Raw genomic sequence first — 57,671 nt, 5'->3', positions numbered from 1 at the left:
CACACGGCCTACCAGGGCTGGGAGCCCCCGAACGTCCCCGCCCTCTGGCAGCGCCTCTGAGGGCTGACGAGCCGAGGCCCTGAGGTCTGACGGCCCGAACGTCTGAGGGCCTGACGGCCCGACCGGTCGCCGAACGCGACCCCACACCCCCGGCCGGTACCCGTGACACACGGGTACCGGCCGGGGGCCTTCGCGCAGGGGGTGACCCTCGCCGGGAGGAGCCCCCGAAGTCGAAGCGGATGTTCCGTTTCCGGCCACCCCGGTGGGCGGGCGGCGCCGGGACCGCCCGCCGGGGGAACGCGCACGCCAGGACGGAAGAATCGTTGCCCCTTGCACCGAGGAGCGCGAACGGCCGTGCGAGACGAACGGGGGACAGGGCGCCGCCCGGTGAGGGAGTGAGAGGACGAAACAGCAGGTCAGCGACTGATTACCCTCTTCAGTCGACGCCCTCGGCGGTGAAAGTGTGGGCACGAACCGGGCTGCCCGCCGTGAAGCCGGGCAGCCCTCCGGTCGCAGAAACAGAGGGGAACCACCATGTCAGCGCGCAAGACCCTGGCGATCATGACCGCCGTGGCGGCACTGATCGCAGGGCCCGTCCTGTCGGCCCAGGCATCGACCACCGTTCCGACCGGCTCCGCCCACGCCGGGCAGACCCGCGCCGCCGGACTCACCGACCGGCAGGCCGCGGAGCTGCGGGACCGGGTCGACGCCGTCCTCGCGCAGGACCCGAGGGCCCGCCAGATCTCGGCGAACACCCTCACCACCGAGGGCGGTACGGTCACCGTCGCCGTGCCCGGCCGCTCCGAGACCCGCGACCTGGCCGCGCCCGCGGCGGCCCCGTCCTGCGCCGACGGACACCTGTGCGTCCAGGACGGACGCGGCTACATCTACGACTACTACCGCTGTGGCTACTACGACTTCGACGGCATCGGCGACGGCACCTTCAACAACAACCAGACCCCCGGCACCCGCGCCCGCTTCTACAACCAGGACGGCAGCGAACGCTGGTCGAACGTCGCCAAGTCCACCGGCACCGCCTCCTGGAGCCCCGTCTACCACATCCGTCCCTGTTGACGGACCCGCTCCGGACAGCCTTCCACGTCCCGCCCGGCCCGGCCCGGCCCGGCCCGGCCCGTCCCGCCCCCGACCCCACCCCGGGCCGGGGGCGGCCCGTCGTGGCCGACCGTCCGGCCGCCCGCCCATGGCGACGGGGGTCGGGCCGTATTCGGGGAGACAGCGGGGGTGGGGGTCTCTACGATCACTGGTGGGACGGGGTTCGTAGCGCAGTGGTCGTCGCGCCTTCACCTCATGTGGGAAGACGCCGGTTCGAATCCGGTCGACCCCGTCCCGCTCGACCACCCGGCGGCCGCGTGTCCTGGCACACGACGATGCGCTCCGCTCCGTGGCAGGACCGGCCACCGCCCCGCGATCCCCTTCCCGGGGTTCGGGGCGGGGCCCGTGAGAGGGGGCGCCATGAGTGGGTCGTCGGACGAAGAGCTCTCCCGGGGCTTCCTGGCCGCGATGCGCGTCGGCGATCTCCGCGAGGGGACCGTGGCAGAGGTGACCCGGCACGGCGTGGCGGTGACCCTGGACGGATTCGCCGCCCGCCCGCTGGGGTTCGTGGGGTCGCTGAATCTCTCCTGGGCCGGGTCCGCCCGAGCGTCGGCACGTGTGGGGGAACGGATCACCGCGCGGGTGATCGGCGTCGACCTGGACCAGGAGCGCGTGTGGCTGGCCACGACCGCCACGGAGAGCCCCGAACTCTGGGCGTTCCTCGACTCCCTCCGCGCCGGGGACCTCCTCTCGGGACGGATCGCGTCGATCGAACGGTTCGGCGTCCTCGTGGCGCTCGACGAAGGCCCGAGCCATCCGGTCCTCCCCGGCGTCGGGCTCATCGCCCTGCCGGACTTGTCCTGGCGGCGCTTCGAGGCGGCGACGGACGTCGTCCGGGTGGGGGAGCACGTCACCTGCGCGTTCCTCTCCTTCGACACGACGAACGGAGAGGCCAGACTGTCGCTGCGCGCCACGCGGCCCGACCCGTTCCAGACCTTCGCCGACAACGCCTCGGTGGGCGACGAAATGCGGGGCCGGGTCACCGGACTGGTCCCGTTCGGTGTCTTCGTCCAAGTGGGCGACGGCACAGAGGGGTTGATCGAGGACCGGAACGGCACCGGGACATCCGGAAGGGCTCCGGGGGCGTCCGTGCGGATCGGCGACGAGATCGCGGTCGTCATCACCGGGATCGACCGTGAGCGGCGCAGACTGTTCCTCTCCCGACGACCGGCGCCCCCGGCCCCCGGCTGACCCGAGACCGGTCCCGTCAGTCCGGTCCCGTCAGTCCGGTCCCTCAACCGTGCGTCCCGTGGGGCGTACGGACCCGGCCCCACCGGGTTCCGCGCGCTGAACGCCGGTCGGGACGGCCGGGTTCCGCCCGGGGCCCGCAGATCGTCGCCCCGGGTCCGGCCCGCACGGGATGTCCCATAAGTAGGCCTACGGGCCGCTATGGTCTGCTGACCATGAGGACGAACGCCTTAGCTCTGACCGCCGCGTCGGCCGCGGCCGTACTGCTCGCGCTGCCCGCCCCGGTCCGCGCGGCCTCCCTCCCGGCCCAGGCCGCCACCCCCGCGACGTGCAAGGACGGCCGCAGCGACGCGCGGGGCCGCTCGTCGGTGGACGGCACCGAGATCGCCTGGGACGACGAGACCCGGTTCGACGACGCACGGAGAACCGCCCACCGCCTCTGGTCGGCGGGCTCGCTCACCCGGGTGAAGATCCGGCCGGACGACGCCACGACGTGGGCCGACCTGGTGTGGCGGGACGCCGACAGCACCTCGGGCGAGTGGAAGAACGTCTACGGACGGTGGGCCGGGCGGAGCGGCACGGACACGATCGAACTCAACGCCGCCTATCTGGGGGAGGGGAGACCGTTGGGCAGGGCGGAACACCGGCGGAGGGTCGCCGCGCACGAGATGGGCCATGCCCTCGGCTTCTGCCACAAACCGCTGTCCTACCGGTCCCTGATGTGGTCGGACTACGACGACCTCGCGGCGGACCGGATCGACGCACCGACTCCGCGGGACATCGGCAACTACCACGCGCTCTGGGGCAGGTCACGATGAACAGGACCGTGGGAGTGCTCGTCGGCGGACTGACGGCCGCCGTGGTCACGGTGGGCGGTTGGATCGGCCTCCAGGAGTACACCGAGCCCCGGACCCGCCCCGAGGCGCTGCGCGGGTACGACGCGACGGACCCGGCGAGCACGGCTCCACAGGCCGAGAACGTCTTCACCGGCACCGTGCGGGCGTTCGAGGAACTGCGGGAGATCGAGGGATGGGAGCAGGGCGTCTACCTGGTCGAGGTCGTCTCGGCGTTGCGCGGGAGCCTGCACGGCACGGTACGGGTGACGTACGCCCCGGAGGACGTGGGACCGGAGTGGCTGGAGGCGGGCGGGACGTACGTGTTCGCGACCCACGCGTGGACGGACGTGGCCGGGGACGGGCACGCGCAGCTCTTCAAGGGGGAGATGCGGCCGGTGGACGCCGGACAACTGTCGGTCTGGGAGGACGCGGTGGCCCTGCCGCTGGTGGCCGACCGGGATCCGTCCGGACGGTCGGGCCCCTGCTCGGGCCGGGACTGCTGAGGAGGACCGTCCGTCCGGCGAACGGTCAGGAGCCGTCTCAGGCCGCGGTCACGAATTCCGGGGCGCGCCCGGCGGGGGCCCCTTCGACCGCTTCGGCCCACAGCGCCAGCAGACGCCGGTACTCGGTCGTGCGGTACTCGCTGCGCGGCTCGTCCATCAGCTCCCTGATCCGGGTGTTGACCCAGGATGCCGCAGGCGCGTGACGGGGGAGACCGACGATGGTGTGCATGGGAACACCGTACGGGCGGGGTCCGACAATCGCGCCGGATTTCCGGCGCACCGGCCGAGGGGCTCCGGCGACACGCCGAAGGGGTGTCGTCCGGGCCCGAGCGGTCGGGGCCGAACACGCCAGGGCGGGGGCCGGTGGAGCGCGTACGGGCTGCGGTGGATCTGCGAGCCCGGCGCGATCCCCGGGCGCCCGGCCGGGAGCACCCGGACCCTCCCCGTCGTACCGTACGAGCCCGGCGGGTGTCTCCGCGTCGCGCCGTACGAGCACGCACCCGGCGGGCCTGGCCGCGCCCCTGGGGACGGAGATCGGGCCACCCCGGGCCACCCCGGGGCCTCCGGGGCCTCTGGGTCCTCCGGACCACCGCCCGGACCGCCGTGCCTGACGCCCCCGCGCCCGTACGCCCGTGCCCGACGACGCCACGCCCGGCACAAGCCACTCGTCCCCGGCCCACGGAACCCCGCCGTACGCCTACCCCGCGCTCCCGGACGGCACCGTCGGCAGGTACCGGGGAGCGCGCCGGGCGTCGAGCCGCCGCTCCACCGCCGCGCCCAGCGACAGCAGGGCCGCGTCCTGCCGGTTCCCGGCCATCAGGAGGAGGCCGACCGGGAGTTCGCCGACGAACCCGGCGGGCACGGACAGCGAGGGATACCCGGCGACGGCCGCCGGGGTGGAGGACGGGATCACGTCGTTGTCGCCCCGGGCGCAGTCGGTCGTCCAGGCGGGCGGGTTCGCCGGGGCGGCGAGGGCGTCCAGGTCATGGGCGGCCATGGTCCCGTCGATGGACCTCCGGGACAGGTCCTTCAGTTCGGCGCGCATCGCCAGGTAGCCGGGATCGGTGGTCGGCGGCGCGGCCAGCGCCTGCTCGAACAGCTCCTGCCCGGCGAAGCACGACCGCTCGGCCGGATGCGTCCGGTTGAACGCGATCAGACCGGCGAGGTCACGCGGCCCGTGACGGGTGGCCAGATAGGCGTCGATGTCCCAGTGGAACTCGCTCAGCAGCGCCGGGAACTCCAGCGCGGCCAGCCTGTCCTGGTACGGCGGTGTCACCTCCACGACCCGGGCCCCCGCCGCCCGCAGCCGGGCCGCCGTCCGGGTCATCAGCGCGTCCACCCCGGCGCCGAGCGACGGCAGCCGCCACAGACCGATCCGCTTCCCGCGCAGGGCACCCGGGCGGGTGGCCGCCGTGGTGCCGAAGGCGCCGTCGGGGCCCGCGTCGCCGTGGCCGCCGAGCACCGCGAGGGTGAGCGCGGTGTCGACGACGTTCCGTGCCATGGGGCCCGCCGTGTCCTGCTCGGCGGAGATGGGGACGACGCCGGAGGAGCTGACCAGACCGAGACTGGGCTTGTGGCCGACGACCCCGTTCATCCCGGCGGGACACACGATGGAGCCGTCCGTCTCGGTGCCGATCGCCACCTGCGCCAGGGACGCGGCGAGCGCGGCGGCCGAACCGGACGACGAACCACAGGGGTTGCGGTCCAGGACGTACGGATTGCGGGTCTGCCCGCCCACCGCCGACCAGCCCGACGTCGGCCTCGCCGCACGGAAGTTGGCCCACTCGGACAGATTGGTCTTGCCGAGGACCACCGCACCGGCCGCGCGCAGCCTCCGGACCAGCTCCGCGTCCTTCTCCGGCGGTCGTCCGGCCAGTGCGAGCGACCCGGCGGTCGTCGGCATGTCACGGGTGTCCACGTTGTCCTTCAGCAGGACCGGAATGCCGTCGAGAGGACCGAGGGCCTTCCCGAGACGGTGCCGTACGTCACTGGCGGCAGCCTGGCGCAGGGCCGTCGGGCTGGTGCGCAGCACCGCGCCGATCCTCGGATCGACCGCCTCGATCCGCCGCAGGTACGCCAGCGTCAGCGCCGACGAGGTCAGGGACCCCCGTCCCATACGGTCCTGCAACTCGGGGATCGTCACCGTGTCCAGGTCCACTCCGCGTAGGAGCACCGGACCGGCGGCGGGCGAGGACGCGGCGGCCACCGCCCGCCGCCCCGGCACACCCGCCACCAGGAGGGGAGCGAGGGCCAGGGCCACGGTCAGCGCGGCGACGCTTCTCTTCATCATGGGGACAAGCCCACCGGAGGAGGAGCACGCGGCACAAGGGACTTCCACGCCTCCTTGTCCCGCCGCCCCTCCCCGGGAGTCCTCAGGCCGGTGCGGTGAGCCACCCATGGACGGCGAGGGCGGTCGTACGGGCGTGCTCCTCCAGCAGGGTGAAGTGGTCCCCCGGCACGGTGACCTCGGTGTGCGGCAGGACCCAGGCCGGGGCGGGACCGGTGCCCGGCAGCGGGTCCCGGGCCCGTACGTACAGGGTCGGACAGGTGAGCCGCGCGGGCCGCCAGCCACCGAACAGCTCGAAGTATCCGGCCATGGCGGTGAGCCTGCCGGTGCTGTCGGAGGCGAAGTCCGCCGCCCGGCGCAGCATGTCCGAGGTCATCGCGGAGAGCCGCTCCCCCCGGTCGCCGTGCCCCGGCGGGTAGGTGTCCAGGAGGACGACGGCAGCCGGGGGCGTGCCCTCGGCCTCAAGGCGTTCGGCCACGGCGTGGGCCACCCAGCCGCCCGCCGACCGTCCGAGCAGGACCGGCGGGCCGTCGGCCCAGGCGGCACGGACGGCGACGGTCTGGGCGGTGACCAGGGCTTCGAGGTCCGAAGGCAGCCTCTCGCCGTCCCCGAACCCGGGGTGCCGCAGCGCGGACACCGGCCGTGCCCCGCGCAGTCCGGCGCCGAGGCGCGCGTACTCCTGAGGTCCCGAGACCGAACTGAGCGCGGGGGCGCAGATCAGCCGGGGCCCCGCGCCGCCCGCCGCGAGCACCACCGGCGGGTGCGCCGCACCGGCCGCCTCCGCGCCCTCGAAGGCCGGGCGCAGCCGTGCGGCGACGGTGAGGAGCACCATGCCGTCCCACGTACGGCCCCGGGCGCAGGCGGTGCGGAAGAGCGCGCGCAGGGAGTCGGGGGACGCTCCGGCGGTCGGCACCTCGGCTTCCCGGCGCCGGTCGGCGGATACGGCCCCGGGGGCGTCACCGCCCGTCCCCGCGTCCGGGCCGCTTCCGGGGCCGTGCCGCTCGTCGGCCTTCACCGGGGGCGTCCGGGTGGCGGACCGCCGGGTCAGTTCCTCTGCGAGGGCCCGGGGCGTCGGGAAGTCGAACAGCAGGGTGGACGGCAGCGCGAGGCCCGTCTGCGCGACGAGCTCGTTGCGCAGCTCGACCGCCGCCAGCGAGTCCAGGCCCAGGTCCGCGAGGAGGACGTCCTCCTCGATCTCGGACTCCTCCTGATGGCCCAGCACCCGGGCCGCGAGCGCCCGCACCCCGGCCAGCACCGCGCCGGGCGCGCCACCGAAGAAGGGAGCGCCACCGAAGGGGGAAGTTTCCCCGAGGACGGACGCCCCACCGGACCGGCTGCCGCCCGGAGCGGCCTCCGGACCGTTCACGGGAGTCCGCGACCAGGCCGTGCCCTCCACGTCCCGGAGGGCCGCCGGACCGAGCCGGGCCGCCACCACCACGGGCTCGTCCCCGGCCACCGCCGCGTCGAAGAGCGCCAGCCCCTCCTCGGGGGCGAGCGGCCCGAACCCGGAGCGGGCCATCCGCCGCAGCTCCGCGTCACCGAGGTGCGCCGTCATGCCGTCGTCCTGCCGCCAGGGACCCCAGACCAGCGACGTACCGGCCAGACCGAGCCGTGCACGGTGGCGGGCCAGGGCGTCCAGCGCGCAGTTCGCGGCGGCGTAGTTGGCCTGCCCGGCGGAGCCGAACGTGCCCGCCACCGAGGAGAACAGCGCGAACAGCGCCAGATCCCGGCCGAGGGTCAGCTCGTGCAGGGCGAGGGCCGCGTCCGCCTTCGGCCGCAGCACCCGCGCCAGCCGGGCGGCGGTGAGCGCCGTGACGACACCGTCGTCCAGCACCCCCGCGGTGTGCACGACACCGGTCAGCGGGTGGGCCGCCGGTACGCCGTCGAGCAGCGCGCCGAGCGCGGCCCGGTCCGCGACGTCGCACGCCCGGACGGTCACCTCGGCGCCCGCCCCGCGCAGTTCCGCGACCAGTTCCCGCACCCCCGGGGCGTCCGGCCCGCGACGGCCGACGAGCAACAGGTGCCGGACCCCGTGGGCGGCGACCAGGTGCCGGGCCACCAGGGCGCCCAGGGAACCGGTCCCGCCGGTGACCAGGACCGTGCCCTCCGGGTCGAGCGCCCGCGCCCCCGGGGCCGTCGTCCCCGTCGCCGGTACCAGCCTCGGCACGTACACCGTGCCCCGCCGTACCGCGGCCTCCCGCACGGGGCCGGTCAGCAGGGCGGGCAGGGCGCGCCAGGACTCGGGGTGCCCGTCCACGTCGACCAGGGCGAAGCGGCCCGGGTGCTCCCGCGCGGCGGAGCGGACCAGGCCCCACACCGGCGCGTGCGGCGCCACGGGCGGGGACCCGCCGTCCGTACGCGGGCCGGTGGCGACGGCTCCGGAGATCCGGCCGGTCGCGCGGTCCGGGGGCGAGCCGTCCTCGTCCGGCGCCACGGCACCGGACGTCACCACGACCAGCCGGGAGCCGGACGGGCCCGGCCGGGCGAGCCAGTCCCGTACGAGTCCCAGCGCCCGCTCCGCCGCCCGCAGCGGTCCGGCGGCGGGGGCCTCGCCCTCGGCGGCCGCTCCCGGCAGCGGGCAGGGCACGACGACGACGGCCGCCGCCGGGTCGCAGGAGGCCACGTCCGGATACACCGGGACGCCGGAACCGGGCGGCGCGAGCGCGTCCACGAGGGGTGTCCCCGGCGCGCTCAGCACCCCCCAACGGGGCGGCGCCTGGGGCGCGGACGGCTCGGGCAGGGGCACCCACTCCGTCCGGTGGAGGGCGGGAGCCGTCGCCTCGGCCACAGTCCCGCCGCCGCCCCCGCCGCCCCCGCCGCCGTCCCCGGCCCCGGCGACGGACCCCGTCCCGGCCCGGGTGAGCGAGGGCGGCAGCGGCCTGAGCGTCAGGGAACGGACCGTCGCCACCGGCGCCCCCGTCCCGTCGGCCAGCTCCACCCGGGACCCTCCGTCGGGCCCGGGGGTCACCCGGACCCGCAGCCGCCCCGCACCGGACGACCCGTGCGCCCGTACCCCCGCGAAGGCGAACGGCAGCGAGAGCCCGCCGTCCCTCCCGGAACCGCCGGAGCAGACGCCGTCCAGGGCCAGGGCGCGCAGCGCCGCGTCGAGCAGCGCGGGATGCAGCACGAAGCCCGGGGTCCGCGCGAGCTCCGGCAGCTCGACCTCCGCGTACAGCTCCTCCCCGGCCCGCCAGGCGGCCCGCAGCCCCTGGAAGGCGGGCCCGTACTCCAGCCCGCCGGCCGCCAGCCGCTCGTACGTCCCGGCACCCCGGGCCTTCAGCGGGACCGCCCCGGCCGGAGGCCGGAGGGCGTCAGGGCCGGACCCCCCGGCCGGGCGCCCGCCCCGAGCGGCCGCCGAGGCCGCCACGAGCGTCCCGGTGGCGTTCCGCGTCCAGGGCGCGCCACCCGCCGTGGTGCGCGGCCGGGAATGGAAGAGCACCGCACGCCGTCCGGCGCCGTCCGCACCCGTCACCCGCAGCTGAACGTCGACGGCGCCGTCCGGGGGCAACGGCAGCGGCGCCGTCAGGACCAGCTCGTCCAGGACGTCCGCACCCACCGACCCACCCGCGTGCAGGGCCATGTCGACGAAGGCGGTCCCCGGAAGCAGGACGCGACCGGCCACCACGTGGTCGGCGAGCCACGGCTGGTCCCGCACCGCGAGCACCCCGCTCAGCAGCAGACCGTCGTCGTCCGCCGTCCGCGTGCACGACCGCAGGAACGGATGGGCCCCCTCCGCCACCACGGCCGGGGCCCGCTCCTCCGGGGCGCTCTCCAGCCAGAACCGGCGGCGCTGGAAGGCGTACGTGGGCAGCGCGACCCGCCGCCCCGCGCGCCCGGCGAAGACGGCGGACCAGTCGACGGGCACCCCGTGCGCGTGCAGCGCCGCCACCGTGTCGAGCAGGGCCTCCGGCTCCGGCCGCGACCTCCGCAGCGTCGGCAGGGCCAGCGGTACCGGGCCCCGCCCGCCACCGACCGTCCCGCCCGTGCCCGGGGCGCCCGCGACCGCCTCGCCCGCGCCGGGGCCGTCCTCGGACCCGGACGGCACCAGACAGTCACGGACCAGACCGGTCAGCACCCCGTCCGGCCCCAGTTCCACGAACTGCGTCACCCCCCGCCCCGCCAAGTACGCCACCGTGTCGGCGAAACGCACCGGACGGCGGACGTGATCCACCCAGAACTCCGGCGAGCACACCTCCTCGACGGTGGCCGCCCGGCCGGACACGGCGGAGACCAGCGGCAGCCGGGGCGCCGCGAACGACAGCCCCCGGACCACCTCCGCGAACTCGCCGAGGACCGGTTCCATCAGCGCGGAGTGGAAGGCGTGACCGACCCGCAGCTCCCGTACCGACCGGCCCCGCTCACGGAAGTACGCGGCCACCTCCCGCACCGCCGCCCCCTCGCCGGAGACGACCACCGCCTCCGGCCCGTTGACGGCGGCGATCCCGACCACACCCCCGGCCGCCGCGAGCCGGGCGGCCACCTCGTCCTCCCCGGCGGCCACCGCCGCCATCGCCCCGCCCGGGGGCAGCGCGTCCATCAGCCTGCCCCGGGCCGCCACGAGCACGCACGCGTCCGCCAGGGACAGCACCCCCGCCACATGTGCCGCCGTCACCTCACCCACGGAATGCCCGGCCACCGCGCCGGGCCGCACCCCCCACGCCTCGAACTGCCGGAACAGCGCCGTCTCCAGGGCGAACAGCGCGGGCTGCGCGAACCGGGTCGCCCGCAGCGACTCGGCCGCCCCGTCACCCGGCCCGGCGAACATCACGTCCCGCAGCGGCACCGGCAGCAGCGGATCGAGCAGGGCGCGGCACTCGTCCAGCGCGGCGGCGAAGACCGGATACCGGTCCCGCGCCCCGTACAACGCACGTCCCATGCCGGGGCGCTGACTGCCCTGGCCGGTGAACAGCAGCGCCGAAGGCCCGTGACCGCGCGCGACACCCGTACGCACCCCCGGCCCCTCGCCGCCCTCCGCCACGGCCCGCAGCGAGCGGAGGAGCCCGGCCCTGTCCCCGGCCACCACCACCGCCCGGTGCTCCAGTGCCGTCCGCGTGGCGGCCAGCGCGTACCCGAGGTCCACCAGGGGAATCCCCGGCGAGGCGGACACCCGCTCGTACAGCCGCCGGGCCTGCGCCCGCAGCCCCGGCCCGCTCCTCGCCGACAGGGGGAAGACCGAGGGCGCGGACTCCGGACGGGCGCCGGTACCGGACACCGTCCCGGCGCCGTCACCGTCACCGTCTTCGGTCCGCTCACCGTGCCACCCGTGGCCGCCCGCGCCCGCCGGAGCCTCCTCCAGTACGACATGGGCGTTGGTGCCGCTGATCCCGAACGACGACACGCCCGCCCGGCGCGGCACCTCCGAAGCGGGCCACTCCAGCGCCTCCGACAGCAGCTCGATCCGCCCGGCCGACCAGTCGACCCGGGGCGTCGGCTCCTCGGCGTGCAGAGTGCGCGGCAGCACGCCGTACCGCATCGCCTGCACCATCTTGATGATCCCGGCGACCCCGGCGGCGGCCTGCGTGTGACCGATGTTCGACTTCACCGAGCCCAGCCGCAGCGGCCGCCGCCGCTCCCCGCTCCCGTACGTCGCGAGGAACGCCTCCGCCTCGATGACATCGCCCAGCCGGGTCCCGGTGCCGTGCGCCTCGACCGCGTCGACGTCCGAGGTGCCCAGACCCGCGTCCGCGAGCGCCCGCCGGATCACCCGCTGCTGCGCGGGGCCGTGCGGCGCGGTCAGACCGTTGCTGGCCCCGTCCTGGTTCACCGCCGAGCCGCGCACCACGGCGAGCACCGGGAGCCCCGTGCGACGCGCCTCGGACAGCCTGCTCAGCAGCAGCATCCCGGCGCCCTCGGCCCACCCCGTACCGTCGGCGGACGCACCGAACGCCTTGCAGCGGCCGTCCGGGGACAGCGCCCGCTGACGGCTGAACTCCACGAACGACGACGGGCCCGACATCACCGTCGCCCCGCCCGCGAGCGCGAAGGCGCACTCGCCCCGGCGCAGCGCCTGCGCCGCCAGGTGCAGGGCCACCAGCGAGGAGGAGCACGCCGTGTCCACGGTGAGCGCCGGTCCCTCGAAGCCGAAGGTGTACGCGATGCGGCCCGAGGCGACGCTTCCGGCGTTGCCGAGCCCCAGGTACCCCTCGACCTGCTCGGGCGTCCGCGTCAGCCCACGGGCGTAGTCGCTGTACATCAGGCCGACGTACACGCCCGTCGCCGAGCCGCGCAGCGCCCCGGGGACGAGCCCGGCGTGCTCGAACGCCTCCCACGCCACTTCCAGGAGCAGCCGGTGCTGTGGATCCATGGCCAGCGCCTCGCGGGGGGAGATGCCGAAGAACCCGGGATCGAAGCGGTCCACACCGGAGAGGAAACCGCCCTCGCGCACATACGTCCGGCCGGGGCGCCCGGGGTCCGGGTCGTACAGCGCCTCGGTGTCCCAGCCCCGGTCGGTGGGGAACGGCCCGATGGCGTCCCGGCCTTCGGCCACCAGCCGCCACAGGTCCTCGGGCGAGGCCACGTCTCCGGGATAGCGGCACGCCATCCCCACGATCACCACGGGATCGTCGTCAGGACGGGCCGTTGCCCGGTCCACGGACCCGGCACCCGCCGCCGCGACGGCGTCCCGCTCCCCGAGGTGGGCGGCGAGCGCGGCGGCCGTGGGGAAGTCGAAGGCCACGGCCTCGGAGAGCGACAGGCCCGTCACGGCCGACAGCCGCTCGCGCAGCACCGTCGCCGTCAGGGAGTCCATGCCCAGGTCCCGCAGGGCGGTGCCCGGCTCCACCTCCCGGGGCTCCCGGCCGAGCACCGCCGCGACCTCGCCCCGCACCAGGGCCAGCAGGTCTCCGTACGCCTTTCCGGGCCCCCGGACGTCCGGGGGCCGTACGCCCACGGTCCGGGCGTCCGGGGCTTCTCCTTCGGGGGTCCGCGCGTCCGGAGTCGGTGCCTCCAGGGCCCGTGCGGGCAGGGCGGCGAGGTCCCGGCGGACGACCTTCCCGGAGACGGTACGGGGGATCTCCGCCACCTCGAACAGTTCGACAGGCACCTTGGCGGCCGACAGCTCCTCCCGGCAGGCGGCCAGGACGCGCCCCCGGTCCAGCGGGCCGCCCCCGGGCGCGGCGACCAGGAAGGCCACCGGCACCTCGCCGAAGACGGGGTGCGGGCGTCCGGTCACGGCGGCGTCCGCCACCCCCGGGATCCGCCGCAGGACGGCCTCCACCTCAGCGGGATGGACGTTGGCCCCGCCCCGCACGATCAGGTCGTTCGCCCGGCCCGTGACGGTCAGTTCCCCGGAGGCGTCGACCCTGACCAGATCGCCCGTACGGAACCAGCCGTCGCGCAGCACCTCCGCGGTGGCCTCCGGCCTGCCGTGGTAACCGGCCATGATTCCCGGGCCTTCGACCCAGAGCTCGCCCTCGCCGGTGGCGGGGCCCTCGGGGCCGCCGAGCCGGACACGGGTCCCGGGCAGCACCCGGCCGCACCCGCCGGGCGTCCCCGCCCCGCCCGGCCCCGCCATGGTGACCGGACCCGCCTCCGTGCTGCCGTAGTGCTCCAGGTACGGGACACGGCACACCGCCTCGAAGGACGCGCGGAACCCGGGCCCGGCGGCGGCGCCCCCGCTGACACAGCCCCGCAGCGAGGGACCGCCGAGCCCGGCGTCACCCTGCTCGCCCCGGACCGTGTCGAGCAGCGCCGTATAGGTCGTCGGGACCCCGCCGAGCAGCGTGAACGAGGCGCCCTCGCGCCGCAGTTCGCCCAGCACGCCCGCCACCGAGAAGCGGGGCGGCAGCATCGCGCTCGCCCCCACGGCGGTCACACCGAGGAAGCACACGATCTGGCTCATCGCGTGATGGAGGGGCAACGGCCAGAGCACACGGTCCCGTTCGGACAGCCCGAGAACACCGACGAGACCCGTCGCCACCGGCGAGAGACGGTTGCGCTGGGTCGACAGGACACCCTTGGGCACGCCGGAGGAACCCGAGGTGTAGAGCAGCCAGGCGGCTTCGTCCAGCGCCAGATCGTCCCGGGCCCGCGCCCCGGGCTCCGTACCGGCCAGTTCCTCGTACCGCAGTACGGTGCCGGGCCCGGACGAAGACCGGCCCCCGGCGGCGCCCGGCGGGGCCGTACCGTCCGGGGCGGCGTCCTCGTCACCGCCCCCGGCCACGATCAGGATCAGACCGGGCCGCGCGGACAGCGTCCGCCGCCGCGCGAGACGGGCCTCGTCGGTGACGAGCACCCGGGCCCCGCTGTCGTCGAGCAGACGGGCCAGCTCCTCCTCGGGAGCGCCGGGGTCCAGGGGGACGCCCACGCCGCTCGCGCGCGTGACGGCGAGCAGGCTCTCGACGGTCTCGACGCGGTTGCCGAGCAGCACCGCCACCCGGTCGCCGCGCGCCACACCCAGGTCCACCAGATGACCGGCCAGTCGAGCGGTCCCGCGTTCCAGTTCCCGGTAGGTGACCCGCCGGGACCGGTCCTCGAAACAGACCTTGTCCCCGAGACGACGGGAGTGCTCCCCGAGCAGTTCCGGCAGCGGCTTGACGATGTCGGCGTGCGGACCCACCGCATGACCTCCCTGAGACGACCCGTCGTCGAGGACGACCACATGATCCTTCCGGTTGCCCGGCCGGGGCGACGACCGCTCCCGCCGACGGGTGTCGCACATGTGGTGCTGGTGTCCTCCATCACCGTCCAGACGCATCCTCACCCGGGTTCCGCCGCAGGGAACCTGGCGGTCGAGGAACTGCTCGAGGACACCGGCATGGCCTGGACGGTCTGCGGCCGACCCAGTTCGCCTCGAACACCCCGATGTGGGCGTCGGCCGTCCGCGGGCACGGGACCGTCGAAGCCCCGTACGCGGACGCCGCGCCGCTCACGATCCACCCGGCGGACATCGCGTCGGTGGCCGGGGCGGCTCTGACCGAGCCCGGTCACCACGGCCGTGTCCACACCTTGACGGGACCGGAGCGGGTGAGCCCCCGACAGCAGGTCGCGGCTCTCGCGCAGGCGCTCGGCCGGGAGATCCCGTTCGCCGAGATCAGCCGCGAGCGGGCTCGCGCGCGGAGGGTCGCGGTCTTCGGGCCCGAAGCCGCGGACGCGGTGCCGGACCTCACGGGCGGGGACGTCAACGACGAACCGCTGACCGTGCGCGACACGGTCACCCGGGTCACCGGAGCCCCGGCCCGGACGTTCCGTCAGTGGGCCGAGGAGAACGCCCCCGCGTTCCGCCGACCACCCCCGGCAGGGTGCGCCCCCCGTACCGGCGAGCGACGGCCCGGTCCGGGTGACTGCCGGACGTACGGGGGCGTCACCCGAGACGCCCCGCCGGTCCTCACGCGATAGGGGACCGGCGGACGGAACCGGCCGATGCCCCGGGCGGCGGGGGAGCGGCGAAGCCCGGCCGATGTCCGAGCGGCACGGTCACCGACCGGCCACCCGGGGCGGGCTCAGTCCGTGCCGGTCTTCGGCCGGGGAACGACGTCGAGCCGCGCGGGACCGTTGACGATCATCGAGGGGAGACGGGCCGGCCGCCGGTCGGGATCGGCGAGGGAGAGCGCGGGCAACCGGGTGAAGAGCGTGGTCAGGGCCACGTCCGCCTCCAGGCGCGCGAGATGCGCCCCGATGCAGAAGTGGGGCCCGAAGCCGAACGCGAGGTGCGCCTTGTCCGTACGCGTGGGGTCGAACGCGTCGGGGTCGTCCGGGTGGACCTCCGGGTCCCGCCCGGCCGCGGCGAAACCGATGATGATCGCCTCGCCCTTCTCGATCACGACGCCTTCACCGAGGTCGATGTCCTCGATCGCGTACCGCAGCGGAAGGTGCATGACAGGGCCCTCGAACCGCAGCGTCTCCTCGACCACGTCGTCCCAGCCGATCGTGCCCTCGCGGACACGGGCGAGGTGCTCGGGGTGGGCCAGCACGGCCTGGACGGCGCTGGTGATCAGGTTGACGGCGGTCTCGTAGCCCGCGCTGATCATCGCGAACAACGTGCCGACCAGCACGGAGTCGGACAGCGGCTCCTGGCCCGGAACGTCGGACAGCAGGAGGTCCGTGGTCAGGTCGGACGCCGGGTGGGCCCGCTTGTAGGCGATGAACTCCGAGACGCGCTCGACGAGTTCGTTCCCCGCGGCCAGCGCGCTCTCCGGGTCGAGCGTGGAGTCGAGCGTGGCGTCCATCACCCGGCCCATCCCCGCCCGCAGATGGGCGGGCACCCCGACCAGATCGCAGATGACCGTCATCGTGAGCGGCAGCGAAAGGGCCTGCCGCAGATCCACGCTCTCTCCCGGCGGAAGCGCGCCGAGCGCCGCCACGAGACGGTCCGCGGTCGCCTGCACCCCAGGACGCATCCGGTCGACCCGCCGGGGCGAGAACGTCGGGGCGATCCGCCCCCGGGACTTGCGGTGGTCCGCCCCGTACATGTTGAAGAAGCTGTCCTGGAAGGTGAGGGGGGCCAGGGCCCACCCCTCGGGAGCGTCGGCGGCACCCGGCCAGTGCTTGCGGAAGTCCCGCGACACGCGCGGATCGGTGGTCAGGGCCTGGATGACGCCGCGCCGCGTCACGGACCACGCGATCACGCCCCCCGGAAGCTCGACGCGCACCGCGGGGGCCCGCGCGCGCAACACGGCTGCCTCCGCGTGCAGCGCGCTGCCGGTGGGATCGAGCATCGGGCAACGCGGCCCGGGAACGGATGAAGACGGCATGGCGGTGCTCCCCTCACTGGAGAAACCACGAAGGGCTTCCCGCCGAGGCGACCGGCCTCGTTCTGTCAAGGGAAGCCACGCACTGCCACGAATTGTGCGCTCCGGCGGGCGTCGTGGGAAGACCGCCCGGCGGACTCGGCCGCCGTCGAAGCCCTCCCGGTCCTGCCGGGGCGTCTCGCACGTGCGGGGTGCGGCAGGTCGGTCGAACGGGGCGCGCGGGGCGGGCCGGACGGGTGTACGGGGGTGGGGCGCGGGGGAGGGCGGGCGCGGGAAGGGGCGCGCGGGGGTCGGGCGCGCCCCCTCGCGCCACCGGGCGCCGTTGGCGCGGGACCGCTCGCGGGCAGGATCGCGGGGCACCCGACAGAAGGGCCGACCATGGCGAGTGACTTCCAGCGCGTCAAGCTGTCCCACATGTTCCACGCCTTCGACGCCGACGGGAACGGCTATCTGGACCAGCGTGACTTCCGGGCCCTCGCGGAACGCTGGAAGGACCTGCCGCGCGTACGGCCCGGATCGGAACTGGCCGACCGCGTGGAGCGGGTCATGCTCGGCTGGTGGGACCATCTGGCGGCCCATGTGGACACGGACGGGGACGGCAGGGTCGACTTCGACGAGATCCTCGCCATGGTGGACCGGCTGCCCGCGATGCGCGAAGTCGTCGCCGCCACCGCCGAGACCGTTTTCGACGCCGTCGACGAGAACGGCGACGGCCGTATCTCCCCGGCCGAACACCAGCGCCTGGTCGACACCTGGCACGGTGGGAGCGTGGACACCGCCGGAGTCTTCGGCCGGCTGGACCAGGACGGCGACGGCTACCTCGACCGCGCGGAGTTCACCAGCCTGTGGACCCAGTTCTGGATCAGCGACGATCCGGCCGAACCGGGCAACCACCTGTGCGGCCCGGTACCGGCGGGCGCCTGACGGCCCCGCCGCCGGGCCGGACGGCGGGTCTGTTCCCGCTCGCCGTCGCTCTCGTCCGCCTGGGGGGCTCCGGCCGCAGCCGCCCCCCAGGCGGGGGAGCGGTGGTGCGTCAGGACGCCGGGACGGTGTCCTCGAAGGTCCGGCCCGCCGTGCGGTACGCGATGACCCGTTCGTTGACCTGGGCCGGGGTCAGGACCTGGTCCTGGACGTGCAGGACGTAGTCCACGGCCTGCTCGTAGGTGCGGGCGGTGGTGGTGTCGGGCTGACCGGTGAGGCTGGTGAGCCACTGGTTGAAGGCGATCAGCATTCCGCGTTCGGGCAGGTAGGCCGCGCTGTGGGTGGCGAAGAGGCGGCCGTCGACGTAGTAGCGGATGTCGGTGTCGTCGATGGTGAGGACGAGGTCGTGCCAGCCCGCGTAGCCCGCCCGGTCGGCGGTGTGGGTGTTCACCGGCGGCTGGACCCCGGTGGAGTCGTAGGTGTCCCAGGAGGTGGTGAAGAGCGTGTTTCCGGTCTCGCCCCAGCCGCCGTTGGGCAGGTACTCGAAGTCGTACTCGGCGTAGTCGTCCGCCATGGGGGCCTTGAGGTCGTTGATGGCGAAGAAGGTCTGGATGACGTGGTCGCCGTCGGGGCCCTGCACGGGCGCGTCGCTGAACTTCACCCGGGCCGCGTAGGTGCCCTTGCGGAACTTCATCGTCGTGGTGGAGATCTCCGCCTGACGGGTGGTCGCGGCGGTGCCCGTCGTCTCGGTGCGCAGCTTCAGCACCGAGGCTCCGCCGTCCGTGCCGAAGGTGACGTTCCCCGGCGCCCAGGTCGCGCCCGGGACACCCGGGCCGCCGCCCCAGCTGCGCACCATCCAGCCGTTGGCGCCGAGCTTGGGGTCGTCGTGGGCGGTGTAGACGAAGTCGTCGAAGAGGGCCCGGGTGGGCGGCGGGTCCACGACCGGGCCGCCGGGCGCGGTGCCCCAGACGAGGCCGCCCGCGAGGTGGGCGGTGACCTTGGTCCAGTCCGCGTACGAGGTGCGGTCCGGGCCGAAGGAGTGGTCGTCGCTCTGCCGCAGCTGGCTCCAGTCGGCGCGGTGGAAGCGGAGTTGCAGGTCACCACTGGTCGCGCCGGGCGCGAGGGACCCGGCGGCGGTGGTGAAGCCGATCTCCAGATAGCGGTCGGCGGTGGGCGTGCCGGGGACGAGCGTCCCGAAGGTCCCGGTGACGTTGGCGCAGCCGCGTACGGCCCAGTCGCAGGAGAAGCGGTACGCGGCGCCCGGGGCGTCGGCGCTGAAGTAGTAGCGGAGTTTCACGTCGGCGAGCCGGACCGGGGCGGAGCCGGTGTTGCGGACGGTGAGCCAGGGCGCGGTCTGACCGGCGGTGGCACCGGTGACGCCGGTGCGGTACTGCACGGTGAGCACCGGGGCGGCGGTGTCCGCGGCGGCGTTCGCGGCGGCGGGGAGGGCCGCGAGACCGAGCGCGGCGAGCCCGGTGGCGAGGATTCCTGCGGTGGCGTTGCGCAGCCGCTGGTGGGGGGTTCTTCGCATGGTGCTGTCTCTCCTGAACGGTAGTCCTGTGCGGTGAACGGTGGTACGGGAGCGAGCAGACAACCCATAGGTATAGACCTATGGGTTACGCAGAACCTACTCAACCTGTGGAGGTTTTGACAGATGATGAGATCAACTTGATTGAAATCGCTTCGGGTTGGGATGAGGGGTGGCGCTCTTCCGGGCGGTCGACCGCAGCCGGGCACCGCTTCCCGGCAGTGCGGCGGGACACGGCGACGCCGAGGCCCGGCGGGATCGCTTCCCGCCGGGCCTCGGCGTGTGCGGGGGAGCCGCTCGGGCTCGGAGGCCGGGAGTCAGGGGTGGAGCCGGGTCTGCCAGTCCCCCGGAACGCGGTCGGCAGGTCCGGGCACCGACTGGTCGGCCGGGTGGTCGCCGGGAGCCGCCAGCGCGGGCCCGGAGTCGTACAGACCGTTCGTGGCGTAGTTCCAGAACCACGCCTCGCCCGGCTCGAAGCTCTGGACGAGCGGATGTCCGGTGGACTTCCAGTGGCCGGTGGCGTGCTGCCCCGGCGACGAGTCGCAGCAGCCGATGTGGCCGCACTGGGCGCAGCGCCGCAGATGGAACCACCAGCCGCCCAGTTCGTCGCACTCGACGCAGCCGGCGCCGCTCGGCGGGACGTTCGGGTCGATTCCCTCGATCTCGGTCATGCGGGCTCCTCGGCCGTAGGGGTGTCGCTCTCGGTGTCGGGCTCCGGCGCGGCCAGCGGCAGCAGCACCTGGAAACGGGTGTCGCCCGGGACGGACTCGACCCGGAGGCTCCCGTGGTGCTTGTCGACGACGATCCGCCAGGAGATGTCGAGACCGAGACCGGTGCCCTCCCCGACCGGCTTGGTCGTGAAGAAGGGGTCGAAGACGCGGTCCCGGATCTCCTCCGGGACACCGGGGCCGGTGTCCCGGAACTCCACCAGCAGCCGGTCGCCCTCCCGGGCCGTACGGACCGTCAGGGTCCCCTCCCCCTCCCCGCCACCGCTGCCGATCGCCGCCACCGCGTTGTCGATGAGGTTCGTCCACACCTGGTTCAGCTCCGCCGGATAGGCGGGCACCTCCGGCAGGGAACGGTCGTACTCCTTGACCACGCGCACACGTGGACCGATCTTCGCGGACAGCATCAGCAGCGTGCTGTCGAGGAGTTCATGGACGTCGACCTCACGGTGCGGAGCACGGTCGAGCTGCGCGTACTGCTTCGCCGCGTCCACCAGATGGGAGATGCGGCCGGTGGAGTCGTCGATCTCGTCCATCAACAGCTCGGTCTCGACCGTGTAGTTCAGCCAGCCGACGGCCCCCGGCAGGATGTCCTCGTCGACCGTCGCCGCGACCTGCTCCAGCCACTCCGTGTCCAGCCCGGCCTGCACGAAGGTCGGCGCGATCCGCCAGCCCTCCCGGATGCCGTGCTCGTCGAGCCAGTCGGCCAGCTCGTCCTCCCGGTCGGCGGTCTCCAGCGGAGTCAGCGCCGACGCCTTGGCGACCCGCTCGGCGGTCCGCTCCTGGATCTCGATGAGCCCGGCGAGGGCCTCGCGCGAGTAGGGACCCTGGGCGATGACCGCCAGCTTGTGCCGCATCTTGCCGACCCGCTCGCGCAGGGTCGCCGTGGCGCGCACGGCCGCCGCCGCCGGATTGTTCAGCTCATGGGTGAGTCCGGCGGCCAGCGAACCGAGCGCGAGCAGGCGTTCGCGCTGGCCCACGGCCCGCTGGATGTTCTTGGAGCCGAAGAACAGCCCCTCCAGGAGGTGCGCCGCCATCGGGAACCACTCCCGCATGACGGCCGCGAACGACTCCGCGGGCAGGACGAAGAACCGCGTCGGCTCCGTCACCCGCATCGAATTGGTGTACGTCTGCGGCACCTGGTCGCCCAGATAGGCCTGCATCGCCCCCGCGTACACGCCCCGCTGCGAGGTGCGGCCGACCTCCACGTCGTCGCCGCCGACCCGCCGGGACAGCACGACGGTCCCCTCGACCATCACGTAGAAGCACGTGGCCGGATCACCTTCGGCGTACACCGGACCCGGCTCGAACCGCTCCATCCGCCCCTCCGCGCACAACCGGCCGAGCTGCTCGGGGGAGAGCTTCTCGAACAGGAACAGCGAGCCGATCTCACAGGGGTCGCAGGGCATCTCCCGGGCACTCACGACTGCTCCAGATAGCGGTGGACGAGCATCACGGCCATGGCTCCCTCTCCCACGGCCGAGGCCACCCGCTTCGCCGACTGCGAGCGCGCGTCCCCGGCCACGAACACCCCCGGAACACTGGTCTCCAGGTGGTACGGCGGCCGGTCGAGTTCCCATTCGCCCGGCGGTCGCCCGTCCGGCGTCAGGTCGGGCCCGGCCAGGATGAACCCGTGCTCGTCGCGGAGCACCGTCCCGTCGAGCCACCCGGTCAGCGGGGCGGCGCCGATGAAGACGAACATCCACTGGGCGTCGACCGTCTCGCTCCCGCCGGAGGCCGCGTCCCGCAGCGTCAGCCGCTCCAGGTGCTCCTCGCCGTGCGCCGCCTCCACGACGGTCCGGGGCCGCACGGTGATGTTCGGCGCCTCCTCGATCTGCTGGACGAGGTAGTACGACATCGACGCCGCCAGCGACTCCCCGCGCACGAGGAGCGTCACCGACTTCGCACCCCGGGCCAGGAACACCGCCGCCTGCCCGGCCGAATTCGCCCCGCCGACGACGTACACGTCCTGCCCCTCGCAGGAGGTCGCCTCGGCGAGCGAAGAGCCGTAGTACACACCCCGCCCGGTCAGGTCCTCGCAGCCCGGCGCCGCGAGCTGCCGGTACGACACCCCGGTGGCCAGGATGACGCTGTGCGCGGCGACCTCGGAACCGTCGGAGAACCGCACGATCCGCGCCGCGCCGCTCGCGTCGAGACCGTTGACCTCCCGGGCGGTGAGGATCTCCGCGCCGAAACGGTTCGCCTGACGGCGGGCGCGATCGGTCAGCTGCGCCCCCGAGACGCCGTCCGGGAAACCCAGGTAGTTCTCGATCCGGGAGCTCTGCCCGGCCTGCCCGCCGGTCGCCGACCGCTCCACCAGCACCGTACGAAGCCCCTCGGACGCCCCGTACACGGCGGCGCCGAGCCCCGCCGGGCCACCGCCGACGACGACCAGGTCGTAGAACGCGGCGGCCGGAGTCGTCGCGAGCCCCACATGGGCGGCCAGCTCCGGCGCCTCCGGCTCGATCAGGACCGCGCCGTCCGGGGCCAGCACCAGGGGCAGCCGGTGACCGTCGGCCCCGGCGGCCTCCAGGAGCCGCCGCCCCTCCGGCTCGTCGGACGCGTACCAGCGGTACGGCACCTGGTTGCGGGCCAGGAACTCCCGTACCCGCGAGGAGTGCGCCGACCAGCGGTGCCCCACCATCTTGGTGGCCGGAACCGGCCGGTAGTCGCTGGAGCGCCAGACGCTGAGCAGGCCGTCGAGGACCGGGTAGAGCTTCTCCTCCGGCGGGTCCCACGGTTTGAGCAGATAGTGGTCGAGGTCGACGACGTTGATCGCGTCGATCGCCGCGTCGGTGTCGGCGTACGCCGTCAGGAGTACCCGGCGGGCCCCCGGATAGAAACCGATCGCCTCCTCCAGGAACTCGATGCCGTTCATCCGGGGCATCCGGTAGTCGGCCAGGATCACGGCCACCAGATCGCCCCGCAGCTTCAGCTCCCGCAGCGCGTCGAGAGCGGACTCGCCGGACTCCGCGCGCACGATCCGGTAGTCGCCGCCGTAGTGACGCCGCAGGTCACGGGCGATGGAGCGGGAGACTCCCGGGTCGTCGTCCACGGTCAGGATGACGGTACGGGCTGCGTCGGTGGCCTGTGCCATGCGTGCTCCGCCCTGTGCGCTCCGGACGGCCGGCCCGGCGAGCTGCCCACCGGCTCAGCTCCATCGTAGGTTCGACGGCCCGGCCCCGCCCCGAGGACCGCGGCGCGGCCCCATGCTTTTTGCAGACTCTGCATTTTTGCGTACCATGCACACATGGCAGAGGGGGTGCCCGCTCGCGGCGGGCTCAGAGAACGCAAGAAGAAGGCGACCCGTTCCGCTCTGGTGGAAGCCGCCGTACGCCTGGCGGCCGAGCAAGGAGTCGAGAACGTCACCGTCGACGCGGTCAGCGCGGCGGCCGGGGTGTCCACACGGACCTTCTTCAACTACTTCGACTCCCGGGACGAGGTCTTCGTGATGATCGGCGCGGACTCCGGCGTCCGCGTCCGTCACGCCGTCCTCGCGGCCCCCGCCGAGCTGTCCCCCCTGGAAGCACTGCGCGAGGCCCTGGCCGCCGAACTGCAGGAGTTCGAACAGCAGCAGGAGCTGTGGCGACTGCACGCGGAGGTCCTCGGCAAGAACCCCCGACTGCTCGCCCGGACCCTCGGGGCCCACATGAGCGACGAACTCCTCCTCGCCGAGACGCTCGCCGAACGCGTCGGCGCGGGCTCACCCCTCTTCACCCAGGACCGCCCCGCCCAGGGCTCCCCGGCGGAACACGACCGCAGGCGCGCCCTGACCCTGTACCCCAGGCTCCTGGCCGCCGTCGGCGGCACCGCCGTCCGCGTCGCGGTGGAGCACTGGTCCGTACGCCAGACCGAGGCCGCCTTCGCCGACGTCTTCCGCGAGACGTTCGAACAGCTCGCCGCCGCCTTCCCCGAACCCCCGTCCGGACCGGCGGACCCCTCACCGGACGACCACGTCCGGCCCGCCCGCTGAACGGATCCCCCGGAGCCGCCCCACCCGCCCGCGCGCGGGCGGCCCTCCGACCGAACGAAACAACCGAGAAGGAAGCTGTGAACTCAACAGCGGCGCCGGTCCAGGCGTCCCCGACCTCCATGTCGGACCGGCAGATACTCCAGGCCATGTCCGGCCTGATGGCGGGCATGTTCGTGTCCATCCTGGCCGGAACCGTGGTCGCCAACGCCCTGCCCCGGATCATGGCCGACCTCGGCGCCAGCCAGTCCTCGTACACCTGGGTCGTCACCGCCGAACTGCTCGCCATGACCGCGACGGTGCCGCTGTGGGGCAAGCTGGCCGACCTCTACAACCAGAAGCTGCTCCTGCAGATCTCCCTCGGTCTGTTCGTGGTGGGCTCGCTGCTGGCGGGGTTCTCCCACGACGTCGACCTGCTGATCTTCAGCCGGGTCGTCCAGGGCATCGGCGCGGGCGGTCTGACCGCCCTCGCCCAGGTCGTGATGGCGGCGATCATCCCGCCCCGCAGGCTCGGCAAGTACGCCGGAATGTTCGGCGCCGTCTTCGCCGTCGGCACCGTCGCGGGACCGCTCATCGGCGGCGTCCTCGTCGACACCTCCTGGCTCGGCTGGCGCTGGTGCTTCTTCATCGGCGTCCCCTTCGCGCTCTTCGCCATCGCGCTGCTCCAGCGCACCCTGAAGCTGCCCGAGGTCCGCAACCGCGAGGTGAAGATCGACTACCTGGGCGCCTTCCTCCTCGTCGCCGGTGTCTGCGCGCTCCTCGTCTGGGTCACGCTGGCGGGCAACAGCTTCGACTGGGCCTCCTGGCAGACCGCGGCCCTGACCGGCGGCGGAGCGGTCCTGCTCGCCGCCGCCGTGTTCGTCGAGTCCCGGGTGTCCGAGCCGATCATCCCGCTCGGCATCTTCCGCAACCGCACGGTGACGCTCACCACCGTCGCCAGCTTCTTCGTCGGTCTCGCCATGTTCGGCGGCACCGTCTTCCTCTCCCAGTACTTCCAGATCTCGCTCGGCAAGTCCCCGACGGTCGCGGGCCTGATGAGCCTGCCCATGATCCTCGGCCTGCTGGTCTCCTCCACCGTCGCCGGACAGCTCATCAGCAGGACCGGCCGCTGGAAGGTCTACCTCGTCACCGGCGGCGTCCTGATGACCGCCGGTCTCGGTCTCCTCGCCACGATCGGCGCCGACACCCACTTCGGCCTGCTCAGCTGCTACATGGCGATCATGGGCGTCGGCGTCGGCATGTTGATGCAGAACCTGGTCCTGGCCGCGCAGAACGACGTGCCCGCCGCCGAACTCGGCGCGGCCACCTCCGTCCTCTCCTTCTTCCGCAGCCTCGGCGGCACCATCGGCACCAGCGTCCTCGGCGCGATCCTCGCCAGCCGGGTGGCCGCGGAGATGAGCGAGGGCCTCCAGGAGGCGGGCGTCCCCGCCGCCTCGGGCGCGGCCGGGCACGGTGCGATGCCGGACATGACGACCCTGCCCGCGCCGATCCGGGAGATCGTCGAGCACGCCTACGGCGTCGCCACCGGCGAACTCTTCCTCGTCGCCACCCCCTTCGCGCTCCTGGCGGTGATCGCGGTCCTGTTCGTCAAGGAGAAGCCGCTGAAGACCACCAGCGGCATGGAACGCCTCGCCGAGGAGTCCGGCGCGGCCGGGCACGCGGACCCGGCCGGGGCATCCCCGGCCACGGCCGTAACTCCGGCCGTGTCCGCCGAGAAGGGCTGAGAGCCCCGGGCGGCACTACCCGCTCACGGCCCGCGGCCTCTCCCACAGCACACGTGGGGGAGGCCGCGGTCATGTGCGCGCCACCCGGCGCGTCAGATCGCGCCGCGCGTCCGTCCCGGTTCGTCCCGGACCGCTGTCCTCTTCGGGAGAGACCGTGCGGGCGGTGACCCTCGGAGGGGTACGCGCTCGGGCGCCGGGCCCACGGCCGCGCGCCGCAGCGCGGCCGTCAGCGTGACGGGCCTGCTCGTCAGCCGAGCGGGAACGCTCGGTCCGGGCGAGGGGCCGGACCGGTCGACGCCAGTTCGAGGGCGGAGGGGTCCGAACCGTGCGGGCGGCCCGTCGGGAGCGGCACGGTGCCGACCGTGACCTCGGCGGTGAGACAGGGGCCGTGGTCCTGTTCTATGACGGCCTTCAGCACGCCGTGACGCAGCGGTGCGACGGAGATCCAGGCCGCGGTGTCCAGTTCCACCCAGCCTTCGAAGGACACGGACATGCCCGTCACCATGGTGTCCGTGGCGGGCAGGGCCACGTGGGCGGCCTGGCGCAGGGCTTCGAGGAGGAGCATTCCGGGAGCGTGGTCGACCGGGTGGTCGAACAGGACGGTGTGGTCCAGGTCGACGCGCAACTGCCAGCGGTCGGGGCGTCCGGTACCGGCGAGCACCACGTTCTCGGACCGCCAGTGCCCGACGCTGGCGGGCGGCAGGGGAGGCAGCGGCGGCAAGGCACGGCGGCGCACTTCGGCGAGGTCGTGCTCGCCGCGTAATCGGCGGTAGACGGCGGGGGAGTGGTTGGTGAACCGGGTACTGGCCCGCCCGACCCGACGTCCGTTCAGGCTGACGTCCGCGTGCATGGTCATCGAGACCAGGCAGCCCCTCCTGAGCCGGACGTCGCCGCACGTGATGTCCAGGACCACATCGGCCTGGGCCTGCGAGAGGAGCATGGCCTGCGGGTCGACCTCGAAACTGAAGTCGTCCCAGACCAGATGGCTGCCGAAGGGCACGCCGTACGCGGCATGGGACAGCAGCGGGAACGTCTGACGCACCGTCTCGACGAAGAGCAGGGAGTCGAAGCGCTGGTTGCGGGGCCGGTAGAAGGTGTGGCAGCGGGGCCACCGGGCGTGGACGGTGTGCCGGTCGCCGCCGTGCGTGGCCCAACCGGTGAGGAGCACCTCGGTGGACGCGCGCTTGTGGACGAGTTCCTGGGGAACCTTCCCGGCGACCCGCGATCTGTCGTGTCCTGAGCCTTGAACGTTGGACATGCCGGCGCTTTCCCCCTGGATCGATGGCCTGCGTAGCGGCGGTCCGGCTAACATAAAGTACGTTATCTATGTCTGTCGAGGAGTGATGCAGAGTGTCATCTGTCAAGGCGGAGCGGGCTACTCGGACGCGGCAGAAGGTCCTGCTGGCGGCGGCCGAGGTCTTCGACGAGGCCGGATACGAGCGGGCGGCGGTGACCCAGATCGTGGAGCGGGCGGGGCTCACCCTCGGCGCGCTCTACTTCCACTTCGGCTCGAAGCAGGGGCTGGCCGAAGCCCTGATGAACGCTCAGCCGACGACGATAGAGCCCCACCTCGAATCGACCGGACTCCAGCGCCTGGTGGACATCACCCTGGTGTGGGCGGACCGCATGAAGCGCGATCCGATCCTGCGCGCGGGAGTCCGGCTGGCCATAGAGCAGGGCAGCCACGGCATGAACGACGCCACCTCCTTCGAGGAGTGGCGGGTGCTCATGTGCGGCCATCTCGACGAGGCGCGATGTAACGGCGAACTCCGCGAGGGCACTTGTCCCGAACGCCTGGCCCGCTTCGTCGTCGGTGCCTGCACCGGTATGCAGGTCTACTCGAATCTCGCCACCAAGCGCGTCGACCTCACGGAACGGGTCTGCGACATGTGGGATCTGCTGTTGCCCAGCGTCGCTTCCGAGTCGGTGGTGCACGACATCCATGTCGGCCCCACGCGCATTCCCACACCGAGATCGTGACGGCGCCCGCGGCCCGGCGCATCGTCCTCACCGGGGCCACCGGGCAGATCGCCTCGCTGATGGCCCGGTACCTGGCGCCCCGTCACCGGGTCATCCTCACCAGCCGTACGGCGCGGCCCGGGGCGCGGCGCCCCGGGCTCACGCACGTCACCTGCGACTACGACGTCTACGAGAGCCTCGTCGACGCGTTCCGCGGCGCCGACGCCCTCTTCGTCGTGACCAACGACCCCACCCGCCCCGAACACGACCGGAACGTGGTGCGAGCGGCCGTCGAGGCATCGGTGGGGCACATCGTCAAACTCTCCGCGGCCGCGGTGCTCGACAGCGCGGCCCACGACCTGATCACCGAGTGGCAGCGCGGCAACGAGGAGCGCATCAGGGCGAGCGGCATCCCCTGGACCATGATCCGGCCGCGCTCCTTCATGTCCCACGCCCTGGGCTGGGCACCGGGCATCCGCAGCGGCGGCACCACCTACGCCTTACACCCCCACAGCCGCAACGCGTGCGTCGCGCCCGAGGACATCGCGGAGGTGTCCGCCCGGCTCCTGGGCGACACCGGGCACCACTTCCGGTCGTACCAGCTCACCGGCCCCCAGCCGCTCTCGGCCCACGAGCAGTCGGCAGTGCTGTCCCAAGTGCTGGGACGCCCCCTCGTCTGCCGGGAACTCACCCCCGAGGAAGCGCACGCGCGCTACGCGCGCCGGTACTCACCGGCGATGGCCGACGCCCTGATCGCGAGCGCCGGACGGCAGCTCGCCGGTGCCAAGGCCCACACCACGGACACCGTCGAGCGACTCACCGGAAGGCCCGCCACCACCTTCGCCCGGTGGGCTGCCGACCACCGGGAGCGTTTCGCGTGAGACCGCGGAGACCGGACGCCGGAGCCGTGCGCGACACCTGTCGGCGAATGGGTTCCGACCGCGTTCCCGGCGGGCCGGGGACCGGGAACCAGCGGGCTTGCGAGCCGAACTCCCCCAGGGCGACGATCTTTCGAGCGGTCGTACCCAAGGAGAACGAGGCATGATGCACATCTCGGCGAGCCCCCTGTCCGCACAGGGTCTGTTGCACGGCAAGACGGTCATGATCACCGGAGCGAGCAGCGGGATCGGGGCCGCGGCGGCGGAGCTCTTCGCGGGGGAGGGGGCCCGCGTGGTCCTGACGGCCCGCCGTGAGGACCGGCTGCTGGCAGCCGTGGCCAGGATCGAGAAGGCGGGCGGGCGGGCCGTCGCGGTGGTGGCCGACGTGACCCGCGCCGAGGACATGCGCGCCGCCGTACGGACGGCGGTCGAGACCTTCGGCGGCCTCGACGCCGCCTTCAACAACGCGGGATGGACCTCCACGGGTACGCCGATGCATCTCATGCGCGACGACGAGTACGACCGCATCATGGACGTCAACGCCCGGGGAGTATGGAACGCGATGCGGGCACAGATCGCCGTGATGCTCGAACACGGTGGTTCGATCGTGAACACGTCGAGCGTCGCCGGAGTCCGCGCGACCGGGGCCTCGTCCCCCTACATCGCGGCCAAACACGCCGTCATCGGCCTGAGCAGGGCCGCCGCCGACGAATACGTACGGCACCGCATCCGAGTCAACGCGCTCGCCGTCGGCAGTACCCGGACCGAGCTGATGGACCAGGTGCTCTCCGACACGCCCGCGCTCCTCGCCCCCTTCACCGAGCGCTCCATCCAACAGCGGCTGGCGGACCCCGTCGAGATCGCGCAGACGGCCGCGTGGCTCTGCTCGGACCGCTCGTCGTTCACCACGGGCGCCGTCATCCCGGTCGACGGAGGATGGACCGCCCGGTAACCCACCGCACCAGCGGACTTGCCCAGAACGTCTCGGGTTTCCCGCGTTCTCGTGCTCATCACCCGATGCTCACCATATGGTCGGACCGCCCGTCGAGCCGCCGCCGCGGGACCGCGCCGCCCGCGGCCGCGGGCAGTAACACCTGGGGACGGTACGTGAGGGACCTGACTGGCCTCGTCTCGACAAGCGGCAGCCGAGGTGTGGTGGGGGACCGGGGAAGACCCGGCCGGTTCGGCAGCCCCGCCCCCGGGCGCGGGGCCGGTGCGGGGCCGAAGGCGGTCGGGCTCGACGCGCGATCCGGTCCGCCCCGCCGCCAGGGGGGACCGGGTGGCGTGGCTGACGCCGGGTGCTCCCGTACCCGGCCCGGTCCGCACTCACCGCCGGGTCCGCCCGCACCGCCCGGGGCGGTAGGCCCGTCCCCGAGGAGACGCCACCCGGTCCGGCGGGACCGGCGTCGAACGCGAAGTGACCGTCCGGTGGATCGGCGCCCGCCCTCCGCCCTCACGCCAGAGTCACGGCGGCCCCATGGCGGCGCCGGGGCCCCCGCCACCTTGGAGAAGACATTCGGAGAGCGCTTGATGAAGGGCGACGGACTCTTCCCCGTGGCCCCGGCGGGATGCGGCCCGCTGCCGCCCCTCCGCCTCGCGGGCTCGGTCGGCACCGGTTCGCCGCCCCGCCCCGCGACGCACGGCAGCAGACAGCGCTCCCTGATCCGGCCCGGCTACTGAAGGAACCCGATGCGGCCCGAGCGGCCCATCCGGATCCCGTTCCCGGCGGGTCGGCCCGTGCCCTCATTGTCGTCGCGATCCCCGAGGCCCCCTCATGAAGAACAGCGAACGAGCCGCGAGCACCCGTGCGAACCTCGTCCTGGCGGCAGCACACCACTTCGACCAGCACGGCTACGACGGCACGACGCTCAACAGCGTCTGCGCGGAGGCGAACGTCACGCTCGGGGCCCTCACCTTCCACTTCCGGTGCAAGGCGATACTCGCGTCGGAAGTGGTGGACGAGGGCATGGGCGAACTGCGACGCGTCAGCACCGCCCGCTCCGACACCGCCGGGCCCCTGCCCGAACTCTCCCTCCTCGTGCTCCAGGTGGCGACGGCCCTGCGGGACAGCGCCCTCACCCGGGCCGCCGTACGCCTGGTCCAGGAGGGGCAGGTCGCCTCCGGCTGGCTCGGAGTCTTCCGCGCGGACGTCCTGAGGCTCCTCGAAAGAGCCTCCGCCACCGGTGCCCTGGCCGCCGAGGTACGCCTGACCACCGCCGTGCGCCTCATCATGTACGTGGTGGAGGGCGCCGCGACGGAGGCCCGGAGGGCCGCTGCCGAAGGGGTCTCGACGGACTCCGACTTCGCCGAGGTCTGGCGCGCCGCACTCGGCGGCCTGGCCGCGGACCCGCGCTGAGCACACGGCCGTCGCCGGACGCCCGGCCGCGGATCGGGCGGGCGTCACCCGGGCGCACGACGATCCGCCCGAAGCTGCGGCCTCCCGTGGGACCGGGCGGCCGTGCCGCGAACGACCGGGGTGCTCGTCACTCAGTCACGGAGTCCGTCGCCGTCCGGGAAGGGGCGGTCACGGAGCCGGGAGTACGCGAAGGCGGCGGACACCAGTGTGGTGTGGTGGTGCCATCCCGGGTACGACCGGCCCTCGAAGTCCTGGAGCCCGAAGTCGCCGTTCAGGGTGTCGACGACGTTCGCGGCGAGCCTCGGCTGTCGCATCAGGGGCAGCAGTTCGGGCAGCCGCCGGTCGACCATGTTCGTCAGCCACGTCCGTGTCGAGCCGCACGGCCGACGCCGGACGAGCAACCGCAGCCGGACGTGTCCCGACGAGGGGCCGGGGAGGGACACCGGGAGGGAGAGGACGTGCTGCCGGTCCTCCCCGGCGGCGGTCGGGCCCATGAGGATCTGCCGGACGGTGAGCGTCGGCCAGTTGACGGACGGGACGGCCCCGGGCAGGACACGCACGGTGTCGGGGACCTCCACCACGAAGGGCCGCTCGCTCCGCACCAACTGGGCGAGGAAGGCCTCGCGGTCCGGTAACCACGACAGTTCGGCCGTGACGGGGGCATGTGCGCCAGGATGCCACAGGGGCGCTCGCCCGAGGAGTTCCGAGGCCTGTGACCACAGGGGCCCGGAGATGTCGTCCGGTACCCGGGCCTTGGACCGCCGCGCCCTCGTCCACCCGCGCGGGATGTACAGGTTCCAGTCGACGGGCAGCGGGCCGTGCTCGCCCATGGCCAGGACGACCAGGCCGAGCTGACCGTTCGACAGCCGGCCCAGCAGGGGGTCGAACCTGCGGTGGACTCCGGCGGAATGGTCGCCGCGCTTCGGGATGAAGGCGGGGGCCAAGGTCCAGGACGTCACCGCCGCGCCGGTCCGCGCGATCCGTCGGAGCAGCGCCTGACGTGTCGCCATCCAGTCCCAGGGGCTGGCGTTCACGAACTGGTGCAGCGCCTGCGAGGCCGTCGGGGAGTCGCTGACGGATTCCGCCAGCCGCCGCGGCGACTTCTTCCCCGGTGTCCGCAGCAGTGCCTCGACGTAGAGGTGCGCCCATTTGCGCTGGTCCGCCCGGGGGAGACAGCGGAAGAGGGTGTCGGTGAAGGGTGGGAGTGGGGTGGTGTGCGGGGTTTCGGTGGGTGTGGTGGGTGTGGGGTGGTGCAGCAGTGTCATCGGGCGTTCCCTCCCATGCGATGTACCGCTGTCCCCGTGTGGTGTGCGGGTGGTTCGGCCTCCGGGGACGGGGGATTCCCCGGAGGCCCAGCAGAGCCAAGCATAAAGAGCGCTATTTATGTTCGGCTAGGAGGGGTGGGCTGCGGGGCGACTTGGCCAAGTCCGTTCGCGGGCGACCGGGTTGGGGGCATGGCGGTGGCGGTGGCGTAGGCCCCGACTTCTTTCGCGTACGGAAGGGGACCGGTCTCCCGTGAAGCCCGTGAGTGCGGCACCTTGCCCTCCCCGTGTGGCAGGGCCGGCCTCCGCAGCCTGGGGGTGGGTCGACCTCTGAGGTGGAGTACGGCGGAGGTCAGGCCGTGTTCTGCTTCCTCGCGCCGCTGCCGCAACTCGAAGGCGGAGTCGCCTCGCGTACAGTGCCGGACGGACGGAATCGCCTTGCCTGCCGCGCGGGAGGGCGGAGTTGCCCCGCTTGCGCCGCCGGGTGCGCGCCGTCTGGCGCCTTCCGGTCGGGTCGGCGGCCGAAATCGACATGCTCCGCCCCCCCCGGCGGTTCGGCGTGGACCGGCAGGGCTGGGGGTGCGCGTGGGGCCCGCGCGAGGCGGTCGCCTCCCTCGGCGCGCTCGGGGCTCTCTCCGTCCGTAGCCGCCGGTCCGAGGCTCGTGGCCCTCCGCCGCGATGGCGCACGTACGCCTCGTCGGCTGTGGTCGGCCGCTCGCGGCGCCGAGGCGGTTCGCGCTGACGAAGTTGGTCAAGTCGTGACACGCCTGTCGTCGCCCCAAGCATAAATAGCGCTCTTTATGCTTGGCTCTGCTGGGCCTCCGGGGAATCCCCCGTCCCCGGAGGCCGAACCACCCGCACACCACACGGGGACAGCGGTACATCGCATGGGAGGGAACGCCCGATGACACTGCTGCACCACCCCACACCCACCACACCCACCGAAACCCCGCACACCACCTCACTCCCACCCTTCACCGACACCCTCTTCTCCTGTCCGCCCGGGGTGGAGCGGCGCGCCGGGGCCACCCCGCGCGCCGAAGCGCCACCGCGCGCGCCGGACGGCAGGCCCTGACCGCTTCCCCGCCCCCGCGCCCCACCTCGTAGCCGACGGCCGGAGCCCCCCGCTCCCCATGGCGCTGCGGACGGGGAGCCGCCGTCCGTCCGAATGCGGGCCGGGCGCGTACACCGCCGTCCGTGGATCCCCGATCGCGGCCCGGCCGCCCGGCACGCCCCGGTTCAGCGCAGCGCACGGTCGGGACCACCGCCCGGAGCGTCCGCCCGGCGATGCCGGGCACGACCTCCCGTCCCTCCTCCGCACCGTGCGGAGGAGGGACGTCATCGCGTCCCCACCCCGGCGTGACCACTTCCTCTGCGTCACCTGCACGGCACCCCCCCCCATGAGCCGGAGACCACGTCGACCGGAGCCGTCGGCGCGTCTCCCGGCACCTGTGACCTCAACCTGCGGAAGACCGGACAGAAAGTAGACCTGCGGTGCCTTTAGATCTTGCGGACACTCCACCCCCCACCCGCCTGGCGGACCGACTGAAGGCGACAGTTCAGGATCTCGGGAACACGAGGGGGGACGAGTGTTCGGGAATCGACCTGGTGGCGCTGTCCTCCCTGGTGGCCGCGGACTCGCCACGCCTGGGCGGGACGAGCCCGGATCACGTGGAGGTCCTCGCGCAGGGTGACATCCAGCCGATCCTGGTGCACCGGGCCACCCGTCGCGTGGTCGACGGGATGCACCGGCTCCAGGCCGCCAGGCTCCAGGGCGAGGAGACGATCCCGGTCCGCTACCTGGACGGGCCGGTCAGCGAGGTGTTCCTGCACTCTGTGGCGGCCAACGTCAGCCACGGTCTGCCGCTGACGCTGGCCGACAGAAGGGCCGCGACCAGGCGCATCCTCACCTCCCACCCGGATCTGTCGGACCGGGCGATCGCCCGCATCACCCGGCTGTCCCCCAAGACGGTGGGCGCCGTCCGGCGGACTTCGACTGAGGAAGTTCCTCAGTCGAAGGTCCGGGTCGGCGAGGACGGCCGCACCCGTCCGCTCGACGCGGCGCAACGCCGTGAGGCCGCACGCGCGTTCCTCGCCGAACATCCCGGCGCCACGCTCCACGAGACCGCCGCCAGCGCGGGAGTGTCGGTCAGCACCGCGTGCGAGGTCCGGCAGCGTATGCGGCGCGACGAGGAGGAAGCGCCGCCACGACCGGCTGCCGCGCGCGAGGTCCGGAACCGCGACACGAGGGGCGGCGGCGGGAATCCGGCGGGCGACCGGTGCGCTGAGCGCGGTCGCGCGCGGCGGGCCGAGACCCTGGCGAAGGACCCGTCCCTCAGGCTCACCGAGTCGGGGCGCGCCCTGCTGCGCTGGCTGAACGAACGCGCGCCGGACCTCGAAGTGGGGCGGCAGCTGATGGCCGCGGTGCCGCCGCACTGCGCTGTCGCTGTCGCGGACCTGGCCAACTCCTACGCCCTCGAATGGCAGCGGTTCGCCACCGCTCTGGACCGGGCCGTGGGCGACGCGTCCGAGTAGGAGAGCGCACGGGAACCGCGACGCCGAAGGCGGTGACGCGACGGCTCCCGACGGACACGGGGCCGCCCGCGCGCCTGCTCGGGACTGAGGTCGCTTTCCGGTGCGGCGGCCCGCCCGCACCCTGCTCGGGTCTGGGAGCCGCCTCCCGGCGCGACGCCCCGCCCATGCCCCCGCTCGACCCCCGGAATCGCTTCCCGATTCCGCCCGATCAACGGTACGGACGGAGTTCCGAGGCCTTTTCTTGACGGCGTGGGCGGGCCCCTGAATTATGAAATGGCGCTCGGTGGTGAGCCGGACCGGATCCGGCAGAAAATCACCGAAGGGCTCTTGTTCAGGGCTCTTGCTCCGGGCGTGAGAATGCCGAACGGCAGGAGGAAATGATTTCCGATCGTCAAGAGGATGACCCGGCCGCGCCGTCGAGGCAGCCGAGCTGTTCGACCTAACGCCAGAAAGGCCTGGAGTTCAGGATGGACCAAGCGGGAGTTCGAGTGGAGAAGACCGTGGTCGGCGCCGGGACGAGCGCGGACGTGGCTGTGGTCGGAGCGGGCCCGGCCGGCCTGTACGCCGCCTACTGCGCGGGCTTCCGAGGGCTTTCCAGCGTGCTGGTCGACGCGCTGCCGGAGCCGGGCGGCCAGATCGCGGCCCTGTACCCGGAGAAGAAGATCTACGACGTCGCGGGGCACCCCGCCGTGCGGGGCCGGGAACTGGTGGACGGCCTCGTCGCCCAGGTGGCACCGTTCCAGCCCCGCTATCTGCTCGGCAGGACAGCGGTCTCCCTGACACCTGACCAGGTCAGGGGCTGGACCATCCAGTTGGAGGACGGTGCGAGGGTACGGGCGGGGGCCGTCGTGATCGCGGCGGGACTCGGCCGCTCGGTCCCCCGCACCCTGCCCTGCCTGGGGCCCTATCAGGGGCGCGGCGTGGCACATCACGTGCCACGGCTCGACGAGCACCGGGACCGCGACGTGATGATCGTGGGCGGCGGCGACAGCGCGGTCGACTGGGCCCTCGCCCTCGCGCCGATCGCCCGGTCCGTCACCGTCGTCCACCGGCGCTCGGCCTTCCGTGCCCATGAGCACGGCGTCAAGCAGATGTACGCCACCGGCGTACGGGTCCTGACCGATGCGCAGGTGACCGCCTGTCATGGTGCCGAAAGCCTCGAAGAAGTGCGCGTCCATACCGCTGCGGAGGAATTGACATTTCCCGCACAGGCCCTTGTCGCGGCCCTGGGATTCATCACCAACCTGGGCCCGATCGCCGATTGGGGACTCCGGATGGAAAATCGCCAGATCATGGTGGACACGGCGATGCGGACGAATCTTCCGGGAGTTTACGCGGTCGGCGACATCTGTTCCTACGAGGGCCGCGTTCCGCTCATCTCGGTGGGCTTCGGGGAAGCGGCGACCGCGGCCAACCACGCGGCGGTCGAACTGCGCCCCGGCTCCCGTCTCGCGCCGGAGCACTCCACCGACACGGACGGCGCACTGCTGTCATGACCATGAAAAAACTGACGATCCTTCCGACGGGCACCGAGATCCTGCTGCCCTCGGGCTCCCTCCTCACCGAAGTCGAGTACGAGACCTCCCAGCGGCTCATCCCGTTCGGATGCCGCTCGGGATCGTGCGGCGCGTGTGTCATCGAGGTGCTGGAGGGCTTCGGCAACCTCGGTGAACCCGACCACGACGAACTCGACTTCCTGGAAGACCTCGGCCGGACCGGCGGCTCCCACCGACTCGCCTGCCAGTGCCGACTACGGGGCGACGCGACCGTTCGCGTCACCGACACCCCCTGAGAACCGCTCGCACCGAACGTCCGAGCGTCCCAAAAGAAAGGTTGACCATGCCGAACCGCGTGACCAACGCCGGTTACGGGGACCGCACCCGGTTCCTCAGCTCGACCGCCTCGGCGCAGCTCCGCGCCGAGATCGACGAGCAGCTCGACCAGCAGGTCCTCGAGTGGTACGCCAACGTTCCCGAGGCCGCACACCTCGAGGGCAAGAACGTCGACTCCGAGTACTACAAGCGGAACCTGATCGAGACCGCCTGGCGCATCCGGCTGCTGCGCGTCTCCGAGGCCAAGGCGCTGGTGGAGATAGCCAAGCGCAGCCCCGAGGCCGCTCAGGTCTGGGCCAACTACGAGCAGGAGGAGATGCTCCACGACGAACTCTTCATCACCGACCTGGAGAAGGTCGGCGTCACGCGCGAGCAGTTCCTGGCCACCGAGCCCTACCTGTCCACCAAGCTGCTGACCGGCTACTTCTCCTACCTCCTGGACCACGAGGGCCCGCTCGGCGTCGTCGCGTACTCCTACCTCGTCGAGTACGTCAACGTGAAGCTGGAGCCCAGGAAGCTGGAGGCGCTGAAGGAGTCGGTCGGCGAGGGCAACATCGGCGGCCAGATCAACCACTCGCACACCGACATCAACGACGACCACCCCGGCGAGGTCTGGGCGGCCGTCCGGCACCTGCTGCGCAGCGACGAGGACATCGCCTCGTTCAAGCGGTACCTCCGCGAGCACCAGACGATCCTGGCGCAGTACTTCGAGGAGCTCTACCTGGACACCGTCGCCAAGGCCGAACAGCAGCCGGCCTGATCCCTGTTCCAGCGGGGGGGGGGGGGGGGGGGCGCCCCCCCCCCCCCCCCCCCCGCCGGTGAGGAGGCCGGATTGAGTACCGGAAATGCCAGAGGGGTGCTGCTGCTCAGCCACGTCGGGTTCTCGTTCATGGAGGACCTCGTCGGCACGGTCGCGGCACGGGGGCTGGAGTGCTACGTGCTCAGCTCGCTGCCCGAGCCGCAGCACCAGGGGTCCCGGCCGGCGGCGCTGGCCGACCTCGCCACCGACGTCCATGTGACGACCGGGCACGTCCTGACCCCGCACGACGTCGAGGAGCACCTCGACCGGCTGCGGGCCACGGGCACTGAAGTGCGGTGCTGCCTCACCGTATGGGAGGGCTACCGGCACCTGATGGCGCTGGCCAACGCCCGCCTGGGAGTGCCGGACCTGGACGAGAAGCAGGTCCTGGAACTGCGCGACAAGCTGACCCTGCGCAACCGCCTCGCCGACGCCGGCCTCAGCCGGGGCCGGGCGTCCGCGCTCACCGCCGAGACGCTCGACGAACGAAGGCGCGACGGCGGCCGCTACTTCGTGAAGCCGGTGAGCGGCATCGCCTCCTTCGGAACGTTCCCCCTCACCGCCGACACGACCTGGGCCGATCTGGAACGCATCGCCGCCGAAGCCCGGTCCGACACGGTCTACTCCAGCGTCTTCACCACCCGACCGGGCCCCGGCACGACGGACCAGGACCCGCTGTCCGACCCGGCCACGATCCCCGACCCGGCCACGGTCCCGGAGACGTACACGGATCAAGTCGTCACCCCCGGGGTGGAGTTCCTCGTCGAGGACTACGTACAGGGGCGCGAGTTCAGCTTCGAGGTGGTCGTCGTCGACGGCGAGCCGCACGTGGTGGCCGTGCACGAGAAGTGCGAGGTGACCGAGACGGCGGACACCGTCCTCGAAGACGCCTGCGTCAGCCCGCCCACGAGCCTGTCGCGGGACGAGACCGCCGCCGGGATGCGCTGGGTGCGGGACGTGCTGGACGTCCTCGACCTCGCATGGGGCTGCTTCCACGTCGAGGCACGGCACTCCCCGTCCGGCTGGGACCTGATCGAGGTCAACCCACGGGTCGGCGGCAGTCTGATCTCGCCCAGCGTGGCGGCACTGACCGGCGGCCCCGGTCTGCTCGACCTCTGGCTGGACTCCCTGCTCACCGCCCGTCGGCCGGCCGGATTCCGTACGGAACTGAAGCGACTGTCGTACACGGCGGACGGCGCCCCGCAGGGACGGCACGCGACCTTCTTCCGTGTCTTCTTCGCCGACCCCGGCACCATCCGCGAGGTGGGCCTGAACGACGACCTCCCCCTCCCACCGGTCCTCTCGCACATCCTGCTCGAGCCCGGCGACGTCGTGCCGCGGTCCGCGCGCGAGGTGTTCCTCGGCCAGGTGCTCTGGAGCATGGAACGAGCCGACCGCGAGGAGATCCTCCCCGGACTCGTGCCCGCCTCCGAGCGCGCCATCGAGATCGTGTACGAGAAGGAGCACGGATGACCAGGCCGATCCTCCTCATCGTCGACTACAACCTGAGCCGGATCGACGAGGTCCGCCATCTGCGGGACCACGCGCGCGACCACCACGGCGCCACGGTGGTCCTCATCCGCGCCGACCCCACCGAGGCGGACCGCTCCATCGTCGACGAGGTGCTCGACCTCGATCCGCTGCGCGACGACTTCGCCGAGATGGGCGAGAAGCTGCTCGGCGACCGGCGCGAACGGATCAGGGCGGGCATCGTCTTCTCCGACAACGCCGTGCACAGCGGCGCCGAACTGCTGGAACGACTGGGAGTCCCGGTCGACTCGCCACGACTGGCCGACGGGGCGTTCTCCAAGTACCGCTACCGGCTCACCGAGGCACGCGTCGCCGACCTCCTCGAAACCCAGCGGATCATGGTGCCCGCGTTCGCCGAGATCGCCTCCCTCGACCAGCTGCGGGCCTTCGCCCGCGAACACCCCGGCGGCTTCGTCGTCAAGCCCGCGGCGGAGGGCAACAACCGGGGCGTCGTCGTGGTCCGCGCGGGCGACGACCTGACGGCGGTGTTCGCCGAGGTCCTGCCCTATCTGGAGGGCGGGGTGATCTGCGAGGAACTCATCCCGTACCGGCGCGAGTACTCCTTCGACGGCCTCGGCTCCCTGGAGTTCCTCACCGAGAAGATCAGCGCGACCGGCCGCTACCCGGTCGAGGTCGCCCAGGTCCTGCCCGCCCGCCTCGACGAGCACGAGCGGGCGACGCTGGAACGGACGGGACGGCAGGCCAACGTCCTGGTCGGCCAGTGCGACGGACCGTTCCACAACGAGATCAAGCTGAGCGACGACGGGTTGCGCGCCGCCGTGGTGGAGCCCAACCGCAGGCCGGGCGGCATGAAGATCTGGTCGCTCGCCCGCTGGGTCTACGGGATCGACCTGCACCACCGCTGGATCGACACGGCCTTCGGCACGGCCGCCGGAGTGGAGCGGCTCGTCCCGGGCTGCTCGGCGGCGACGGTGCTCCTCGGCGTCGGCACCGACCGCGCGTTCTCCCCGGCCGACGTCCTGCCCGACGCGGCCCCCTTCCCGGACGCCGTCCGGGCCACCGCCGAACGCTTCGGCCTGGCCGACGGCGAACTGACCGTCACGGAGTTCTCCTGGCTGTCGGACGAGCGCCGCGATCTGCACGCCGTCGCCCGCGACAACGCGGACTTCGCCGCGCAGGGCTGCGTCGTCCTGCGCGGCGACCGCACCGACATCCGCACCGTCGTGCACGCGCTGCGCGAGGCCTGGCTGGACGCCCTGGACCGGGCCCTCGCCGTCCCCACTCCCGTCAGGAAGGCCCGATGAAGATCCTCATCCTGCACCGCGTGCCCTACTTCAAGATCGAATACCACCGGGGGATCTCCCACGACCGGCACGAGGTCACCTACTTCGGCACCGACCAGGCACTGGACACCCTGCCCCCCGACCTGCGCTGCGAACGGGTGAGCAGGCCGGGCGACCGACCGGCCTTCGAGGAGGCCAGGGACTGGCTGTCCCACCGGCCCCGCGACTTCGACCGGGTCATCTCGGTGTCGGAGTACGAACTCCTCGACGCCGCCCTGCTCCGCGAGCACCTCGGCGTCCCCGGCGCACCCGCCGACCAGGTGGCGCTCGCCCGGGACAAGGTCCTGATGAAGCAGGCGGTCGAGGAGGCCGGGCTGCGGGTGCCGCGCTTCCTCGCACTGCCGGAGTTCCTCGCGCTGGACGGCAAGGCCCCCTGGCACGGCAGGACCGTCCTCAAACCGCATCGCGGCGCGTCCAGCGAGGACGTGCTCGTCTTCGACACCCCGGGCCGGGCCGCCGAGGCGATCGGCCGGGGCCGCACCGGCATCACCCGGCTCGACGCGGGCCGCGACCTGGCGGACTTCGAGGTCGAGGAGTTCGTCTCCGGGCCGATCAGGCACTTCGACGGCCTGGTGCAGGGCGGCCAGGTCCTGCTCCTCAGCGCGAGCGAGTACGTCGGCACCTGCCTGGAGTACGCCGAGGGACGGCCGCTCGGATCGTTCCAGACCGGGTTCTCCGAGGAGACGCGCACCTGGGTGTCGCACGCCCTGGCCGCGGTGCGGATCGAGGACGGCAGCTTCCACCTGGAGGCGATCGTCCAGGACGGAGAGCTGGTCTTCCTGGAGGTCGGCAACCGGGTGGGCGGCGCCGACGTGGTGGCGACCGTCGAGCTGGCCACCGGCGTCCACCTGCCCTCGTACGAGCTGCGCGCCCTGCTCGGCGAGCCCGTGGCCGGGACGCTCCCCGAGCCGCCCGCCCAGCCGCGCCGCTACGGCTGGTTCGTCTGCCCCGGCCACCACCTGGCCGGACGGGAGTTCCGGGGCCTCGACGGGGTGGCCGGCTTCCGGGACACCCCGTCGGTGGTCGCCTGGAACGAGCTCCCGCCCGGCGCCCCGCTGCCCGACCACATCACCTACCAGGCGGGAGAGACCGTCCTCGCGGGCATCGTCGCGGCCGACACCCCCGAGGACAGCCGGGACTGGATCGTCGGCCTGTTCGACTCCCTCTCGGTCCACACCCGCCCGGCCGCCCCGACGACATCGGAACAGGTCCTGGTATGAAGAACCGTCCCCTCCCTTCCACGGCGGCCCCGTCCGCGAACCGGCCCCGGTCATGACGGCGCTGAACGACCTCGCCGACCGGTACGTGGACGAGTCGGCCGCGCTGGATCCCTGCCTGGCCTCCGCGATGGGGGTCGCCGGGCAGGAGGAGCGGCTGACCGACTTCGGCCCACGAGCGGCGTGGGAGCGGGCGGAGCTGGCCCGCCGCACGCTGAAGACGGTCGCCGGCACACCGGTGTCGGGAGACGCGGAGCGCGTCGCGGCGGCCGTGCTCGGCGAGCGGCTGGCCACCGAGGTGGCGCTGGCCGACGCCGACGCGTACGGCACGCTCCTCGACACCCTCGACGGGCCGGTCCAGCGCGTCCGGCAGGCCGTGGGGTTGCTCGACCAGGGCCGCGACACCGTCTGGGACACCCTGCTGGCACGGCTGCGAGCGGTCCCGGGCGCGCTGACGAGCCTGTACGAAGGGCTGGAGGCCGCCCGGCGGGACGGCAGGGTCGCCCCGTACCGTCAAGTCATCCGCAACGCCCGGGAGTGCCGGGACACGCGGCCCTATCTGGCGGGCCTGCCCACCGGCCACGGCGACGGCGCCCTGCGGGGCGCCCTGGACCGGGCCGCGGCCACCGCGAACGAGGCGCTGACACGGTTCGCGGGGTATCTGACGGAGGAACTCGCGCCGGACGCGCCTGAGACGGACGCGCTGGGCGAGGACCGCTACCAACTGGGCGTACGGGAGTTCCTCGGCACCCGCCTGGACCTGCGGGACACCTACGCCTGGGGCTGGGACGAACTCGGCCGGATACAGCGGGAGATGGCCGAGACCGCTGCGCGGATCGCCCCGGGCGAGCCGGTCCCGGCCGTCCTCGCCGCGCTCGACAGGGACCCGCGCCACCAGATCAGGGGCGCGGCGGCGTTCCGCGACTGGCTCCAGGAGCTCGCCGACGGTGCCGTCGCCGACCTCGACGGGACCCACTTCACGATCCCCGGGCCCCTGCGGCGGATCGACTGCCGGATCTCCCTCAGCGACGGGCCCGCCGTCTATCTGGCACCGAGCGAGGACCTGTCGCGCCCCGGAACGATCTGGTGGACGCGCACCGACCCGGACGGGCCGGTCCCGACATGGACGGTGCCGGGCACGATGTTCCACGAGGGGGTCCCGGGCCACCACCTGCAACTGGGCACGACGACCCTCAACACCACCACCCTCAACCGCTTCCAGCGCCTGTCGTGCGAACTGCACCCGGGGCACTGCGAGGGATGGGGCCTGTACGCCGAACGGCTGATGGAGGAGCTGGGGTACTTCGCCGACCCGGCCCACCGGCTGGGCCTGCTCGCCACCGGACAGCTGCTGCGCGCGGCACGCGTCGTCCTGGACATCGGACTGCACCTGCGGCTCCGCATCCCGGCCGGAACCGGCTTCCACGAGGGGGAGCGGTGGACACCGGGCCTCGCCCGCGCGTTCCTCGCCGAGCACTGTGGGCTCGGCCCGGCGGGTTTCGTCGCGTTCGAGATCGACCGGTACCTGGGACGCCCCGGCCAGGCCCTCGCCTACAAGCTGGGGGAGAAGGTGTGGCTGGAGTCGCGGGAAGCGGCCCGCCGCCGCGACGGCGCCGACTTCGACCTCAAGCGGTTCCACCAGCACGCCCTGGACCTGGGGCCGATGGGCCTGGACCTGCTGCGCGCCGAGCTCACGCGTACGGACCGTGCGGGGTGACCGCGCGGCCGGTGGACCGGACGGACACGGGCGGAACGCACCACGGGCCGGGGAGGCGAGCGAACCGATGATCACGGCACTGGGACACACCGACCTGACGGCGGACACCTGGGAGCTGGTACGGGCCGAGCTGCGGAAGTCCCTGGAGGGACTGCCGGACGACACGACGGGACTCGTACGCGCCGGTGCCGGACTGCCCCTGCTGTTCGGACGGGTGATCCGGGAGGCGGGACAGCGTCTGGTGGTGCTGCTCCCGGAGCGTTCCGGGGTCTTCGCGGGGGTTCCGCCCCGCGACCGGGCGGCCCACCGGGAGCTGCTGGCCCTGGCCGAGGGGATCCGGATGCTGCCCTTCGACCCGCTGGACCGGGACGCCTGTGTGAGCGCGGACGAACAGCTCGTCAGCGGCTGCGGCAGGCTGCTGGCCGTCTGGGACGGCTCGCCGTCCAGCGGCCGGGACGCCACCGCCCACATGGTGGCGTACGCCCGCGCCCGGGGCATCCCGGTGGAGGTCGTCTGGCCCGCGGGCGCGGCCCGCGAGCACGCCGGTCCCGCCCTGTCGCTCAGCGCGCGGGCCCCCGGACGCTGACGGTCGTCCAGGCGGTCATCCGGGCGTCCACCTCGGCGACCGCCCCGGCGAACCCCTCATCGGTCGCCGCCGGTCTTGCGCACATGGGTGGTGTCGGCGGTGAGGGGGGCACCGTCGGCGCCGGTCGGCGCGATGTCCGGCACGCGGACGCCCCGCTCGTCGACCAGGGTGGAGCGGGGCTCGCCGGGATCGAAGGCGTGGTGCTCTCCCCACTGGCGCAGCGCGAGGAGCACGGGGAAGAGGTCGCGCCCGCTGTCGGTGAGCACGTACTCCAGGCGGCGGCCCGTGGAGGCGGTCCGCTGGGCGAGGAGCCCGTGGGCGCCCAGCTTGCGGAGACGGTCGCTGAGGATGTTGCGCGCGATGCCGGTGCGCCGCTGGAACTCGGTGAAGGAGCGTGCCCCGTCCATCGCGTCCCGGATGACCAGGAGGCTCCACCGGTCGCCTACGAGATCGAGGGTGCGGGCTACAGGGCAGTCGGGATCGGTCCAGGCGGGGCTCGGGGCGCCCGTGGAGGAGCGCGGCATGACACCTCCTGTGATGAGTTGCGATTTGAGACCATCATGCCCTACGGTCGAATCAGTTTCACTTTGCTACTCATTTTTTGATGGGAGTGCGATGGACGTCTGGCGACGGTTACTGCTGGCGATCGTGTGTGGTGTGGCGGTGGCGAGCGTCTACGCCGCACAGCCGGTGCTGGCGCCGATGGGCGAGAGCCTCGGCCTGTCGGCGGGACACCTGGGGTGGATCGTCTCGATCGGGCAGTTCGGCTATCTGGTGGGCCTGGTGCTGCTGGTGCCGCTCGGCGACGTGGTCGCCAACAGGCGGCGGCTCATCGCGGTGCACCTGGTGATCACCGCGGCCGGCCTGGTGCTCACGGCCGCCGCTTCGGCCGCGTGGATGGCCTTCGCGGGGCTCGCGCTGGCCGGGATGTTCGCGGTCGTGGTGCAGACCACGGTCGCCTACGCCGCCTCGGTCTCACCGCCCGCCGAGCGCGGGCGGAACATCGGGGTGGTGACCTCGGGCGTGGTGGTGGGCATCCTGGGCGCGCGGGTCGTCACCGGGCTGCTCGCCGAGCAGTGGGGCTGGCGCAGCATCTACCTCGTGCTCGGGGTGCTGGCGCTCGGGCTCGCGGCCGTCGTTCTGCGCGTCCTGCCGTCCGACGAGCGTTCGCACCGGCCCGCGGGATACCGGCAGGCCGTCGTCGCGTTCGGCGGACTGTTCGGGGACCGGCTCTTCCTGACGCGCGGCCTCATCGCGTTCTTCCTGTTCGCGTCGTTCGGCACCCTGTGGAGCGGCCTCTCCCTGCCGCTGACGGACGGGCCGTGGCATCTGAGCGAGAGCCAGATCGGACTGTTCGGCGTCGCCGGGCTCGCCGGGGCGCTGGGCGCAGCCCGCGCCGGACGGTGGGCGGACGCGGGACGGGCGGTGCCGATCGCGGGCTTCGGGCTCGCCCTGCTCATCGTCTCCTGGGCCGCGATCGCGCAACTGCCCTGGTCCCTGTGGCTGCTCATCGTCGGCATCGTGGTGCTCGACTTCGCGGTCCAGGTCGTGCACGTGAGCAACCAGCACCTGCTCACCAGCGCGCACACGGAGCGGACCAGCAGCGTCATCGGCGGCTACATGGTCTTCTACTCGCTCGGCTCCGCCCTCGGCGCCGCGGCCACCACCTCCGTCTTCACCTCCTACGGATGGGGCGCTTCGAGTCTGCTCGGTGCCGGATTCGCGGCCTGCGCGCTGATCGTCTGGGCCGTCGACGGCGGCCGGGCCTCCAGGTCCCCGGGCTCCCGCTCCGATGCGTCCGGCGCACGCCGTGGCCAGGGGGAGCGGCAGAAGGCGGAAACCGTCTAGACCGACCGTCCGGCGAACGGTCCGGGAGTTCCCCGCGAACTCTCGGACCCCGGTCGGCCCGCGCGGCCCGGAGCCCGAAAGGGCTTTTTCGGCGCGCCCGGAAAGCGGACGAAACGAAGTCGGCGAATTGAATTCCGAGTTCCGAATGAACGCCTTGACGCTCGAACGAGTGCAACATAATCTCGCTGAGGAGCCGCGAAGGTCCTCAGTAAAAGCAACCGCAAAAGCGGCAGGGAAAACAGCCCAAAAAACAGCTCCAAAAGCAACCGCAAAAGCAACCGCAAAAGCAATCGTAGAAGCAGCGAAGAACAGCAGAAGAGCTTTCCCGCGGCTCCACCCGATGGAACAAAGGCAACTCCAGACCGCGCACCCGAGGAGCAACTGTGTCTCTTTCGTACCCCGCAGGCCCGGCCGACTCCGGCGTCGAGGACTCCTCGTACGCCGCGCGGCAGACCGCGCCCCAGCCGTTCGACCCGCAGGACTGGAAGTCCGTCCGCGCACAGTTCCTCCTCTCGCCCGATCTCGTCCATCTCTCGAATTTCTATCTCGCCTCGAACCCGACTCCCGTCCGTGACGCCATCACGAACTACCGGCGGGCTTTCGACGAGAATCCGCACAGCTTCCTCGACGACAACATGTTCGGCCGCGACGAGGACAAACTGTGGCGTGCGGTGTGCGCCGAAGCCGCCGAATACGTCGGCGGACAGCCCCACGAGATCGCCCTCACCAGCAGCACCACCATGGGTCTCGCGCTGACCTACAACGGCCTGCGGCTGAAGCCGGGCCAGGAGGTGCTGACCACCACGCACGAGTTCTATCCGCACCACGAGTCGATCCGCCTCGCCACGGAGAAATGGGGCGCGTCGATGCGCGCCATCTCGCTCTACGAGTCCTCGCGCGACTTCTCCACCGACGAGGCCATCGCCCGCATCCGCGCCGCCGTCCGCCCCCACACCCGGGTGTTCGGCGTCGCCTGGGTCCACTCCAACACCGGTGTGCGGCTGTCGATGTCCAGGGTCGCGGACGCCATCGCGGACCTGAACCGGGACCGCGACGAGGAGGACCGCATCCTGCTGGTCGTCGACGGCGTGCACGGCTTCGGCGTCGCGGACGAGGACGTCGCGGGCATGGGCGTCGACTTCTTCTCCGCGGGCACCCACAAGTGGATCCTCGGACCGCGCGGCACGGGAATCATGTGGGCGAAGGCGGAGAACTGGGCGCTCCTCCAGCCGACCATCCCCAGCCTGATGAGCAAGGAGACGTCCGCCGCCTGGCGGCAGGACCGCCGTCCCTCCGGCCCCACCGAGGCCGCATGGGTCAGTCCCGGCGGATTCTTCTCGTACGAGCACCAGTGGGCCGCCGCCGAGGCGTTCCGTTTCGTCCGGCAGATCGGCCGCAAGCGGATCCAGGACCGGATCGCGGAGCTGAACAGCCAGATCAAGGAAGGTCTGGAGGAGATGGGCCACGTCACGCTGCACACACCGCTCGACCCCGAGGTGTCCGCGGGCATCGTCACCTTCGACGTGGAGGGCTACGACCCGCAGGACGTGGCGAGGATCCTCCGCGACAACCGGGTCATCGCCAACAGCACGCCGTACGGAGTTCCCCACGTGCGGCTGTCGGCGGGCATCGTCAACTCCCCGGAGGACATCGAGCTGGCCCTGAGGGTCATCCGCTCCCTGAAGGGCTCCGGGGCCGCGGCCTGAGAACGGTGCCGGAAGCGGGGGGTCCCGCACCCCTTCGGGCCGTGCTCGACACCTCGGGAGAGGCCGTCGAGCACGGCCCGCCCGCGTCGGCCGGAGCCTTCCGCCACGGAAGCCGTTCGCGGCGAGAACCCCGGCCCCGAGCCGCGGAAGTGGACTCAGCGCAGCCCGACGAGGCCACTCTGGAACCCCTGCGATCGGCGTTCCGCGCCCGAATGGCGGGAGCCGTTCTCGGCTACGACGCCGTCTCGGCGGGGGAGGCCGAGAACGGCGTCGTGCTCCCGGAGCCGTACCGGAGCCTCGGCGACGGCTGGTGGGACTGACAGCGGCCGGACCGACGAGATGCCGCGCCCGGACCTGACCGCACCGCCTGGACGACACCTCACGGACGAGCGGACCGAGGGCCTCGGCTTCTCCCGAGGAGGAGGAATCGGAACCGCCTCGGTGGCCGGGTCGGACGACCACCGAGGCGACGGACCGGCGCGGAGGGGACACCGGCCCCGTTCAGATCCGCCGGGGCGTCACTCGGCGCAGGAACACGGCGGGCACAGGGTGACGCGGACGTCGTCGACGACAGGACCCATGGCCCCGGGCACCGTGCTGGCGAACCCGAGGGTCGTCGTCGCCGCGTTGGCCACGAACGTCAGCTGCCGCTGCACGTAACCCATGGCGGCGGGCGTCCTGCCGGTGGAGTCGAAGGAGAAGTCCTGGAAGTTCTGCCCGTCGACCAGGACCTTCCCGGTCTTCACCGTGGGTCCGCCCGCCGTGTTGGATGCCAGCGCGTACGTCACCGTGTACGTCCGCCCCGCGACCGTGGAGAAGGTCTGGGACACCGCGCCCGCCTGGGTGCCGTTGAGGTCGACGGACTGGTCGCCCTCGGCCGCCTGCCAGAACCCGGCGCCGATCAGGTCCACCGACCCGGAGACGACCTTCCACGGTCCGATCGACTGCCCCGCGACGACAGTGGAGAACGCGTTCGCGGGAGCCGTGGGGTACTCGAAACTGCCGTCGTCGAAGCGGCTCACCGCAGCCGCCGACGGGGTCGCCATGACCACGACCGAACCGGCCGCGAGGAGCGCCGTGGTGACCGCGGCGACGAGCGAGGAACGAGAGACTGCCATGACTGCCTCCTGGAGAGGGTGAGTTCTCGTACGACACGGCCAGCGTCGCGGCAGACACGGAGCGAGGGGGAGGGCTGGTGATCAGGCGCGCGGAAGTGCGCGGCGGGGCGCGGGATCATGAACGCGCCGGACGCGCTCCCGCGAGCGGGTGCGACCCACGGCGTCGAGCACGCCGACAAGCGCGGCGCCCACAATTCCGATGATTTCCGGCCACGACACCCGCACGGCCGACCCGGTCGGGGCCGCCGCCGGAGACCAGTCCCGTACGGTTCGGCGCCCGCCCGCCCCGTACTCAGCAGTCGAACACCGACCAGCAGACGTCGTTCCGCAGCCGCTGGTCGTCGAGGACCAGCTCGCGGATCTCCTCCGGGAGCCGGTCCCGCTGCCACCGGCACTCGGCGCGCCCCGCGGCCTCGCTCGCCTCCGCCGGAGCGGCAGCGCGTACGGCCTTGATCGCGTAGGCGGCCGCACCGAGTTCGTGCGCCGCGACATGCGCGACGACCCCGGCCTGACCTGCGGCGTAAGCCGCGTGCCGGGCCGCGCCCCGCAGATCACGGGCCGCGCCCATGGCGTGGCCGCCTGCCGCGCGGGCCTCCATCATCCTGATTTCGCCATGTGCCCAGGCACGGGCGCCTTCGATCGCCTGACGCGGGCGCGGGTCCTCGGGCCTGACAGTCTCGAAGAGATCGAGCACATGCTCCGCGCAAGCCGCCGCCCAGAGCGAGAGGAGGTGATGGTCCGGATCCGTGAGGGTCCCGCCACGGCGGATCGTCACGAACCGGGGGTCCCTGACCTTCGGGAGGATCATGGCCGGTCTTCCTTTCCGCCACATCGGCTCCGCCACATCGGCTCCGCCACATCGGCGTGTCGTACGGCCCGCCCGGCTCGGCGTCGGCCACCGCGCCCGGATCCGCGCGCAACGGCGGTCCCCGGAGGACAAGGGTCTCTACGCAGGGTGTCCCAGCGCGTCCTTGTGCGCCACGTCGAGCGCCAGGTCCGCCGTCGTGGCGAGGTCCGGCACGACGCCGACCCCTTCCCAGTTGGTCCCGGTGACGGTGTTGATCGTCCGGGCGGTCGGCACGGTGACGGTGATGTGTTCCGTCACCGGGTGCCGGGCGGTCGGGTGGGCGCCGCCACGGGTCGTCTCACCGACGAGAACGGCACGCCCGTGCGCCTGAAGCGTGTACGCCACGTCCTCGCCGCCCGAGAAGGTGACGGCACTGGTCAGTACGTACACCGGGCGGTCGAGATAGCGCGGCGCGGGCAGGTGCGACGCGGTCCAGTACTGGCGGGTGGCCCCGGTGGAGCGCTCGTAGATGTCGTTGAGGTGCACCTGGTCGTCGGGGAAGAAGTAGCTGCACCACATGGCGGCGCCCTCGGGCGAGCCGCCCCGGCACTTCCGGAGATCGAGGACGAGCGCACGGGTGTGGGCGACCAGTTCCATGGCCGCGCCGATCGCGCGGGCACCCTCGCCCGCGTCGGCGATCCGCCGGATGTCGAGAAGGCCGATGTTCCCCTCAAGGTGCTCGAAGCGGCGGACGCCCTGGTTCTCGGTCCTCAGGGTGGCGAGGAAGGCCGCCCGGCCCCCGTCCTCGTCGACCGGGTCCGTGGACTGCGGCTCGTCCCGCCAGAGCAGCCGCAGATGCTTGTCCGGGCAGACCTCCTGGAGGTGTCCGGTCACGGCTTCGCAGAGCGCGGGCCCGCTCAGTGTGTCGTACACCCCGCTGGCGAGGCGGCCGCGGATCGCGCTGTCGATCTCCGTCGCGCGCTGGGGGAAGACGTATCCGGCCGTGATCCGGTCCAGGGCGAGGCTGATGGTCTCTGCGTTGGTGGGCATGGTCGGTGAGCGTAGGCGCCGGGCGGCGGTGGGCGCTCGGATTAATCTTCTGATCCTCATGCCGCTTGACCCATGAACCGTCCGACGCCCGTGACGACCCCTCTGCCGTCACGGGCTCGTGCGAGCGGCGGAGACCGCCCCGCGAAGGGAAAAGGCGAAGGCACAACTGGTGGAGGGGCAGCAGGAGGGCCGATGCCGCCAGGACGGCGGGCGATCCGTCCGGAGACGGTGCGCTGCCGCACGAGACCGGGGGAGTGGCGGACCGCTGTGAGGATCAGGAGGCCGCAGGCGATGAAGAAGAGCCCCCATGGTGATGCCGAACCGCTCGCCCCGCCCCAGGTCCCGGCAAGCCCGCCGGGGCGGCGGACCCGTCCCCGGCAGGACCGCGCGCCGAACGCTCTCCCCGGCGTGGCCCAACCCGCGACGACCGGGGAAGAACCGCCCCTCGGAACGCGCTGCGGATGCCGTCCGCAGCCAGTACGGCGTCGGCGCGCAGACCACCCGCCGAAGTGCGCACGGTCACGGCGTCCCGCGCTCGTCCACGCTCCTGCACCGATGCCCGTGAGCGCGGAGGTCCGTTCGAGGACGGTGACACGCCATCCACGGCCAGTGCGGTCCAGGACGCCCTCTTGCCAGCCGCACAAGATATTTCGAGAATGTGCATGACAAAAATAGGATCTCTTGTCGCGCCTTCGGCAGAGAGAATCAAGAGGGGACCCCCCACATGAAGAAGCCTTTCGTCGGCATCCTGCTCGGACTGTCCCTGGCGGGAATGTCCGCCGCACCGGCCCTGGCCTCCGCACCCCAGGAAGCGCCCGCCAAGGCGGTGGCGCCCACCGCCGTCGACTTCGCCGGGACGGTCGCGCTCAGCAACTGTTCAGGATCCGTCGTCCGCGCGCCCAGCTCCCTGCCGACCGACCCCGCGCTCGTTCTCTCCAACGGGCACTGCCTGGAGACCGGTATGCCCACTGCCGGACAGGTCATCAAGGACCGGGCGTCCAGCCGCACCTTCTCCCTGCTCAACTCGGCCGCCACGAAGGTCGGCACGCTCCAGGCCAACCGGATCGCGTACGCCACGATGACCGACACCGACATATCGATCTACCGGCTGACCAAGACGTACCAGCAGATCCAGAGCCAGTACGGGATCGGCGCGCTCACCCTCAACGACGTCCGCCCGACGCAGGGTTCGGCGATCACGGTGGTCTCCGGATACTGGAAGCGCACCTACAGCTGCAACGTCGACGGGTTCGCCTACCGCCTCAAGGAGGGCGAGTGGACCTGGAAGGACTCGGTCCGCTACACCTCGTCCTGCAACACCATCGGCGGCACCTCCGGCTCGCCGGTGATCGACACCACCACCGGCAAGGTGGTCGCCGTCAACAACACGGGGAACGAGAGCGGTGGAAGCTGCACCCTGAACAACCCGTGCGAGGTCGACCAGAACGGTGCCGTCACGGTCCGCCAGGGCATCAACTACGCCCAGCACACCTACACGATCGTCCCGTGCATCGCGCCCGGGAACGTCATCGACCTGAACCGCGCGGGCTGCACACTGCCCAAGCCGTAACTTCCGTTCCCCTCTCCTGCGCCACGGCCGGGGTCTCGCACGGGATCCCGGCCGTTTCGTTCGCCGGGCCCGCCGGTGACGAGTTCGGTGCGCCCGTTCCTGCTCCGGGAGAGGAACGAGTTCAACGCCGACCGGGAAGCCTTCGCCGAGAGGGCGCGCGTAAACGCCGTCGGCGGACGTCCACCGGTGGCAGCTCCGCCCCACCAGCCCCACTCTCCGCCACTGACCGCCGATACAGCTCCGCACGCGAGGAGTTGGCCCCCGCCTCGCGGATGCCAACAATGAGGAAACGACATCTCTCCCGACCGAGGGGACGACCAGTGCCGCACATCCAGATCTCCAATGACCTGCCCGGCATCAGGGGCCTGATGACCTACCGCCCCGACACGGCCGCCCCCCTCAACGCCCTCGCCGACGCCCTGCTGCGCGGCGACTCGCCCCTGTCCCGGGGCGAACGCGAACTGATCGCCGCGTACGTGTCGGAGCTGAACGCCACCCCTTTCTGCGCCGACACCCACGGCGCGGCGGCCGCGGCTCAACTCGACGGCGGCGCCGACCTGGTCAAGGCCGTCCAGCACGACGCCACCACCGCCCCCGTCACACCCCTGCTGCGTTCCCTCCTGCGGATCGCCGCCGAGGTCCAGGCGCTGGCCGCCCCCGTCCGTGACGAGACCGTCGCCGCCGCCCGCGCCGAGGGCGCCACCGACACCCACATCCACGACACCGTCCTCATCGCGGCCGCCTTCTCCATGTACAACCGTTACGTCAGCGGCCTGGCCACCGCGCTGCCCGCCGAGCCCGCCTACTACGAGGAGGCGGGCCGACGGATCACCGCCCACGGCTACACCGCCTCCTTATGAAGGGGAGACGGCCACCATGCCTGCGCACTCCCCGAAGAAGGTCCACCGAAGAGCGGTCACCGCCACCGTCGTCGGCAACTTCATCGAGTCCTTCGACTGGCTCGCCTACGGGCTCTTCGCTCCCCTGTTCGCCGCCCAGTTCTTCCCCTCCCACGATTCCCTCACCTCGCTCCTCGGCGTCCTCGCCGTCCTGGGCGCCGGCGTCCTCATGCGTCCCCTCGGCGGCATCCTCCTGGGCCGCTACGCCGACCGGCGCGGGCGCCGTCCCGCCCTGCTGCTGGCCGTCTCCCTCATGGCGGGCGGCTCCCTCCTGATCGGTGTCACCCCCGGCCACGCGCACATCGGACTGTTCGCTCCCGTCCTCCTGCTCCTGGCACGCATGGCCCAGGGCATCTCCCACGGCGGTGAATGGCCCGCCGCGACGACCTATCTGATGGAAGTCGCCCCCGAGAAGCGCAAGGCCACCTACGGCAGCCTGTTCTCGCTCACCACGTGCGCCGGTGCCTTCACCGCCTCGCTCCTCGGCGGCGGTCTGACCGCCGCCCTCGGCCCCGCCGCGATGAACGCCTGGGGCTGGCGCGTACCGTTCCTGATCGGAGGCATTCTCGGTCTGGCCCTGCTGGTCCTGCGCACCCGCCTGGCCGAGACCGAGGTCTTCCAGCAGGAGGTCCGCGCCCGCCGTGACCGCGGCTCCCTGCGGCAGATCCTCGGCGTCCACCGGCGCGGTGTCCTGCTGGCCGTCCTGTTCGTCGCGGGCAGCGCCGCAGTCGGCGGCACCTGGACCTCGGTCGTCCCCGCCCTGGGAAGCCGACTCGCCCCGCCCGGCACCATGTTCTGGGCGGTGATGACCGCCACCGCCACCATGCTGCTGCTCAACGTCCCGATCGGCCTGCTCGCCGACCGGATGGGCCCCGTCCGTCTGCTGCTCGCGGCCGGGGTTCTCTTCACCGTCACCGGATCCGTCTCGTACCTCACGATGACCGGCGGCTTCGCGAGCCTGCTGTTCACCTACGGCTCCGGCGTCGTCTACCTCGTCTGCGTCACGACCGTCCTGCCCGGACTGCTCACGGACATCTTTCCGCCGGAGGTACGCGCCCTGGGCGTGGGCCTCCCCCACGCGGTCACCGGAGCCGTCCTGGGTGGAGCGGGCCCCGCCCTCGCCGCCTACGCGGCCGAGCACGACGCCGACGGCTGGTTCATCGTCGGCGTGATGACCGCGGTCCTCCTGAGCTGGCCCGCGGCCCTTCTCACCGCACGATCCCCCCGCCCCGAAACGACAGCACCCGACCGCCCCGCCCTCACCCTCCTCCGCTGACCGCCTCCGTAAGAGGCAGCCCCGGAGGCTTCGGCCCAGGCACGCAGGATTTCGATGGGACGCTGATGCCCGCAGCCGACCTCGTTCCCCGAATGGTCGTGGACGGTCGACCCGTAGCCGGTGTTCCCCCACACGCCGGCGCCTTGGTCGTGGAAGACGACCTCGAACGGTGCTTCGTCGGGGTCGGCGCCCTTGGGGGTGTCCGTGACGATCGTGAGTTTCTCCTGGGGTTTCATCCAGTAGTCCTCACCTCATGGTTCAACCCAGATCCCCAGGGTCTCCTCGGTGTCGTTGCTCAGTCCGACCTTCGGGATAGCTGCAGGGCAGGGCCGCCCTGACATGGCCTATCCGGCGAGCCCGGGTTCCGTGCCGACCTTGTGGTGGGCGGCCCGGATGCAGGGCGCGCCGGTGGCGAGGACGCGTCCGACGTCATATCGGGTGGCGGGCTGTCGGTTCTTCGAGCCGACCGGGTGACCGTGGCCGGGACGGGTGGGTTCTGGTGCACCGACTGACGTGCCCGTCTTCGCGCGCAGGTTCCTGTCTGCCAGGAGATGGGCGATGCGGGCGACGTTCGGACGACTCAGGGCGGTGTCGAAGTTGTGTCGGAGTCAACCGGGTCAGATACTCTCTAACTTGTTGTAAAGTTAAACGCTTGAGTGGTGGTGTGACAGCAAGTCGTGGAGTCCGGTTTCCGGGAGGTGGGGCGAGTGCTGCAGATCCGGATCGGGCCTGAGCGCGAGGCGGGCCCGGACGACGGGCTCGGACGGTCGACCACCGGCTGGCGCCCCGGAATGAGCGAGGACGAGGCCTGGGAGGCAGGCCGAGGCATCTGGAAGTTCAATGCCGACCGTGCCCTGTCCCAGGACGAGGCGCAGATCATCAACACCGAGGGCATCGTCCTCGCCATCGCGAAGATCACCGGGATCTCCAAGCGCGGTAACCGCTACGCCCTCTTGGGTGAACTGCTGCGGGGCGACGGCCGGGTCGGTCACGCCACCAAGAGCCCTCACCTCTCCCGTAATCCCGTCACCTACATCTGAGAAGGGGGTGGCCCGGTGGGTGACTTCGAAGCCATCGACTCGCTCCTCGCCTCCATCGGCCCGCAGGTGGACCTCCCTGCCCCCGAGGTACGCCGCGCGCTGCGCGAACGGGCCCAGCTGTCCAAGGCGCAGGTGGCCCGCGCGCTCGGAGTGAGCCCCTCCACGGTCAGCGGCTGGGAAGCGGGCCGGAACCCGGCCGGTGAAGTCCGTAACAAGTACGCCTACCTTCTGGACGGACTGAACGCCAAACTCACCACCGACACCGACACCGACACCGTGCTGGAACGCGCAGAAGAGGCCGACGCGGCCGCGCCGACGGCACTTCACACGGATACGGCAGCGGATGTGGCCTTCCACGGGCCCGGGGGCGGCGATGAGGTGGAGTCGCTCGCCGTGCCTGAGCCGTGTGTGCTGTGCGGCCGCCCGGCCGGGCAGCGGGTCGCGGGCTTCGCCCAGCACCTGGATCCAGCGGACTGCCAGGACACCACGGCCAAGGAGCCGCCGGCCCCGGTCACCGCGCGTCCCACCCCGGATCCGAAGCCGTCGCAGAGTGAGGCGGTGCGTGCCAAGAGCCCGGCCCGCAGGGCGTTCCAGGACCTTTCAGGTCCCACGGACCTGATTCACGAGGCGGTGGAGGGCGCACTCGCCGCGCACCACGGCGATGTGGAAGGCGCTGCCGCGGCGTTGCTGAAAAGAGCGATCCCGGACGCGATGCGGCTGCTGGACGACACCCGCAGAGGTGCCCGCTACGACGTGGTCGCCCACCCCTGGATCCCGGACATCCTGAAGAAGCAGACATCCCGGGGCGCGGACCAGATCTGGGAAGCCCGTCCGAAATGGACCCGTACACGGCTGCCCCCCGGCCTCCACGAGGTGACTGCGCTCGACATCAACGGCGCTTACCTGTCCGCCCTGAAGACCCATCTGCCGCTCGGCCGGCTCGAACACTCCACTGGGCTGCCCCACGACCGCCGCCGCGCCGGAGTCCATCTGATCACCCCGCCCGACTGGGAGCACGACTCCTGCCTGCCGAACCCGATCGGCCAGCGCGACGAACCCGGGCCCCTGTGGGTCACCGAACCCACCCTGCGTCTCCTGCTGCGCCTGTCCAGCCCGAAGTACGGGCTGTGCGAGGCTCCTAAGATCCACGAGTCCTACACCTCCGGAGCCTCGGAGAACCTGCTGGAGAAATTCCGGATCGCCCTCAAGGACGCCCGCGACACCGCCATCGCCACCGGCGACGAAGTCACCCTGGAGTACGTGAAGGCCATGTACTCGAAGTTCGTCTCCACCATGGGGGAGTCGAACTACAACAGGGAGCTCTACCGCCCGGACTGGATGCACATCATCCGCTCGCAGGCCTTCGCCAACCTCTGGATGAAGGCGTTCAAGGCCCATGACGAAGGCCTCGCGGTCGTACGGGTGATGGGCACCGACGAACTCCATGTCATCGGCGACTGGCGCCGTGTCTTCCCCGAAGGCCGTGGGGTCACCGAGGTCAAGGTCAAAGACTTCTACACCGCGGGGACCGACACGGCGGGGGAGGAGCGATAGAGGCCACAGAAGAACATCGACCTCGGAAAGTTCCAGGCCCGCGAGGCCATGGGCTCGCACCGTGCCGCACGTCAGCTCGACGACCTTGTCGGCGGCATCGCCACCCCATCACCCCGAAGCGCGGCCCCGTGGTGCGCCTCCATTCGATCGGGTGACGGTTCGCGGGTGTCCTGAGACGGAGCCGGTCGGGTACGGATGGCGGTCCGCGGCACCGCGAGACGCGTGACCCAGGAGTTAGGCTCTGCTCGAACGGTCCCGGGGGATGGCGTTGGAACGGTGGCCCGAGGGGCCCGCCACTGATCCGGAGGCGGTGCGGGAACGCCATGTCTCTGATACGCGGGCATCGAGTAAGGCTCTGCGAGAGGCGATGAGAGCCGATCTGCCTGCTGCGGACTTCGGCCTCGGGATCGTCGCCGTGGCGAGTGTGGTTCTGGGCCTGTTCGAGGGCCCGTCGTCGGAAGCCCTCGTGGCTGGATCCTTTGCCGCGCTGTTCTGTCGCGCTGGTGGTCATGCTTCTTCGCGGCATCCGGGGGCTGTACGCAGGTCGCCGGACCTATCTCTTCACCTTCGGCTGGCCCAACTGGCTATAGCAGCGAGGCCTCGTGGTCGAAGTCGAAGCTGACCAACGTGGGCCGGTGGCCGATGGGGCGGGCGTCCTGGGCCACTTCGATCTGTTCGGCCCTGGCGTTCAGGTCGCCCAGTGTGTCGACGTCGGGGATCGGGACCAGGTGCGAGCGGCGGAACCGACCGCCCTCGTGCTCGAGGCCGCCCTTCTCGTGGGTGTCTTCCCTGCCGGGGCGGCAGTGTGCCGAAGCCGTGGTGTGAGCGGAAAAGGTCTCCCACCTCTGCGACGACCCGCGAGCGGCTGAAGCAGACCTGAGAGACCGCCGACTTGAGGTCGTCGTAACGGAGGTGCCTGCTCGGGCCGCCTCCGAGGATACGAAGACGTCCGCGTGGCCTTGTACGGAGGCTTCCTCACCCGACGCGGAGAGGACCTGACGAACGGCCTTGCCGAGTAGGGCAGTCGCAGCGTGAACAGTTGGCACTGCATGGGCTTGCCGTCCACCCGCACCCAGACCTTGGCGAAGTCGGCCTCGGCCTCCTTGCCGAGCCGGTGGAACTGCGGGACCACGCCCTCGTGCATCATCCGGGCCGGGTCCGTCTCCTCCTTGACCTGAGGCTGGTGGACCCGTTGGTGGGCGGGTGGCGGGTGGCGGGTGGCGGGTGCCGGGTGCCGGGTGGCGGGTGGGTGTGGGGTGCCGGGTGGGTGGGTCTTCATGTGGGTTTCAAGGGAGTTTCAAGTGGTTGCGGTAATGATGTGCTTGATTCCCTGGTAGCTATTTCGGTAGCTATTCCTTCGCGTGC

The 57,671-nt window shown here is 72.4% G+C and carries 44 protein-coding genes, 1 tRNA gene and 1 pseudogene (1 of these 46 running past the window's edge); 32 read left to right on the top strand and 14 right to left on the bottom strand.

What is annotated here, in order from left to right; all coding sequences use genetic code 11:
* The 6 genes from ACIO92_RS33170 to ACIO92_RS33145 all read left to right on the top strand — a co-directional run.
* A protein-coding gene (locus ACIO92_RS33170; protein WP_401240639.1) for a M28 family peptidase crosses the window boundary here: on the top strand, positions 1 to 60 show its 3' portion. Its footprint begins 3,138 nt before the window's first position; only the last 60 of its 3,198 coding nucleotides appear in the window; its start codon lies beyond the left edge, outside the window; it ends in the stop codon at positions 58 to 60.
* A gap of 474 nt (positions 61 to 534) precedes the next feature.
* On the top strand, positions 535 to 1,074 hold the full coding sequence (locus ACIO92_RS33165) for a hypothetical protein (RefSeq protein WP_366443731.1): 540 nt from the start codon (positions 535 to 537) through the stop codon (positions 1,072 to 1,074).
* A 197-nt stretch (positions 1,075 to 1,271) separates the two neighbouring features.
* A tRNA-Met gene (locus tag ACIO92_RS33160) sits at positions 1,272 to 1,345 on the top strand.
* 128 nt (positions 1,346 to 1,473) lie between these two features.
* Positions 1,474 to 2,304: a S1 RNA-binding domain-containing protein gene (locus ACIO92_RS33155; protein ID WP_366443732.1), complete on the top strand. Its 831-nt coding sequence runs from the start codon at positions 1,474 to 1,476 to the stop codon at positions 2,302 to 2,304.
* A 212-nt stretch (positions 2,305 to 2,516) separates the two neighbouring features.
* The gene (locus ACIO92_RS33150; protein ID WP_366443733.1) at positions 2,517 to 3,119 is read left to right on the top strand and encodes a matrixin family metalloprotease; all 603 of its coding nucleotides are present in this window, start codon (positions 2,517 to 2,519) and stop codon (positions 3,117 to 3,119) included.
* On the top strand, positions 3,116 to 3,640 hold the full coding sequence (locus ACIO92_RS33145; RefSeq protein ID WP_366443734.1) for a hypothetical protein: 525 nt from the start codon (positions 3,116 to 3,118) through the stop codon (positions 3,638 to 3,640). The genes ACIO92_RS33150 and ACIO92_RS33145 overlap by 4 nt, the downstream gene beginning before the upstream one ends.
* Before the next feature lie 37 nt (positions 3,641 to 3,677).
* Here the strand turns inward: ACIO92_RS33145 and ACIO92_RS33140 are convergent, their stop codons facing one another.
* From ACIO92_RS33140 to ACIO92_RS33130, 3 genes are all read right to left on the bottom strand, one after another.
* Positions 3,678 to 3,869, bottom strand: a complete 192-nt coding sequence (locus ACIO92_RS33140) for a hypothetical protein (RefSeq protein ID WP_366443735.1) — start codon at positions 3,867 to 3,869, stop codon at positions 3,678 to 3,680.
* Between the two features lie 468 nt (positions 3,870 to 4,337).
* Positions 4,338 to 5,930 carry an amidase family protein gene (locus ACIO92_RS33135; RefSeq protein WP_402284049.1) on the bottom strand — a complete coding sequence of 531 codons (1,593 nt, stop codon included), beginning with the start codon at positions 5,928 to 5,930 and terminating at the stop codon, positions 4,338 to 4,340.
* Positions 5,931 to 6,012: 82 nt separating this feature from the next.
* Entirely contained in the window at positions 6,013 to 14,484 is an 8,472-nt protein-coding gene (locus ACIO92_RS33130) for a type I polyketide synthase (protein ID WP_402284050.1), read from the bottom strand.
* Positions 14,485 to 14,487: 3 nt separating this feature from the next.
* On the opposite strand from ACIO92_RS33130, the pseudogene ACIO92_RS33125 reads away from it, so the two are divergent.
* A pseudogene (locus ACIO92_RS33125) lies at positions 14,488 to 15,149 on the top strand (capsule biosynthesis protein CapD); the annotation flags it as partial.
* 218 nt (positions 15,150 to 15,367) lie between these two features.
* Here the strand turns inward: ACIO92_RS33125 and ACIO92_RS33120 are convergent.
* Positions 15,368 to 16,582: a cytochrome P450 gene (locus ACIO92_RS33120; protein ID WP_366443737.1), complete on the bottom strand. Its 1,215-nt coding sequence runs from the start codon at positions 16,580 to 16,582 to the stop codon at positions 15,368 to 15,370.
* Positions 16,583 to 16,993: 411 nt separating this feature from the next.
* Between ACIO92_RS33120 and ACIO92_RS33115 the strand changes: the two genes are divergently transcribed.
* Positions 16,994 to 17,539 (top strand): EF-hand domain-containing protein, encoded by a 546-nt coding sequence (locus ACIO92_RS33115; RefSeq protein ID WP_366443738.1) that lies wholly within the window; start codon positions 16,994 to 16,996, stop codon positions 17,537 to 17,539.
* A gap of 109 nt (positions 17,540 to 17,648) precedes the next feature.
* Here ACIO92_RS33115 and ACIO92_RS33110 read toward each other — a convergent pair whose 3' ends face one another.
* The 4 genes from ACIO92_RS33110 to ACIO92_RS33095 form a co-directional block, all read right to left on the bottom strand.
* Entirely contained in the window at positions 17,649 to 19,067 is a 1,419-nt protein-coding gene (locus ACIO92_RS33110) for a cellulose binding domain-containing protein (RefSeq protein WP_366443739.1), read from the bottom strand.
* A 314-nt stretch (positions 19,068 to 19,381) separates the two neighbouring features.
* A complete protein-coding gene (locus tag ACIO92_RS33105) occupies positions 19,382 to 19,735 on the bottom strand; it encodes a UBP-type zinc finger domain-containing protein (RefSeq protein ID WP_366443740.1) in 354 nt (117 codons plus the stop codon).
* Positions 19,732 to 21,198, bottom strand: coding sequence for an ATP-binding protein (locus tag ACIO92_RS33100; protein ID WP_366443761.1), 1,467 nt, complete (start codon positions 21,196 to 21,198; stop codon positions 19,732 to 19,734). Before ACIO92_RS33100 ends, ACIO92_RS33105 begins: the two co-directional genes overlap by 4 nt.
* Before the next feature lie 11 nt (positions 21,199 to 21,209).
* A complete protein-coding gene (locus ACIO92_RS33095) occupies positions 21,210 to 22,886 on the bottom strand; it encodes an FAD-dependent oxidoreductase (protein WP_402284053.1) in 1,677 nt (558 codons plus the stop codon).
* Positions 22,887 to 23,039: 153 nt separating this feature from the next.
* Here ACIO92_RS33095 and ACIO92_RS33090 point away from each other — a divergent pair, with 153 nt between their 5' ends.
* Positions 23,040 to 23,762, top strand: coding sequence for a TetR family transcriptional regulator (locus tag ACIO92_RS33090; protein ID WP_401240607.1), 723 nt, complete (start codon positions 23,040 to 23,042; stop codon positions 23,760 to 23,762).
* A gap of 119 nt (positions 23,763 to 23,881) precedes the next feature.
* Positions 23,882 to 25,483, top strand: a complete 1,602-nt coding sequence (locus ACIO92_RS33085; protein WP_401240645.1) for an MDR family MFS transporter — start codon at positions 23,882 to 23,884, stop codon at positions 25,481 to 25,483.
* A gap of 247 nt (positions 25,484 to 25,730) precedes the next feature.
* Here the strand turns inward: ACIO92_RS33085 and ACIO92_RS33080 are convergent, their stop codons facing one another.
* Complete coding sequence (locus ACIO92_RS33080) at positions 25,731 to 26,741, bottom strand: ScbA/BarX family gamma-butyrolactone biosynthesis protein (protein WP_366443744.1); 1,011 nt, start codon at positions 26,739 to 26,741, stop codon at positions 25,731 to 25,733.
* A gap of 92 nt (positions 26,742 to 26,833) precedes the next feature.
* Here ACIO92_RS33080 and ACIO92_RS33075 point away from each other — a divergent pair, with 92 nt between their 5' ends.
* The 5 genes from ACIO92_RS33075 to ACIO92_RS33055 all read left to right on the top strand — a co-directional run bounded on the left by ACIO92_RS33075 (position 26,834) and on the right by ACIO92_RS33055 (position 30,676).
* Positions 26,834 to 27,463, top strand: a complete 630-nt coding sequence (locus ACIO92_RS33075) for a ScbR family autoregulator-binding transcription factor (protein WP_401240614.1) — start codon at positions 26,834 to 26,836, stop codon at positions 27,461 to 27,463.
* Complete coding sequence (locus ACIO92_RS33070; protein WP_401240617.1) at positions 27,460 to 28,323, top strand: NAD(P)H-binding protein; 864 nt, start codon at positions 27,460 to 27,462, stop codon at positions 28,321 to 28,323. Before ACIO92_RS33075 ends, ACIO92_RS33070 begins: the two co-directional genes overlap by 4 nt.
* A gap of 160 nt (positions 28,324 to 28,483) precedes the next feature.
* Positions 28,484 to 29,272 (top strand): SDR family oxidoreductase, encoded by a 789-nt coding sequence (locus ACIO92_RS33065; RefSeq protein ID WP_366443747.1) that lies wholly within the window; start codon positions 28,484 to 28,486, stop codon positions 29,270 to 29,272.
* A 578-nt stretch (positions 29,273 to 29,850) separates the two neighbouring features.
* Complete coding sequence (locus ACIO92_RS33060) at positions 29,851 to 30,000, top strand: hypothetical protein (protein WP_366443748.1); 150 nt, start codon at positions 29,851 to 29,853, stop codon at positions 29,998 to 30,000.
* A 94-nt stretch (positions 30,001 to 30,094) separates the two neighbouring features.
* Entirely contained in the window at positions 30,095 to 30,676 is a 582-nt protein-coding gene (locus ACIO92_RS33055; protein ID WP_366443749.1) for a TetR/AcrR family transcriptional regulator, read from the top strand.
* Between the two features lie 131 nt (positions 30,677 to 30,807).
* On the opposite strand, the gene ACIO92_RS33050 is transcribed toward ACIO92_RS33055, so the two are convergent.
* Entirely contained in the window at positions 30,808 to 31,941 is a 1,134-nt protein-coding gene (locus ACIO92_RS33050; protein WP_402284057.1) for a transposase, read from the bottom strand.
* A gap of 901 nt (positions 31,942 to 32,842) precedes the next feature.
* Between ACIO92_RS33050 and ACIO92_RS33045 the strand changes: the two genes are divergently transcribed.
* The 10 genes from ACIO92_RS33045 to ACIO92_RS33000 all read left to right on the top strand — a co-directional run bounded on the left by ACIO92_RS33045 (position 32,843) and on the right by ACIO92_RS33000 (position 43,458).
* Positions 32,843 to 33,013, top strand: a complete 171-nt coding sequence (locus ACIO92_RS33045; protein WP_402284059.1) for a hypothetical protein — start codon at positions 32,843 to 32,845, stop codon at positions 33,011 to 33,013.
* A 533-nt stretch (positions 33,014 to 33,546) separates the two neighbouring features.
* Entirely contained in the window at positions 33,547 to 34,473 is a 927-nt protein-coding gene (locus tag ACIO92_RS33040) for a ParB/RepB/Spo0J family partition protein (RefSeq protein ID WP_402284061.1), read from the top strand.
* A gap of 488 nt (positions 34,474 to 34,961) precedes the next feature.
* On the top strand, positions 34,962 to 35,969 hold the full coding sequence (locus ACIO92_RS33035) for an NAD(P)/FAD-dependent oxidoreductase (RefSeq protein WP_366443753.1): 1,008 nt from the start codon (positions 34,962 to 34,964) through the stop codon (positions 35,967 to 35,969).
* Positions 35,966 to 36,265 carry a 2Fe-2S iron-sulfur cluster-binding protein gene (locus tag ACIO92_RS33030; protein WP_366443754.1) on the top strand — a complete coding sequence of 100 codons (300 nt, stop codon included), beginning with the start codon at positions 35,966 to 35,968 and terminating at the stop codon, positions 36,263 to 36,265. Before ACIO92_RS33035 ends, ACIO92_RS33030 begins: the two co-directional genes overlap by 4 nt.
* 47 nt (positions 36,266 to 36,312) lie before the next feature.
* Positions 36,313 to 37,065 carry a hypothetical protein gene (locus ACIO92_RS33025; RefSeq protein ID WP_366443755.1) on the top strand — a complete coding sequence of 251 codons (753 nt, stop codon included), beginning with the start codon at positions 36,313 to 36,315 and terminating at the stop codon, positions 37,063 to 37,065.
* 72 nt (positions 37,066 to 37,137) lie between these two features.
* Positions 37,138 to 38,577 (top strand): acetyl-CoA carboxylase biotin carboxylase subunit family protein, encoded by a 1,440-nt coding sequence (locus ACIO92_RS33020; RefSeq protein WP_401243227.1) that lies wholly within the window; start codon positions 37,138 to 37,140, stop codon positions 38,575 to 38,577.
* The gene (locus ACIO92_RS33015; RefSeq protein ID WP_366446276.1) at positions 38,574 to 39,899 is read left to right on the top strand and encodes a biotin carboxylase; all 1,326 of its coding nucleotides are present in this window, start codon (positions 38,574 to 38,576) and stop codon (positions 39,897 to 39,899) included. The genes ACIO92_RS33020 and ACIO92_RS33015 overlap by 4 nt, the downstream gene beginning before the upstream one ends.
* Positions 39,896 to 41,158 (top strand): acetyl-CoA carboxylase biotin carboxylase subunit family protein, encoded by a 1,263-nt coding sequence (locus ACIO92_RS33010; RefSeq protein WP_402284065.1) that lies wholly within the window; start codon positions 39,896 to 39,898, stop codon positions 41,156 to 41,158. The genes ACIO92_RS33015 and ACIO92_RS33010 overlap by 4 nt, the downstream gene beginning before the upstream one ends.
* Positions 41,159 to 41,210: 52 nt before the next feature.
* Positions 41,211 to 42,872, top strand: a complete 1,662-nt coding sequence (locus ACIO92_RS33005; protein ID WP_366446274.1) for a DUF885 domain-containing protein — start codon at positions 41,211 to 41,213, stop codon at positions 42,870 to 42,872.
* 67 nt (positions 42,873 to 42,939) lie between these two features.
* Entirely contained in the window at positions 42,940 to 43,458 is a 519-nt protein-coding gene (locus ACIO92_RS33000) for a hypothetical protein (protein WP_366446273.1), read from the top strand.
* 56 nt (positions 43,459 to 43,514) lie between these two features.
* Here the strand turns inward: ACIO92_RS33000 and ACIO92_RS32995 are convergent, their stop codons facing one another.
* Entirely contained in the window at positions 43,515 to 43,982 is a 468-nt protein-coding gene (locus tag ACIO92_RS32995; RefSeq protein ID WP_366446272.1) for a helix-turn-helix domain-containing protein, read from the bottom strand.
* A 91-nt stretch (positions 43,983 to 44,073) separates the two neighbouring features.
* On the opposite strand from ACIO92_RS32995, the gene ACIO92_RS32990 reads away from it, so the two are divergent.
* Positions 44,074 to 45,306 (top strand): MFS transporter, encoded by a 1,233-nt coding sequence (locus tag ACIO92_RS32990; RefSeq protein WP_366446271.1) that lies wholly within the window; start codon positions 44,074 to 44,076, stop codon positions 45,304 to 45,306.
* A gap of 383 nt (positions 45,307 to 45,689) precedes the next feature.
* On the top strand, positions 45,690 to 47,012 hold the full coding sequence (locus ACIO92_RS32985; RefSeq protein ID WP_402284068.1) for an aminotransferase class V-fold PLP-dependent enzyme: 1,323 nt from the start codon (positions 45,690 to 45,692) through the stop codon (positions 47,010 to 47,012).
* Positions 47,013 to 47,530: 518 nt separating this feature from the next.
* Here the strand turns inward: ACIO92_RS32985 and ACIO92_RS32980 are convergent.
* From ACIO92_RS32980 to ACIO92_RS32970, 3 genes are all read right to left on the bottom strand, one after another.
* Entirely contained in the window at positions 47,531 to 48,130 is a 600-nt protein-coding gene (locus ACIO92_RS32980) for a choice-of-anchor C family protein (protein WP_402284071.1), read from the bottom strand.
* Between the two features lie 292 nt (positions 48,131 to 48,422).
* Positions 48,423 to 48,938, bottom strand: a complete 516-nt coding sequence (locus ACIO92_RS32975) for a putative immunity protein (RefSeq protein ID WP_402284074.1) — start codon at positions 48,936 to 48,938, stop codon at positions 48,423 to 48,425.
* A gap of 138 nt (positions 48,939 to 49,076) precedes the next feature.
* Positions 49,077 to 49,967 (bottom strand): S41 family peptidase, encoded by an 891-nt coding sequence (locus ACIO92_RS32970; RefSeq protein ID WP_402284076.1) that lies wholly within the window; start codon positions 49,965 to 49,967, stop codon positions 49,077 to 49,079.
* Between the two features lie 724 nt (positions 49,968 to 50,691).
* Here ACIO92_RS32970 and ACIO92_RS32965 point away from each other — a divergent pair.
* The 5 genes from ACIO92_RS32965 to ACIO92_RS32945 all read left to right on the top strand — a co-directional run bounded on the left by ACIO92_RS32965 (position 50,692) and on the right by ACIO92_RS32945 (position 56,306).
* Positions 50,692 to 51,537 carry a serine protease gene (locus ACIO92_RS32965; protein WP_366446266.1) on the top strand — a complete coding sequence of 282 codons (846 nt, stop codon included), beginning with the start codon at positions 50,692 to 50,694 and terminating at the stop codon, positions 51,535 to 51,537.
* A 320-nt stretch (positions 51,538 to 51,857) separates the two neighbouring features.
* Positions 51,858 to 52,397 carry a carboxymuconolactone decarboxylase family protein gene (locus ACIO92_RS32960; protein WP_366446265.1) on the top strand — a complete coding sequence of 180 codons (540 nt, stop codon included), beginning with the start codon at positions 51,858 to 51,860 and terminating at the stop codon, positions 52,395 to 52,397.
* A gap of 16 nt (positions 52,398 to 52,413) precedes the next feature.
* The gene (locus ACIO92_RS32955) at positions 52,414 to 53,712 is read left to right on the top strand and encodes an MFS transporter (RefSeq protein WP_402061289.1); all 1,299 of its coding nucleotides are present in this window, start codon (positions 52,414 to 52,416) and stop codon (positions 53,710 to 53,712) included.
* Between the two features lie 707 nt (positions 53,713 to 54,419).
* Complete coding sequence (locus tag ACIO92_RS32950; protein ID WP_402284079.1) at positions 54,420 to 54,752, top strand: hypothetical protein; 333 nt, start codon at positions 54,420 to 54,422, stop codon at positions 54,750 to 54,752.
* A gap of 15 nt (positions 54,753 to 54,767) precedes the next feature.
* Positions 54,768 to 56,306: a helix-turn-helix domain-containing protein gene (locus tag ACIO92_RS32945; RefSeq protein WP_402284081.1), complete on the top strand. Its 1,539-nt coding sequence runs from the start codon at positions 54,768 to 54,770 to the stop codon at positions 56,304 to 56,306.
* The last annotated feature ends 1,365 nt before the right edge of the window (positions 56,307 to 57,671 follow it).

It is taken from the genome of Streptomyces sp. NPDC087215, from assembly GCF_044744885.1.
In the GTDB taxonomy this organism is placed as follows: Bacteria; Actinomycetota; Actinomycetes; order Streptomycetales; family Streptomycetaceae; genus Streptomyces.
Note: the sequence above shows the minus strand (reverse complement) of the source record. Positions and strands in the feature narration are given on the sequence as shown.

What these genes read in the sequence shown, in the direction of transcription:
- ACIO92_RS33045 (WP_402284059.1), top strand. Translation starts at nt 32,843, where the DNA reads ATGACACTGCTGCACCACCCCACACCCACCACACCCACCGAAACCCCG.
- ACIO92_RS33060 (WP_366443748.1), top strand. Translation starts at nt 29,851, where the DNA reads ATGAAGGGCGACGGACTCTTCCCCGTGGCCCCGGCGGGATGCGGCCCG.
- ACIO92_RS33145 (WP_366443734.1), top strand. Translation starts at nt 3,116, where the DNA reads ATGAACAGGACCGTGGGAGTGCTCGTCGGCGGACTGACGGCCGCCGTG.
- ACIO92_RS33135 (WP_402284049.1), bottom strand. Translation starts at nt 5,930, where the DNA reads ATGATGAAGAGAAGCGTCGCCGCGCTGACCGTGGCCCTGGCCCTCGCT.
- ACIO92_RS33120 (WP_366443737.1), bottom strand. Translation starts at nt 16,582, where the DNA reads ATGCTCGATCCCACCGGCAGCGCGCTGCACGCGGAGGCAGCCGTGTTG.
- ACIO92_RS32995 (WP_366446272.1), bottom strand. Translation starts at nt 43,982, where the DNA reads ATGCCGCGCTCCTCCACGGGCGCCCCGAGCCCCGCCTGGACCGATCCC.
- ACIO92_RS32955 (WP_402061289.1), top strand. Translation starts at nt 52,414, where the DNA reads ATGCCTGCGCACTCCCCGAAGAAGGTCCACCGAAGAGCGGTCACCGCC.
- ACIO92_RS32980 (WP_402284071.1), bottom strand. Translation starts at nt 48,130, where the DNA reads ATGGCAGTCTCTCGTTCCTCGCTCGTCGCCGCGGTCACCACGGCGCTC.
- ACIO92_RS33015 (WP_366446276.1), top strand. Translation starts at nt 38,574, where the DNA reads ATGACCAGGCCGATCCTCCTCATCGTCGACTACAACCTGAGCCGGATC.
- ACIO92_RS33085 (WP_401240645.1), top strand. Translation starts at nt 23,882, where the DNA reads ATGTCGGACCGGCAGATACTCCAGGCCATGTCCGGCCTGATGGCGGGC.
- ACIO92_RS32970 (WP_402284076.1), bottom strand. Translation starts at nt 49,967, where the DNA reads ATGCCCACCAACGCAGAGACCATCAGCCTCGCCCTGGACCGGATCACG.
- ACIO92_RS33055 (WP_366443749.1), top strand. Translation starts at nt 30,095, where the DNA reads ATGAAGAACAGCGAACGAGCCGCGAGCACCCGTGCGAACCTCGTCCTG.
- ACIO92_RS33100 (WP_366443761.1), bottom strand. Translation starts at nt 21,198, where the DNA reads ATGCCCTGCGACCCCTGTGAGATCGGCTCGCTGTTCCTGTTCGAGAAG.
- ACIO92_RS33065 (WP_366443747.1), top strand. Translation starts at nt 28,484, where the DNA reads ATGATGCACATCTCGGCGAGCCCCCTGTCCGCACAGGGTCTGTTGCAC.
- ACIO92_RS33150 (WP_366443733.1), top strand. Translation starts at nt 2,517, where the DNA reads ATGAGGACGAACGCCTTAGCTCTGACCGCCGCGTCGGCCGCGGCCGTA.
- ACIO92_RS33105 (WP_366443740.1), bottom strand. Translation starts at nt 19,735, where the DNA reads ATGACCGAGATCGAGGGAATCGACCCGAACGTCCCGCCGAGCGGCGCC.
- ACIO92_RS33005 (WP_366446274.1), top strand. Translation starts at nt 41,211, where the DNA reads ATGACGGCGCTGAACGACCTCGCCGACCGGTACGTGGACGAGTCGGCC.
- ACIO92_RS32975 (WP_402284074.1), bottom strand. Translation starts at nt 48,938, where the DNA reads ATGATCCTCCCGAAGGTCAGGGACCCCCGGTTCGTGACGATCCGCCGT.
- ACIO92_RS33140 (WP_366443735.1), bottom strand. Translation starts at nt 3,869, where the DNA reads ATGCACACCATCGTCGGTCTCCCCCGTCACGCGCCTGCGGCATCCTGG.
- ACIO92_RS33155 (WP_366443732.1), top strand. Translation starts at nt 1,474, where the DNA reads ATGAGTGGGTCGTCGGACGAAGAGCTCTCCCGGGGCTTCCTGGCCGCG.
- ACIO92_RS33115 (WP_366443738.1), top strand. Translation starts at nt 16,994, where the DNA reads ATGGCGAGTGACTTCCAGCGCGTCAAGCTGTCCCACATGTTCCACGCC.
- ACIO92_RS33095 (WP_402284053.1), bottom strand. Translation starts at nt 22,886, where the DNA reads ATGGCACAGGCCACCGACGCAGCCCGTACCGTCATCCTGACCGTGGAC.
- ACIO92_RS33090 (WP_401240607.1), top strand. Translation starts at nt 23,040, where the DNA reads ATGGCAGAGGGGGTGCCCGCTCGCGGCGGGCTCAGAGAACGCAAGAAG.
- ACIO92_RS33080 (WP_366443744.1), bottom strand. Translation starts at nt 26,741, where the DNA reads ATGTCCAACGTTCAAGGCTCAGGACACGACAGATCGCGGGTCGCCGGG.
- ACIO92_RS33050 (WP_402284057.1), bottom strand. Translation starts at nt 31,941, where the DNA reads ATGACACTGCTGCACCACCCCACACCCACCACACCCACCGAAACCCCG.
- ACIO92_RS32990 (WP_366446271.1), top strand. Translation starts at nt 44,074, where the DNA reads ATGGACGTCTGGCGACGGTTACTGCTGGCGATCGTGTGTGGTGTGGCG.
- ACIO92_RS33165 (WP_366443731.1), top strand. Translation starts at nt 535, where the DNA reads ATGTCAGCGCGCAAGACCCTGGCGATCATGACCGCCGTGGCGGCACTG.
- ACIO92_RS32965 (WP_366446266.1), top strand. Translation starts at nt 50,692, where the DNA reads ATGAAGAAGCCTTTCGTCGGCATCCTGCTCGGACTGTCCCTGGCGGGA.
- ACIO92_RS33010 (WP_402284065.1), top strand. Translation starts at nt 39,896, where the DNA reads ATGAAGATCCTCATCCTGCACCGCGTGCCCTACTTCAAGATCGAATAC.
- ACIO92_RS33000 (WP_366446273.1), top strand. Translation starts at nt 42,940, where the DNA reads ATGATCACGGCACTGGGACACACCGACCTGACGGCGGACACCTGGGAG.
- ACIO92_RS33030 (WP_366443754.1), top strand. Translation starts at nt 35,966, where the DNA reads ATGACCATGAAAAAACTGACGATCCTTCCGACGGGCACCGAGATCCTG.
- ACIO92_RS33110 (WP_366443739.1), bottom strand. Translation starts at nt 19,067, where the DNA reads ATGCGAAGAACCCCCCACCAGCGGCTGCGCAACGCCACCGCAGGAATC.
- ACIO92_RS33025 (WP_366443755.1), top strand. Translation starts at nt 36,313, where the DNA reads ATGCCGAACCGCGTGACCAACGCCGGTTACGGGGACCGCACCCGGTTC.